Source organism: Ewingella sp. C233 (assembly GCF_055407225.1).
This window is the reverse complement of record NZ_JBUZRI010000001.1, coordinates 919555-977225: the sequence shown is the minus strand read 5'-3', so window position 1 is coordinate 977225 and position 57671 is coordinate 919555. Positions and strand designations below refer to the sequence as shown.

Genomic DNA, 57671 nt, shown 5'->3' with positions numbered 1-57671 from the left:
TGCCGTTCAGCCGGGCTCATTTCGTACCGACTGGGCAGGCCGTTCGATGGTGCGATCACCGCGCACCATCAGTGACTATGACGCCAGCTTTGGGCCGGTGCGTGAAACGCGGGAAAAACGTAGCGGGCATCAGCCGGGTGACCCGGTGAAAGCCGCCAAAGCCATACTGACGCTGATTCACAGCGACAATCCGCCTGCCTTCCTGCTGCTTGGCAGCGATGCTGTCTCGCTGGTGCGCGATAAGCTTAAACAGATGACTGCCGATATCGATGCATGGGAAGAGGTCAGCCGTTCTACTGAGGGTTAATTCCTTTTCTCGTCCTTCTCCGACCGCCGCCCGGCGGTCATTTTCCTCCCGCGGTTACCGCTTGTGATCTTTTTAAGACTTCCTGCCAGCGCTTTTTTCCCTGACTAGGCTATTCTGTTCAGACACCGAAATACTCCCGCCCTCTGCGGGAGGTTTCTCCTGAATTAACAAGCGGGTAAAAACATGAACGCTATTGCAAAAGAAGATAAAAAACCCAGTTGTGATTCCGTGGTAAACAGCGTGGCTTACCGCGATGGAAAACGTCTGCAGGATGTCACTACCGAGGACATCAGCGAAGTATTGAAAGAACCCGGCACCTTTGTCTGGCTGGGGTTATGGCAGCCGGAAGACAGCCTGATGCGCACCATTCAAGAGGAGTTCGGCCTGCATGATCTGGCGATTGAAGATGCACTTACCGCCCATCAGCGCCCAAAAATCGAGCAGTATGGCGATTCCCTGTTTATCGTTATTCACACCGCCCAGTTGGTGGATGACAAAATCGAATACGGCGAAACCCATCTGTTTGTCGGCAAAAATTTTCTGGTCACCGTGCGTCATGGTGCGTCTTCGAGCTATAAACATATCCGCGCCCATGCTGAAGAGTGCCCGGCGATGTTAGCCAAAGGCCCGGCTTACGCCCTGTACTGCGTGCTGGATCTGGTGGTGGATAATTATCTGGCGATCATCGCCGAGTACACCAAGCAGTTTGATCACATCGAACAGAAGATGTTCCAGTCAGATTTTGATCAGGATGCGGTGCAGGAAGTGTACAAGCTGCGCCGTCAGCTATTGTCACTGCGCAACGCCGCCGTGCCTGCGGAAGATATTTGTAACCAGCTCAGCCATCACTATGAAGACTTGATCCCGAAAAGCCTGCGGGCGTACATCCGCGACGTGCAGGACCACGCCCATCAGGTGATCACCGTAACCGACGACATGCGCGAAATGCTGGCTAACGCTATGCACGTCAATCTGGCTTTGGTGTCCGTGCATCAAAACGAAGTAGTCCAGCGCCTCGCCGGCTGGGGTGCCATCCTCGCTATTCCTACCGTAGTATTCAGCCTCTACGGGATGAACTTCAAGAATATGCCCGAGCTGAATGATGCATTTGGCTATCCGATCACGGTGGGTGTCACTGTCGTGGGATGTGTACTGTTGTACTGGAAGTTGAAGAAATCAGGATGGTTATAAGTCGTTTTCAGCTTTTGGAAAGCTGAGGTAATTTTTTTTAATTTCAAATTAAAATTCAAGACCTTGGGCTGCCGCCCAAACCCGCCCAAAAGGAGGCGTAAATGCGCCTCCTCTTGGAACTCCTGCGTTTTTATATGCGGCTCCTCCAGCTGCGCTGGTCACAATGGCCGTGTTTCAGGTGCCATTGTGACAGCCGCAAAATGTCGCCGCGTTGCGGTGCCTTCGCTGCGGGTTTCGAGCCCAAGGTCTCGAATCCCGAAATACGGGGACGGCGAAGCCGTGACATTTTGCGCCTCACTCGGAAGTGACGAGACATGTCCTTCGTCCCAGCGATAGCGCGCAGTTAAAAAACGCAGGATTCCAAAGGAGGTTCGTTTAAACCTCCTTTGGGCCAGTGTGGGCGGCGAGCCCACGATCTTGATTTTGATTTTGAAGTTGAATTTAAAAGCAGGTTTGGGCGGCAGCCCAAGGTATAGGCCTGCCGCCGAGGCGAAAACCCTACCGTTTTTCGACCGGTTGCTCCAACAACATGGTTTGAGTCTGGCTGAGGCTGATGTCCGCGGCCCGCAAGGCTTTGAGGATCTCATACAAAAGATCGCTCTTGGTGCCGCTGACCACACGCGGGCTGGCGACGTAGCCGGTGACGCTGAGCACAATCCCCGTCGGGCCGAGCTCTTTGAAACTGACCGACGGTGCCGGGGTGTCGAGGACGGCTTCGTGCAACTCGTAACACTGTAGCAGCAGCGAGCGCACCTGCTCAGGATCGATATCCAGCGGGAAAGTCAGCGCGATGGTGGCGACACCCTGCGCATTGCCCATCGTGGCGTTACGCACGTTCTGGGAAATGAACTGCGAGTTCGGCACGATCACCGTGGAACGGTCACTGAGCTGAATCTCCGTGGCGCGCACGTTGATGCGGCGGATATCCCCTTCCACCCCACTGATGGTCACGAGATCGCCTACCTTCACCGGGCGCTCCGTCAGCAAAATTAATCCGGAGATAAAATTCTTCACAATCTCCTGTAAGCCAAAACCGATACCGACCGAAAGCGCACTGACGATCCACGCCAGCCGGTTCCATTCGATCCCGAGCGTCGACAGCGTCAGCAGGATCACCAGCACATAACCCACGTTACTGAACAGCGTTACCAGCGAGGCGCGCATACCCCGGTCCATCATAGTTTTCGGCAAGAACTCTTTGTCCAGCCAGTGCTTAGCCGAACGCAGCACATACCAGCCAACCACCAGACAAAGGAAAGCATTCACCGCGTGGGCAGGAATAATATTCATGCTTTCCAGGCCTTTACCGCCCCAGATATCGACGACTTTACCAAGCAGTTCCAGCGGCGTGGTGGTTCCAAACGTCCCGTTGAGCAAGGCCAGGGCCGCAAACAGCACCAGCAGTGTTTTCCCTACCGCCGCAAACAACGTGGCCGCCAGCGACAGGTGGCGCTCATTCAGGCTGACTGTGCTTTTCAGCAACTTGCCGCTGTAGGTGGTAGGAGAAAAGAAGCTTTCACTGAAATCCACCACCAGATGGATCAGTAAATAAAGGCAGGTCAACACCAGCCCGACCCATACCAATTCGTAGGTCAGGAAACGTGCCAGCGGAATGTAGCCGATCACTAACGCAATGACGATAACCACAGCGGTAATGGTTATTGCTATTTGAATCAGTCCGGCCAGCATCGAACGTGCTTCGGCCTGCTCACCCCGTGCGAGCAACTGGCGGCGTACTTTGTGAACCCGCATAGGCGCGATAAGGCAGCTCATGGCAACCAGCAGCGCGGAAAGACCGTTGCCAAGTATGGTTAAGGCCACGCTGGAGTCAATCAGCCCGTTCAGCACTTCGACAATGCCAAAAATAAAGATAAAGGCCGCAAGGGTTATCGGGAATGAGGCCAGCTTTTTAGCGATAGGATCTGCCATTGCCGGAAGACGCCACGACGGATGCCGGTTCGACAACAGCGCCGAGCCCAGACCGGCAATCAGTGCAGAGAATACTGCCAGCACGGTGATGGAGTTGGCCAGATCCAGCAATAGCCCTGAGGTGTCGGGCAGGCGCACGAAAAATTGACAGAACAGCGTGGCGCTCAGCCACTGTGAAACCACGATGATAAGCGTAGCAATACTGGCCAGCAGGCTGCGCCGTAAACGCCCTCCCGGCAACCAGCGTGGCAGCATCCATGCCAGCGGCCGGTCAAGCGCCCGGCGGCCAAACAGGCCGATCGCTAACGCCAGTAACAGATAGATCGCCGAACCAAACCGGTATTCCGGCTGCCATGCCTGATCCCACGCATCTTTGACCTGCGAACTGAAATCATCAAAACGGGCGAGGTCATTTTCATTCGGGGAAAAGAGCGGCTTCCAGAACGTGGTACCCAGAATACTGCCGGAATTGAGGGCAATCTGCGTTTTCAGCGTTTCACGCCGCAGGCCCCGGATCTGCGCCGACAAGTTTTGCGCGCTGGTGCGGATGGCGTTGGCCTGATCAATCTGGGCATCGAGCAGCGTTTTGCTGGCGTTGAGTTTATTACGCTGGCGGATAACCTCCGGGGTTTCCGGTAACGCGCCGACCGCCGGTGCCGGGCCGAGTACATCGAGCTGAGCCTGAATCTGCGACCGCTGCGGCCCGAGAGCCATCACCAGCTTTTCCGCATCGTCGAACAGCCTCAGCGCATCGTCATTCAGCGCATTGAGTTTCTTCTCGGTTTTCGCCGTGGCGACCTGCTGTTTGGTGGTGTCGAGGCGTTTTTGCAGCGCGGTCAGCTCCGCCGGAGCGTTGATTTTAACCGGTAAAGCCGCGTCACCGTTGGCGGGGGGCGTTTGCGGCGCACTATTGTCTGCCGCCAGCACCGTGACCGGTCCCGCTAACAGCGAAAGCAGCAGTGCCCACATAACGGGCGCTTTAAAGAAAGTATGCATAAAAGAATGTATCCGAAACCCGGGGAATTATTATTTTTCAGTATGATTAGGATAGCGGTTTATTGGCGGGAAAAGATCAGGTTTTTTCTGTATTAGCGTGGAAGTCCTAAATAGGTCTCACGGTGGACATCCCCGGCGTACAAGTGCGACCGGGGATGGCTCAGACAGGAATTAGCCCTGTTTGCCCAGCATTAGACGTAATACCGGTGCAGATTCCTGCGGCGGCATGGCCAGAATACCGCTGTAGAGGGTGATCGAGATCTCACAGACCTTGGCGTGATCCACATTCGCAGCGCTTAAATCATTGAACATCTGCAACTGATCGCCGTATTTATCCTGCAATGCCTGACGAACCGGTGCCATCAGGGCTTTGGCTTTTTCGCCGCTGACCACGGTCGGCTGCGCCGTCTGGCCGCTACCGCTGGCCAGCAGTAAGGCGTTCATGGTATCGAGGTCTTTCTTAAACAGCTCAGGTGGCAGAACCTGCGCGGTGTTAACGCCGCCGTTGATCTGCGGATAGAGGAATTTAAAGCAGCTGCCGTCGTTGCGTGCCTGCAACGCCTGCATCTCTTCGAGGCTGACTTCCATCGCGGCAATCACATTGGCATCCGGCGCAGTATTCATGCGCTGAGAAAGCAGGTCAGACACCATCGGTTTGACCGTATCAATCGCTTCCTGTTGAGATTTCCCCTCTTTTTTCAGACGCAGAATATTGCTGCGGATCTGGCTATACAGGGCCGGTTCCTGCGCTTTAATCGTGCTGTAAATCGGTAGCGCAGAGAGCGCCTGGTCGATCTCCTGGGTCTGATCATCACCCGCCAAACGGGGCTTAATCACGCCTTCATACAGGAAATTCCCACCGAGGATCACCACCAGAAAAATAATAATGGCCGGCGTACGGCCAATTTTGCCTTTCTTGTACAGCGCCTTCAGCACGCCACCCAAAATGGCAGCAACCACGGCGGCAATAATTACATCATTCCAATTCATTCCCTGCTTCCTTTTAGTTTCCGATTTGTGCCACGGCATCGCGGCTGGCACCCGCGCGTGCTTCGCCATGAAGTTCACTCAGTTTGCCGGATCGCATTTCCAGCAAGCGGTCAGCATGCTCAAAGTAGTGATCATCATGACTGATTGCCAGCACGGTTTTACCCATTTCGCGCAGATGCGGCAAAAGTTCCCGATAGAACGTGCGGCGAAACTGAGGATCCTGATCGGCCGCCCACTCGTCAAGCAGTAAGAAATCACGCCCTTCACAGGCCGCCAGCAGCAGTGCCACGCGCTTGCGCTGCCCCTGCGACAGTTGCAGGTTGGTAACTCGCTGGCCGTCAAATTGTAGCTTGGCTTCCATGTTCAGGCGCAGTAACCAATCTTCCACCAGCTGCGGGTCCGGCGTACTCCCCTGTGGCCCCATCATCTGACCAAACAGATGAAAGTCCGTAAACACGGCCGAGAAGAGCTGGCGATATTGCTCCTGACTCTGTGCGGTAACCGGCACGCCGTCGAGCAGGATCTGGCCGGACAGCGGCTGATATAATCCGGTCAGCAACATCGCCATGGTTGATTTCCCGCTGCCGTTACCGCCAATGAGAAACACCAGTTCCCCGCGTTTGATGGTCAGATTCAGCGGCCCGACACCAAAGCCCTGCCCTTCTGTTTTGCCGCCATAGCTGAACGTCAGGTCACGCAATTCCAGTGTTTGCCAGTCCTGCGACGCAGGCGGCGCGGCAAACTCCGGCTGATAATCGCTGAGTTTCAGGGCGGTCAGTTTCGAGAAGGCGACCTGCGCACTGAGCAGGGTCGGCAGCGCGCCCACCGCCTGCAACAATGGCGTACGCAAAAACAGCAGCGTCAGGGAGTAAGTCGCGGCGACGTTGGTATCGGACCAGCCGAGCGTGTTCGCCATGAAAAAGACCAGACCGATGGCGCCGAGCATCATAATGTTCGACCAGTTAACCGCGCTGAGGTGGAAGGTGTCGGCACGCACAATGTGGTGGCGGTAATCCCCGGCGTTTTTCTGATACTCATCTTCATACAACAGGCGCGCCCGCTCACGGTTTAACGCCAGTTCTTTGCGCCCGTCGATCACCTTCTCGTAATCTTTTTGCAGGTTATCTTCCGCTTCGCGCACATGGGTCAGATGGCGGTAAACCCTTGAGACCAGCGTAAAACCGACCAGGATAGTGACCACCAGCCACACCACGGTGACCAGTAACATTTTCGGCGACAGCCACGCCAGATAGGCCGCCGAACCGAGCGTCAGGATGATCCCCTGTACCAGTTCCGGCAGACGCACAAAGGCCAGCGTGATCGCCCGCAGGTCGCTGCCGAGGCTCGCCAGCAGCTGCGCGTTCCCAATCTGTTCAATCCGTTCGATATTGGTGTCTAAAATGCGCTTAATAAACTGCCCGCGCAGGCGGTAGATAAAGTGGTGTCCCAGCGTGGTCAGCGCCAGCTGTGAGCCCAGCGTGACGACCATCAGCAGCATTAAGAAGCCGAGGAATTCCGGCAGGACCGCCAGTGAGGCATTGGTGGTCTCAATCAGCTTAAGGTTGATAAAGGCAATCAGCCCGATACCCAACGCCGCACTGAGCAGGCTCAGTGCCATCACCGCTAAAAACGGCCAGCGGTACTGCTTAAAAACAACGCGCAACAACTCCATGAGACTCTCACTTTCTTAAATCGTATTAATACAGAAACATCGTCTGCCCGCAGTGTAATGAGCAGCCGGTTGATATCAAGAATAATTCTCATTTTATCGCTCACGGCCCCGGCGCGGTGAAAAAAAGCTGACAGCGCACGGCGCAGTTCCTAAACTTCTGTAATGGATAAAGAACATGAACTTCGCCGAAGTAAACGAAATGCGCTGGGGTTGCTGCTTGTCGCCGCTGCCCTGTTTGTTGTCACGCTGTTTTTCCCGCCCAACTTTTGGGTCTCGGGGCTGAAAGCCATTGCAGAAGCCGCAATGGTCGGTGCGCTGGCCGACTGGTTTGCCGTTGTCGCACTCTTTCGTCGGGTGTCGGTGCCCTTTATCGCAGCCCATACCGCTATCATTCCCAAAAACAAAGACAAAATTGCCGATAATCTGGCGGTTTTCGTGCAAGAAAAATTCCTCGCACCGGCCTCGATTGTGGAGCTTATCCGCAAGCATGACCCGGCCAGGATGCTCTCTGACTGGCTAAATGCGCCGGACAATGCTCCGCGCTTCGCCGGTTATATGATTAAGATGATGCGTGGCTTTCTGGATGTCACCGACGATCAGCGCATCGCCCAACTGATTAAACGGGCACTGTTTCGCGTGATCGACAAAATCGATCTGTCGCAATCGGTGGCGACGTTACTGGAAAGCCTGACCAAAGACGGACGCCATCAGGAGCTACTGGATCAGGCCATGGATCAGCTGGAGCTGCTGCTGGCGAAAGAGAGCACACGCAGTTTTATCTCCGCCCAGATTGTGACCTGGATGAAGCGCGAGCACCCTCTCACCGCCAAACTGTTGCCAACCGGCTGGCTCGGCCGCAATGGCGCGGATATGGTATCGAACGCCGTTAATTCCGTGCTCGACGACATGGGCAACGATAAAACTCACGCTTTCCGCAAAGGTTTTGACCGCTCGGTACAGGGTTTTATCTGGAAGCTGCAAAACGACCCGGCGACGGCGCAGAAGGCCGAAGAGATTAAGCAATACCTCAAAAATGACGAGAAACTCAACGGTTACGTCATGCAGCTGTGGGGAGATATGCGCGGCTGGCTGAAAGAGGATTTGGAAAGGCCGGATTCCAAAGTACACGCAAAAATCACAGAGTCCGGCCAATGGCTGGGTCAGGCGCTGGAGCAGGATGCTACGCTGCGCGCGTCACTGAATGCACAAATGGAAACGGTCGCCGCCAGAATGGCGCCGGACTTCGCCGAATTCCTCACCCGCCACATCAGCGATACGGTGAAAAGCTGGGATGCGCGGGATATGTCGCGCCAGATTGAGCTCAATATCGGCAAGGATTTACAGTTTATCCGCATCAACGGTACGTTGGTTGGGGCGTTTATCGGGCTGGTGTTGTATCTGCTCTCGCAAATACCGGTGGTATTGCCGTGGGTTATGGCGAGGGTCTAGAAACTCCCCCTTTTCCGGGGGAGGAATACTATTATTTGACTGTTTTGCTGAACGCATCCACCGCGAGAATCGCGTTGGCCACATCTTCCGGTGACAGATGTTGGTTCAGGTTGCCGAGGGTATCGCCCTTGCCGCCAGCCAGTGCACCGACCTTCACCAGATTCTCGTAAGACTCTTTTTCAAGATGCATCTCTTTTAACGTGGTCGGCATTTTGATGGCGCGGTAGAAACGAATGTAACGGGCGATCTCTTCGTCCGGACGCTGTTCCAGCACCATTTGCGTCAATGTGCCGTACGCCACTTTTTCGCCGTGGGTCAAATGGTGGATATCACCTGAAATCGCGGTAAACCCGTTGTGAATAGCGTGCGCACCCGCCAATCCGGCGTTCTCAAAGCCGAGTCCGGACAGCAGCGTGTTGGCTTCGACTACCGCCTCAACGGCCGGTGTAACCAGTTTTTGCTCGACGGCGGTATACGCGCTGTAACCGTAAGTCAGCAGCGTTTTCTCACAGGCTTCAGCAATCGCCATACCGGCAATTGTCGGATCACCACCGACCATAGATTGCGAATGCGAACGCAGTACGGCCTGCGCTTCGACGAACGTCGCCAGGCCATCAGCAATACCAGAAGCGAACAGACGCACCGGAGCCTGAGCGCAAACCTGCGTATCCACCAGCACCAGATCAGGGTTTTTATCGTAGATAACGGTAAGTGTCGAACACACCTTCGTCGGTATAAATCACTGAAAGTGCGCTGCATGGGGCATCGGTCGACGCGACCGTCGGGACAATCACCACGTTCTGTTTCAGTTCATCGGCAATGGCTTTAGCGGTATCGAGCGTCTTACCGCCACCGAGGCCAACCACCACGTGAGTCCCCGCTTTGCGGGCAATCTCCGCCAGACGGGTTATCTCGTTGGACGACGCTTCACCTTTAAATTTTTCATAGTGGAATTCCACTTCGGCTTTTTTCAGCGATGCTTTAACGCGTTCGCCAATGATGCCCCAGACCATATCATCGGCGATGAGCAGCGACTTACCGCCCAGCGCAGGCAAATAGTCGCCCAGGTCGTCCAGAACGCCGCTGCCTTGTACGTATTTTCGTGGCGAAGAGAAGATAAATTTACTCATGATAACAACCTCTTTCCGTTGAAAAACCTACCCTGAGAGTACCCTTCTGCCGCGCAAAGTCACATTATTAAATCTAATAACAACCGCATGAAAAGCTAAGAAAAAGACGCCAGAGGAAAACACGGAATGAAAATCATTATCTCTTATCGCTCAATTTTTCGTTCTAAGCTTTTAACTATCAAATCTATCAATAGAAGCGACTTTTACTTATCAATGGAATCCGTAGAATGCATCGCATTGGCAGCACGTAGTCAGCAGTTGCAGAGTATTCAGCTCGTTGTTAGCCACTCCGTTTAATCTTTTAAAAAAATGAGGAACAGAATGTATAACTTCCAGCGTTACCAAGCCAAAGAACTCGCACTTGCCTTCATGAGCGGCAAGTCACATGAGTTGTCGCCACAAGAATTTTTGCAGCACGTCAAAAAGATGGAGAAATCCTTCGACGCTTTGCTGAAAACCGGTCAGGAACCTTCGCAGCGCCAGGTACTGGTGAAAGCGTTCTGAGTGAAGTCTTCGAAGAAGTATTTTTAAAAGTTGCTGAGTCTCCTGTGTCGGGTTTTCCAGCAAGAATAAGCTTCTGATTCACCTGCGAATAAGAAGTCAAAAAAAGCCCCGCTCGTAAGAGACGGGGCTTTGTCATTTGTGATGATTCATCACTGGAACCGCGAGCGTTTAACTCATCTGGCGGTCATCGATATAACGACGTTTGTCCGGTGCTGGCGGGAAGTACTGATAGAGCCAGGTTTCCGTCAGCGCAGTTTCGCCTGACTTCACGTACATCCGCAGCTCAACCGGCGCAACCGAATCACTGTCCGGGTACCAGTCGAACAAAATGCGATAGCCATCAAACGGCTGCACGTACAGGATTTCGATGTCTTTGATTTTACCGGCGGATACGTTGATCACAGGCGCAAGACCCTTATCAGCATACGCTTTCAGATCACCACCAATAAAATCAACGGCGAAACGGCGCGCCCAGACTTTCGGATAGTTTTCACCCGGCGCCCAGCCTTCCGGGAAGCCCCCCATACCGGTACGCGTTGCCAGTACGTTAGCCAGCGGGCTGCGTTCCGGCGGCGTGCTGCTCCAGTAAAGTTTGTAGCTGAAGTCGAAAGAGTCACCGGCCTTAACCGGTTTTTCCGGCTGCCAGAAACAGACGATGTTATCCAGCGTTTCACCGGTGGTCGGGATCTCCAGCAGGTTAACCGCCCCTTTCCCCCAGTTTCCTACCGGCTCCACCCACAGGCTCGGGCGTTTGTTGTACCAGCCAATCACGTCCTGATAATTATTGAACTCATGATCCAGCTGCAACAGGCCGAAGCCTTTCGGATTTTCATCCGCAAAGGCGTTGAACTGCAATTTCTGCGGGTTATTGAGCGGACGGCAAACCCATTCGCCATTCCCGCGCCACATCGCCAGACGGTCTGAGTCATGAATTTGCGGGTGAATGGTGTCGCAACGGCCGCGCTCGCTGGTGCCGCAGCTATACATGCTGGTCATTGGCGAAATGCCGAGCTGTTTAATGTCTTTACGGGCGTTGATGTGTTTTTCGATCTCCATCACCACGCGGGTCGGTTCGCAGTGAATAATGAAGCGATAAGCGCCGGTGATGCTCGGGCCATCGAGCAGGGCATATACCGTAAAGGTGGTATCGCCTGGTTTTGGGGTGTCGAACCAGAACGCCGTGAAGTCAGGGAACTCTTCAGGCACACCGGCAAAAGTATCTACAGCCACGCCGCGCGCCGACAGACCGTACTGGTAGGTATCGTCCACCGCACGGAAATAGCTGGCACCGAGGAATGACACCACGTCGCGGCGGGTCAGCTCTGGCGCTTTGTTGACCTTAAACCCGGCGAATCCGAGGTTCGTGATGCCCTCAAGCTGCTCGGTTTTCACACCGGCATCATGGTAGTTAAACAGCTCCGGGCGGAAGTGAATTTCACGGGCCAGATGCTTATCGGCATCGACAGAATACATACGCACACGACGTTTGAATCCCATGCCGACGTGGAATAATTCGACATCAAGCTGGCGGTTCGGCAGGTCATGCCACAGGGAATGCCCGTGATCGTACTCGATGGCGTTATACGCCTGAGGAGTCAGTTCAGCCAGCGTCTGCGGCAGAGGCTGCGGCGGACCACCAAAAGGTTGCGAAGCGAGGGAGCGGGCCATCTTTTGCAGCACGGAGTAGTCGAAAGTGGTGGCACCACCGTCCGCTACGTTCTCCTGCGCTGCCGCAGCAGATCGCGTGAACACTGATGCCATCGCAGGCACCCCGCAGTAGGCGGCAAACGCCATTGACGCTTTGATAAATGCTCTTCGTTCCATGCAAGAAGGGTTTCCTGTGCTGGGCAATTCAAATTATCCGCTTTTCTATTGATGCCAGAGGGCAAGCAGCGGGATGTAAAAAATACGACCACAAGGCTAACGTAAAATTCACATCACGAGTACCATAAAATTGAATGCTTTCAGCTAAAAAATAGCTTGCGCGCATTTATGCTTCCGGCATGTGAGATCGCCGCTGTACGCGGCGTGAGCGACGGCTGACAGAAACGTTAAGCCCGCCTTACCGAACCCTATTCTTCTGATTAAAAATTCTCCTGATGCCATCTTTTTAAGATGAATCTGTTACATTTAAAGTTAATGAATAGTTATGAAATTATTAACTATTATGGAGTCAGTCCTTTTGGGTTTCTTCAGGGAGCGCCCCATGTCAGATACTTTTATTCAACAATGGACCCGGTCACTGTATTCACAATTAACCGCCAACGGCGACACTCCCCTGCCTGCCGCATTGCACATCAGCGGAACAGGCCATTTACCCTCAGCTTATCGGGTCACTGAATTTGCCACCGCCTCGGTCGCCGTTGCTTCCCTGGCATTAACCGCACTGATGGCCGAACGCGGCCATCAGATCCCTCAGGCGGAGGTCGACCGCCGCCTCGCTTCATTGTGGTTTTCCGCTACGTTTACCCCTCAGGATTGGGAATTACCGCCCGTCTGGGACGCCATCGCCGGTGATTACGCCACAGCTGACGGCTGGATCCGGCTGCATACCAATGCGCCAGCGCACCGCAAAGTGGTTGAAGCGGTTCTCGGCCATCATGCCGACAGGCCGTCGCTGGCGCGGGTGGTAAAAACGTGGCACAAGCAGGCGCTGGAGCAGGCCATTGTTGAAGCGGGAGGTTGTGCGGCAGAAATGCGCAGCACCGCAGTGTGGCAGCAGCATATTCAGGGGAAAAGCGTGGCGCAGGAGGCGCTGTTCCGGCGATCTCTTTTTGCTGCCCAGCCAGAACCGGCGTGGCCCGTATCAGTTCACCGGCCGCTTCAGGGTATCCGCGTGCTGGATCTCACGCGCATTATTGCCGGTCCGGTGGCGACACGCTTTCTGGCCGGCTTCGGTGCAGACGTGCTGCGCATCGATCCCTTCGGCTGGGAAGAGGCCAGCCAGGAGCCGGAGATCACCCTCGGCAAACGCTGCGCCCGGCTTAACCTGCATAACCCGCAGGACCGCCACACATTCGAACAGTTGCTAAGCAAGGCCGACGTAATGGTTCATGGTTACCGCGCCGGTGCGCTGCAAAAGCTGGGTTATGGCCCGGCAGAGCGCCGCCTGCTGGCACCGTGGCTGGTCGACGTCTGTCTGAATGCTTATGGCTGGAGCGGGCCGTGGCGGGAACGGCGCGGTTTCGACAGTCTGGTGCAGATGAGCTGCGGGATTGCCGAACACGGCATGCACTGGGCGGGCAGTCAGAAACCCCATCCCCTGCCGGTTCAGGGGCTGGATCACGCGACCGGTTATCTGATGGCGGCGGCGGTGATTCACGGATTAACCGAGCGGCTGCGCAGTGGTCAGGGCAGCGAAACCCGGCTGTCACTGGCGCGCACGGCTGCCGAGTTGATGCACCCTGTACAGAAGGCGGACCTCAGCCTGAATGATGCCATTTCCGGCGCAGAGAAACGCGATTTCGCCGCTACGCCGGAACACACCCAATGGGGTGATGGTTGGCGTTTACTGCCACCGGTACGGCTGGCGGGAACGGAAATGCGCTGGAATCTCCCCGCTTCGGCACTGGGTTCGGCTCAACCGGGCTGGCAGGAGCGAGAGTGAAAAAGTCTCAATTTTACCGCGCATAAAAATAGATTAGGTTAATGATTCTTAACTCTTCCTTTATCGGGCCACTTACAGGTTTACGCAATCTATGCATCCTACTCTTCAGCATGACTTCGATACGTTTGGCGATATTCTGCAACAGGCACGTGATACAGCAGTGTCATTTATTGATTCTCTGCCTGACCGTTCGACCTGCCCTCCACCGAACACGCAGCAATTGAGGGCCGGAGACGATCTTCTGCCTGAGCAGGGCATGGGAGCCGAAGCCGCGCTGAATGATTTTTGGAATAAATATGCGGATGGAATTTCCGCCAGCGCCGGTCCGCGCTATTTTGGCTTTGTCACCGGCGGCGGAACACCGGCTTCTGTCGCGGCCGACTGGCTGGTCAGCGTCATAGACCAAAATACCCAACTGCATTTTGACTCGGTGTCACCGGCCATTGAGCTGGCGACCATCAGTCAGCTGAAGCAATTGCTCGGTCTGCCCGCCAGTCAGTGCGGCAGTTTTGTAAGCGGCGCGACCATGGCGAATTTCGTCAGCATGGCGATTGCCCGCCAGTGGCTTGGCAAACAACGCGGCGTTGATGTCGCACAGCAGGGTTTGCACGCGCTGGGTCCGGTACGGGTGCTGGCTGCGGCGGCGCATTCGAGCAGCGTAAAAGGGCTGAGTATGCTGGGTATTGGCCGCGAGGCACTGGAGAGTATCCCAACCCTGCCCGGTAGTGAAGCCATTGACCCTCAGGCGCTGGAGATGGCGCTACAGCAGCATCCGGACGCCCCGACGCTGGTGCTGGCCAGCGCCGGAACTGTGAACACCGTGGCTTTTGACGATCTCCCAGCACTGCTGAAGCTGCGCGAGAAATATGGTTTCTGGCTGCACGTCGATGCCGCGTTTGGTGGTGTTGCTGCCGCTTGTGAAAAATTCACCCATCTGCTTGAGGGGTGGCAGCAGGCGGATTCCATTACGGTCGATGCACATAAATGGCTGAACGTGCCGTATGACAGTGCGATTCAGTTTACCCGCGAAGCCCACCTGCCATTACAGATTGAAGTCTTCCAGAACCATTCGGCCTATCTTGAGCCGCCCAGTGTACGTCCAGACAACTATCTGCACCTGACGCCGGAAAACTCCCGCCGCTTCCGCGCCCTGCCGGTATGGATGGCGCTCAAAGCCTATGGCCGTACCGGTCTGGCTGAAGTGGTCGAGCGTAATGTAGAACTGGCTGCCCTGTTTGCCCGTCAGATTGAAGAGATGGAAGGTTTTCGCTTGCTGGCACCGGTGACGTTAAACGTGGTCTGTTTTGCGCTGGACGATGCCGAAAGCAACCCGGAGTCTGTCGCGCGCCGTAACCGCTTTCTGAGCCTGCTCGACAACGCGGGAGTTGTGCGTTGTACCTCTACCTCACTGAATGGCAAACCCGGAATGCGGGCGGCGCTGGTTAACTGGATGACCGGTGAACAGGATATCAAACTGGCGCTGGCATCGATAAAAGCCTGCCGCGCAGAAGTCTGATCAACGCCTGAAAAGCTATAGCTCCAGCCGGAACGCCGCTTTGCGATATTGCAGCGGCGTTCTGCCAATCAGTTTACGAAAACAAGTGATGAAATAGGGTGCGTCGGCAAAACCGCACTGGCTACCGACGGCTTCGACGGAGAGATCGGTTGAACGCAGTAACTCGCATGCCCGTTTAATGCGCCGCGTTGCCAGAAAATCCGCAATCGATCCGCCCGTCTCCTGACTGAATACCCGCGAAATATAACTCTGCGATAACCCCACCGACGCCGAAAGCTCCGCCAGTGAAAACTTGTGCACGTAATTCTCTTCTATCCACTGCATCACTTTCGATGCCGTGGTGCGGCTGACGGTCTTCTGCCGCTCCTCTTCTGCGGGCATAAACGCCATTAATTGCAGCACCAGCATGGCAATGTCTTCCCACTGATGAGTTTCAGCCTGTTTAAGCACATTGAAATTTTCAAGGATCGCTTCAATGTGTACCGCGCTGGAAGCCAGATCGTAGATATGAGCATCGCGGTCACTGTCCCAAAGGCGCGCAAAATGCGCGCGTCGTTGCGGGAACGGCTGCAAAAAACCGTCGAGCATTTGATGGTCCAGATGCACCGTGGTGCGCTCGTATTGATTTTTATCCGTCTGCTCGACAAAAACTTTATGCAGTTTGAACGGCGCAAAGACAAATAAACGGCCGGGCTTTAGGGTGTATTGCTGATTATCGACAATCACAATGCCGTAGCCCCGGCTGATAAACAGCATTTCCAGACACTGATGCCAGTGAAAGTAGTTAGCGCTGCCTTTACTCATACGGTTAAAGGAAATCTGCCGTTCATTGAGGGCAATGCGTTCGAGAAAGTCGGTCACCGCCATGATTATCCCCTACAGGATTAAGGGCATTCGTCCGCCACAGGTCCAATGACAAGAAATTACAATTTTCTGGCTGAATATTGCAATTTAAGCCCCTTTCCGTCCTTCCCGGCAATATCAATTTAAAAAAATGCAACGTTATGTGAGCCGCATAACAATCAGCCTAAACAAATTCTCTATATTTCACTGACGGCAAATAGGCACCGGGAAAAATGCCTGAATAGCTAAACCACCAAATTGAAACAATATTTCACTTATAAAATTAATATTTACCCTAAATATCTCGGGGCCTATGCAGCTTGAATGATGACGGGTAATTAGTCTTAGCGATACGGAGCGTGAAATGGGCCAGGTGAAAATCAATACAGAAAATCCGCTGCGCACTCGTCAGCAGGTAAAAAATCTGCTGAGTGAAATGTTGTCAGCGGTGACGCCTTATACCGAGGAAGGCAAAAGCGGTATCGATTTAGGCAACACCACCACCCATTACGGTAAGCAGATTGCCAAAATGGAAGCGCTGTCGCGCATGTTATGGGGAATTTTCCCGCTGCTGGCCTCAGGCGAAGCGTGCGAAAACCTCTCTTTTTACGTGACGGCGATCCGCCACGGCACCGACCCGCAGCATGTTGAGTACTGGGGTGAAATCCGGGACTTCGACCAGCGCTGTGTGGAAATGGCGGCGTTTGGCGTCGGGCTGGCGTTGCTCGACCAGCGTCTGCTGGCCTGGTTCAGCCCGAAGGAACAGCACAACCTGATTGCCTGGCTCAATCAGGGAACTCACGCCACTATCCCCAATAATAACTGGAACTACTTTCCGATCATGGTGCAAATGGGCTGTAAGCAGGCCGGTCTGCCGTGGGACCGCGAAGCGGTAGAAGCCCGCTTTGCGCTGATGGAAACCTACTATCTCGGGGACGGCTGGTACTCAGATGGCCCCGGCCGGCCGCGCGATTACTACATTTCTATGGCTTTCCACTACTACGGACTGCTCTACGCCACGCACATGATGGATGTGGATGCCGAGCGCTGCGCCACTCTGCGAACAAGAGCACAGCGTTTTGCGCAGGACTTCATTACGCTGTTTTCAGCCGACGGCTCAGCAGTGCCTTTCGGACGCAGCCTCACTTACCGGTTTGCCGAAGCGGCGTTCTGGAGCGCCGCGGCCTTCAGCGGGCTGGAGGTTTACTCCCCTGGCGTGGTGAAGGGGGTGATTTTACGCCATCTGCGACACTGGCTGAAACAGCCGATCTTTGACCGTGATGGTGTGCTGAGCATAGGTTATTACACGCCAAATCTGGTGATGGCCGAAGATTACAATGCCCCCGGCTCACCCTACTGGGCCTGCAAGCTGTTTCTGGTGCTGGCGCTGCCTGAGGACCATGCGTTCTGGCAGGCCGGGGAGTTACCGCTGCCGCCGTTGGAAAATCCGCACTGCATTCCTCATGCCAACCAGATCCTGTTGAGCGATACCCGACAACAGCACGTGGTCATGCTCACCTCAGGCCAGCTGGAACTGAACAATTTCGTCAATACCGAAGCCAAATACACCAAATTCGCCTACTCCAGCCAGTTCGGTTTCACGCTCGATCGCGGGCGCTTTGGGCTTAACCATGCTGCCTGTGATTCGATGCTGGTTTTTTCCGAGCGCGACGGCTATTACCGTGGCCGCCGCGGCTGTGAGGAGACTCTGATCCGCCACGATGTCATCTATTCCCGCTGGCTGGCCTGGCACGACGTACAAATACAAACCTGGCTTATCCCCTGCGGTGACGGCCACCTGCGTCTGCATCATGTCACCACGGCCCGTGCACTGGACGCCGTGGAAGGCGGATTCGCAGTGATTGATGACCGCCAGACGCAGGTTGAACTCAACCAGCAGAGCGCCTCCAGCCGGATTGTCTCCCGCAACGGCAGCAGCCGGATCGCAGGCGTGGGCGGTGACGCACAGCGCGCAGCAGCAACCGTGGTCACACCACCTAATAGCAGCATTATGTTCGCCGAAACGGCGGTGATCCCGGTGCTGACAGCGACGCTCGAACCCGGTTCACACTGGCTGATGTCTGCAGTGTTTGCCTCGGCCAATGCGCCCGAATCCAACCTGACGCTGCCTGAGATCAGGCGGGATGAGCAGCATGTACATATCACCTGTCAGGGCCGCAGCTGGAGCGTCGCCCTCATTACTCAGGCCCATCCGGAGTCACTATGAAAGCCATTAAAACCGCCAGTAAGTCGGCTTATTACAAGATGAGCAGTTTTATTTTCCTCTATTTTTTCACATGGTCTTCCAGCTTCGGATTATATGCTCTGTGGTTAGGGCAGAAAGCCGGGCTGGACAGCATGAGCATCGGGACAGTCTTTGCGATTAACGGTGTTTTCGCCGTCATTATGAAACCGGTCTACGGCTATATCATGGATAAAATAGGCATGAGTAAAAGCCTGCTCTATTTTGTGGTTATTATTTCCGCCATGATGGCCCCGTTCTTTATTTATGTGTACCAGCCGCTGCTGGAAAAACATCTGATGGTAGGCATTATTGTCGGCGCGTTTTATCTCAGCCTCGGCTGGTATGCAGGCGTTGCGGCATCCGAGTCCTATGCTGACCGCTTCAGCCGCCTGTACAGCATGGAGTTCGGGCAAATCCGCATGTGGGGTTCGCTCGGCTGGGCGCTGGCGGCATCGTTCTCAGGCATTCTGTTTAATCTCTCACCCGCATGGAATTTCAGCCTCAGCAGCGTGACCTCATTGCTGATGCTGGGTGTATTGCTGTCGCTGAAAATCGGCGAGGCCGAACTGCGCAATAACGACGTGATCGCGCAGGAAAAAATCGTCTTCGGCGATGTGATTCTGCTGCTGAAAAACCGCAAATTCTGGATGTTCTCACTTTACGTCGCTGGTGTGGCTTGGATGATGTTTGTGGCGGAGCAGCAATTCTCCCGCTATTTCGTCACCTTCTTCTCCACCAAAGAACAGGGTAACGCCATGTATGGCTACCTGAGCACCGTTCAGTCCGGTCTGGAATTCCTGATGATGATGGTGATCCCGTTCCTGGTGAACTATTTCGGTGCCAAGCGTGGGCTGTTGCTGGTCGGTCTGGTGGTCGGGCTGCGGCTGATTGCTTCGGGGCTGACTAACGACCCGCTGTTGATCTCAATTATCAAACCTTTCTACGGGCTGGAGATCGCCCTGCTGCTGGTCTCGGTATTTAAATATATCGCCGAACATTTCCATAAACGTGTCAATGCCACCATGTATCTGCTGGGTTATCAGGCGATGATTTATGTGGGTTCCATCGTGGTCGCGCCACCGGCGGGTTATTACTACGACCGCATCGGCTTTGCCCACACCTACCTGATTATGGGCGGTATCGCGCTGCTGTTTACTCTGATTTCCACCCTGACGCTCTCCGCCTGCCACAACCGGCGCGATGAAAAATTCGGCATCACACCGGTGAACACGCCGGAAATTAATGCTTCTTCGCCTCTGACTACCGTTAAACGCTGATTCAGCCTAAAAGGGAGAACCGATTGCCATGACTATCACTATCGCCAAAGAAAAATTATTGCCCATTGAACTCAATCAGCTGGACAGAATTGCCCTGCGCCAGCAACTGGAAAATGCCCGTCAGCAGGTATTGCGGAAAATTGACCGTAACCTGCCAAAATTTGACGGTAAATTCCCGGCCGAAAACTGTGAAAATGGCCACTATGCGCTGACGGATAATGTGGAATGGACCACCAGTTTCTGGAGTGGTCAGCTCTGGCTGGCCTGGGAGATGACAGGTGATGACAAATACCGTCTGGCGGCCGAAAAACACATCACCTCGTTTGGCAACCGTATCGCCAACCGCATCGATACCGCCACACACGACCTCGGCTTTTTGTATACGCTGTCGTGCGTCAGTGCCTGGCGTCTGACCGGTAACCGTCAGGCGCGCGGCTTTGCACTGCTGGCCGCCGATGCCCTGCTGGAACGCTTTAACCCGCAGTCCGGCATCATTCAGGCCTGGGGTGATCTGCAAGACCCGGAACAGGCCGGGCGCATGATCATTGACTGCAATATGAATCTGCCGTTGCTCTACTGGGCCACGCAGCAAACCGGTGACAGCCGCTATGCCGACGCCGCACGCACTCACGCCAGTCAGGCGGCAAAGTATATCGTCAGGCCGGACGCCTCCACCTATCACACCTACTACATGGACACGGTCACCGGTGAGCCCCGCTTTGGGAATACGCATCAGGGTTACGCTGATGACTCCTGCTGGTCGCGCGGTCAGGCCTGGGGAATTTACGGTTTCCTGCTAAGCTATCGTTATACTGGGGATCGTGATCAGGTCGAATTATCGCGCAGACTGGCGCATTACTTCCTAAACCGTCTGCCGGAAGATGACGTGTGTCACTGGGATCTGGCCCTGCTCGGCACGCGTGAGCCACGGGACAGTTCGGCGGCGGCGATTGCGGTATGTGGCCTGCTGGACCTGGCTACCGCCCTGCCCGCAAGCGACGCGCTCCGCGCCAGCTATGAAGAAATGGCGCTGCGGATTATGGCTTCACTGACGGCGAACTATCTGGCCGCTGACGACGAGGATTGCGACGGCCTGCTCAAACATTCGGTTTACCACATGGCGAGTGGTAAAGGCGTGGACCAGTGCTCAAGCTGGGGAGATTATTTCTATGTCGAAGCGCTGGTGCGGCTGACCCAAAGCTGGCAACCCTACTGGTAAAAAATGCTGATGTTTTATCAGGCGGCCAGCGGTGGCTGCCTTAACTATTCCCGTTCGTGCCCTGAATGTTCAGTAACAATATAGATGAATAATTTTTAAGCATGGAATGGTTTAATAATGACCACCCTAATCATTTTTCATGAGGATAATCCTAAAATTTCATTTCAGCTTCCACGCTATGTTGCTAGCAACGTTAAGAATATTCCTAAACTAAAAATCCTTTTATCTCCTTTACTCATCCCCAATCGACTTAAGCCAAATTGAAGTGGCTCAATTTTGCCTGAGCGGCACTGAAAAATACCTTTGAACTGTGCGGTTTTTTGTTGCAAAAAGGTATTTGAAGTACGCGTTTGCGGCTTTCACCACCAGTGGTTGTACCCATCCAAACATTATGAAGAACAGGGAGGTCCTATGAGGATTGACTATGCAAACGATAATTTTGGATTCATGCAGTTTTACCTGCCTCGGGCTGGCTCAGTCATTACGTGACAACGGTATTCAGACGCAGGATGTCAGTTTTGTTCGCACTTTTGACCAGTTAAATTTAAGCAGTCTGCAAAAAACACCCGGCGTGGTATTTATCAATGAAGCTTGTCTGCAACCCCATTCTGATAACAGGGATCAGATAAGAAGTTTAATCAGCCAGTACCCGGAAACGTTGTTCTTTATTTTTATGTCTGAAACGCGGATCCATTTCGAGGAGTATGTTTTCGTCAGGAAAAACGTCATTATTTCGTCGAAATCAATTAAGACCGCTACGCTTAATCAGCTGATCCGTAACTATCTGCATCATCATGATTTGGCCGGGCTGGAGTTTGCGATGCTGGATGTCACTCCGGTGATGCTCAGCCGCAGTGAGTCCAACACATTAAAAATGTGGATGTCAGGCGAAGGCACCATTCAGATATCAGACAAACTTCGTATTAAAGTCAAAACGGTTTCCTCTTATAAAGGCAGTATTAAACGTAAAATTAAGTCACCGAATAAACATATTATTTATCACGTAGTCCGTCTGAGTGATCAATTCACTGGCGGCATTTATGTTAACTAGTGTTAATCGTTTATCCCCGGAGGACAATGCGCCAGCATTGTCCTTTTCTTTTTTCGCAATTGTACACATCTGAGTTAATCCCTGAAGTGAGAGCTGGATCTCACTTATAAATTCAATCTCCGCCCTGAAATGCCGATGTAACTGTATGGCGTTTTTTCGCCACGGCAGGTGTTGCCGCTAGGCAGGCCTACATTGATGTCGCGTGCGCCGCACTTCATTGCCGCACATGCAGGATTAACAGAGCGGAATAATATGGATACTTTTACGACGGAACACCCATTAACCACGGCGAAAAAAACCATCTCTTTTATCAGTAATATTCGTCTGATCACCCTGATCAGCGCCATTTTGTCCGGGATCCTGATTTTATTTGCCCTCTCGATTGGCACCTCCAGTTTCTTCCTTAAACAAAGTAATGACGCGCTGGAAAATGCCACTCAGGAATTGCAGATTCGTCTGGCCCTGTCGAACAGTTCCAATCATCTGCGCACCGCCCGCCTGTTATTAATTCAGGCGGCATCCGCCGCGCGTGTCGGCGACCAGGACGTTTTTAAAAAGAATATTGCCGAGGCCGAAAGCCGCATTAAGCAATCTCAATTAGCCTTCACGCAATATATCAACCGCCCGAATAAAACGGCCACCGACCTCACACTCGATGAGCCACTGAAAAAATCCTATAACAATTACCTGAAAACCGGCATGACGCCGATGCTGGAGTCCGCCCGTCAGGCGCATTTCGAAGAGGTGATTTCACAAGAAGCTGAAACGGTGCGCGGTCTGGATCAGGATAACAATACGCCGTTGTTAGCCGCAATTGCCTACCGTACAGATACCGCTAACAAGATTAATCAGGCAGCGCAGTCTGATGCCCGGTGGGGCTACCTGCTGATGGCTGGCGGTTTCGCGCTGGCTCTGGTGCTGACCATCATTACCTATATCGTGATGCGTAAAGTGATCATCACGCCGATTAACCGTCTGGTCAGCCGCATTCAGAAAATTGCCGATGGCGATTTAACCCAACCCGCAGATGCCGCCGGGCGCAATGAAATCGGCGTTCTGAGCACGAATGTCGATGTGATGCAGGCATCGCTGGCGAATACCGTGCGGGTTGTGCGCGAAGGTGCCACATCGATTTATCAGGGCTCTGCGGAAATTGCGACCGGGAATACGGATTTATCATCACGCACTGAACAGCAGGCCGCAGCGCTGGAACAAACGGCTGCCAGCATGGAGCAGCTCAGCGCAACGGTAAAGCTCAATTCGGAAAACGCCCATCACGCCAGCAAACTGGCGGCCGATGCCTCCGAAAAAGCGCAGAAAGGCGGAGATATCGTCGCCAGCGTTGTCAGCACCATGGAAAATATTTCCCGCAGCTCAACCAAAATCGCAGACATCACAAACGTCATCAATAGCATCGCCTTCCAGACCAACATTCTGGCTCTGAATGCGGCGGTTGAAGCTGCACGCGCCGGTGAACAGGGCCGCGGTTTTGCGGTAGTCGCCAGTGAAGTGCGCCATCTGGCCCAGCGCAGCGCAGACGCCGCCAAAGAGATCGAATCCCTGATTGAAGAGTCGGTGGATTATGTCGGTGAAGGCTGCCTGCTGGTTGGCGATGCGGGCGACACCATGTATGAAATTGTCACCGCCGTCACTCATGTCACCGATATTATGAGCGAAATTGCGTCTGCCTCTGATGAACAGAGCCGCGGTATTAATCAGATAAGCCAGGCCGTGTCAGAGATGGACGGCGTGACCCAGCAGAATGCCTCACTGGTGCAGGAAGCCTCAGCGGCGGCGGCATCACTGGAGGAGCAGGCAGAGCGCCTGACGCAGGCCGTGGCGGTGTTCCGTCTCGATGCACGGGCTGCCAATGCGGCGAACCGCAAACCAGCCCTGACGCTGATTGAGGGCTCTCGGGGTGCAGACTCTGCGAGCAACACGCAGAACTGGGAAACGTTCTGATCACGCTGAACGTTGCGTAACATTGCCCTAAAACAAAAACACCGGATGCAGTCTCCTGCTCCGGTGTTTTTGTTATGTGTCAGCTCAGCAAAGACGCTGCGTATTACTTATCAGTGACCCGTGGTTCAACGAAAGTGCCATCCTTGGTGTCGCCTTCATTAAAGAACCAGATGCCTGCCGGATAGTCTTCCAGCGACACCAGATACATGACGCCTTCGTAAAACTCTTCAACTGCCAGCACTTTCCCTTCGCGACGCGGACCGCCGTCAGTTTTTACCGTCACCAGATCGTTAACTTTCATCGAGTTATCCCATCGTTTTCAATGCTATTGATTGTAGTACAGAGTCAGTCAAAAAGGCACGCTGGCGCAGATTTTGCAAAACGAACTGAAGCAATGCATTTGGCAAAATTCAGGCATAAAAAAACCCGCATATGCGGGTTTTTGTAATCTACGTTAATGTGCTGTAAACAGCGCAGAAGCGAGATTAGATAGCGGTAACGTTAGCCGCAGACGGACCTTTAGCACCGTTCTCGATAGAGAACTGTACATTCTGGCCTTCAGCCAGGGTCTTGAAACCTTGATCCTGGATTGCAGAGAAGTGTACGAACACATCTTTGCTGCCATCAGCAGGAGTGATGAAGCCAAAGCCTTTAGACTCGTTAAACCACTTAACCTGACCTTTCATCATTGACATAGGAATTACCTTTTAAATAAAAATTTCGCCACCATGGGCATGTTATAGCCGGATTTCAGTCGTTACTTATGGAGGCACTAAGAAGGAAATTCGTCAGATCAGTGTTATCATGGATAACGCATTAAATTTGAACAACTTTACTCAGGATGTCGTGCATAAATAGGTCTGTACCACAGGCCGGGATGTATTTACTCATGACTGCCCCCTAATAGCAACTCTTTTTATCTTATAATCTGCGTAAAGTAACTAAAATGATGATTTAACCATCATCCTGTTCGTTCCTTGCACAACTAACCGGTTTTTTATCAATAAGTTGGGCACGCAGCGGCGGAAGAATTGTTCCGCAATGCGCACAAAAACGTGCATCTAATTCATGTCCGGTCCGGTGACAATGGCGACAGGAACGCAGTTCCCGCCCTTTTTCCAGCTCCTGAGCCATATAAGCCGTCAGGATCCCGGTCGGAACGGCAATAATTGAATACCCGAGTAAAATCAGAACAGAAGCCAGCACCCGGCCGAGCGGCGTATGCGGGGTAATGTCGCCATACCCTACTGTCGTCAGCGTCACTACTGCCCAGTAAACCGAGGCAGCCAGCGAAGTAAAACCGTCCCTGCCACCTTCAACGGCGAACATCAGCCCGCCGAACAGACACAAGATGATCGCCACAAAGCCAAAGAACAGGCCTAATTTGTGCCTGGCACGCATCAGGCTGCGCCACAGGACACCCGCCTCGTTCATATAACGCAGCAGTTTCAGCACCCGCAGAACGCGCAGGATACGCAGTAAACGGATGAGCACTTCAACATCTCCCGTGCCCAGCAGCGACGGGAAGAGCCACAGAATGTAGAGCGGCAAAATGGTGATCAGGTCAACCAGACCGAAGAAACTTAGCGGATACCGCTCTTTACGTGGTGTTGAAAAGACCCGCAGTACATATTCCAGAGTGAAGATGGCGGTGAAACCAATTTCAATCCAACCAAAGCGCTGCAAGATATCTGGCGTATTAGGAAAGAGATCTGTCGCGCTGGATTCAAAAAACAGCACGATGACGCTAAGAATGGCGGTCAGCAGCCAGAAGATTTCCATTCGCCGGCCACTGCGTGTGTGATTATCAAAAAGTAACGTAAAGCAACGACGGCGCCATACGGCGAGAAAACGAAACCGGTGCGACATAGAACAGGCATCCCAGCGAGTGAATGGCGCAAGGATAACCATTTTTCCCCCTGAAACCTACCGGCGGCCCTGCCCTCTTTTTACACTCCGGAATGACGCGCATAAAAAAACGCCGATCCCCCGGAGAGGATCGACGTCTCTTTATACTTATGCTGCCTGAAGCGGTTTAATCCATTAATTCAGAAACGGCATTACGCACATAAGCGGTGATTTGCGCTAAATCTTCTGCATCGGCGTTACCCCCGCCAATGGAACGGACGGTGCTTTCGAGATGGCCGATATCCTGTTCGACTTTCTTGGCAATCTGGACCTTTACGATAGTATCGACCGAAGAAATAAAGGCCCGCATCACCGCTTTGAGCGCATAAATTTCACAAAAAGAGTCATAAGCAGGCTTATCGGCAGGCACTGCAGGAACAATTTGTGCACGCGGTGGAAGGTTTTTCAGGCTATCCACATGTTCAATCATCAGATCAATATCTCTGATCAATTCATCAAAATTCTTTGCCACTGATTTTCCTTCGCTCGGCGAAAGTCGAAGAATACCACCGCCGTTGTCAGGCGAGAAGCCAGCATGAGCGGGAAAGATAAATTTCAGCACACATTGATTTCATTCGGCAGGCCCGCCGTCCGCACAAAAAAAATGCGCCTGCGGGCAAAACCCACAGGCGCATTTCAGCTTATCCGCCGATATCAGGCGTTTTTAAGCGAAGCCATATCCACCACGAAACGGTATTTCACGTCGCTTTTCAGCATACGTTCATACGCACCGTTGATATCCTGCATGTTGATCATTTCAACGTCGCAGTTAATGTTGTGCTCGGCACAGAAATCCAGCATTTCCTGAGTTTCAGCGATACCGCCAATCAGTGAACCTGCCACGGTTTTGCGGCCCATCACCAGCTTACCGCTGTGCAGCGCGGGCTCGATTGGCTCGATCAGGCCCACCAGAATATGGGTGCCGTCACGTTTCAGCGTATCCAGGTATGGGTTCAGATCGTGCTGATTTGGCACGGTATCGAGAATAAAGTCGAAGTGACTTTTCACCGCTTCCATCTGTTTTGCATCAGTCGACAGCACAACGTGGTCTGCGCCCAGACGGTACGCTTCCTGCTCTTTGCCCGCAGAACGGGTGAACAGGGTCACGTCAGCACCCAGTGCTTTGGCAAATTTCAGGCCCATATGGCCCAGACCGCCCAACCCCACCACAGCCACTTTATGGCCTTTGCCCACTTTCCAATGTTTCAGAGGGGAATAGGTAGTGATACCAGCACACAGCAGTGGCGCAGCAGCTTTGATATCCAGTTTTTCAGAAACACGCAGAACGAATTTCTGAGCAACCACGATCTGCTCAGAATAACCGCCGTAGGTCATCATGTTGTCATGACGATCATGAGAGTTATAGGTCATGGTTGCGCCTTCTTCACAGTACTGTTCCAGGCTCTCGGCGCAGGATTCACAGTGCTGACAAGAATCGACCATGCAACCGACACCGACAGTATCGCCGACGCTGAAGTCTTTCACTTTGGCGCCAACTTTGGTCACACGACCAATGATTTCGTGTCCCGGAACCATCGGATAGATGCTTTGATGCCATTCATTACGTGCCTGGTGAATGTCAGAGTGGCAAACACCGCAATACAAAATGTCGATAACGACGTCGGTATCACGCGGATCACGACGTACAAAATTATGGGGTGCCAACGGCGCATCAGCGGACGTTGCAGCAAAACCTCGGACGTTAAGGGTCATTTGTTCTCTCCTGAGGGGTAATCGATAGACAAAACGCGCCAGCGCAAACTGCACTGACGGGAAGAAGTATGGACCCTGGGAAGAGAAAATCGTTATAACGATCCTCGCCATTGCTTGCCTGAATCTGTTTTTTTCAGGATATATGGCTAAGGTCTGCACAACGACGCGGCAGGAATACCGCGTCGCTGGCCGTCAGGCAAGAGTTCTGGCGGCTCGCGCCATCAGATCAAACGGGCGGCTTTCAGCTCACTTTTCAGATAGGCGTAATAAATGGGCGCAGCCACGACACCCGGCAAGCCGAAGGCCGCCTCGAAGATCAGCATCGCCAGCAACACTTCCCATGATTTAGCGTTAATCCGCGTTCCGACAATCCGCGCATTGAGGAAGTATTCAACCTTGTGGATCACAATCAGGTACGCCAGCACCAGCGCGCCGACCCACAAAGAGAGCGACAGACCGACAATAAAAATCACCGTATTGGAGATAAGATTACCAATCACTGGCAGCAATCCGCAGACGAAGGTGAAGACCACCAGCGTTTTCGCCAGCGGCAGATGGATACCAAACAGCGGCAAAATGCCGAACAGGAAGATCCCGGAAAGCACGGTATTAATGAGTGAAATCTGGAACTGTGCAAAGACCACGTTGCGAAACGCATCTCCCAGCAGGCGGATACGTTGCAGTAAATCGCTCTTTAGTGGCGCATGTTGCGCGTCTTTATCATGGCGTTGCAGGGAAACAATCGCCCCTAAAATCATACCAATCAGCATAGTGACAAACGCATGTGCGGCGTTCTTCCCGACCGTCTGGATCATCGCGACATGCTCACGCAGCCATTGCAGAAACTCACGCTGTAGCTCTTCGATGTTCGTGGGTAAATAGTGCAGCATCACCGGTGAAATTCGGCTTTGCGCATCGGTCAGCAGCCGGGAAACCATGGCGTTGAACGCGGCCGGGTTTTTCACATCCTGCATCAGGAAATTGGTTATCCCGACAACAACCAGGATCAATGCACTCACCACAATGGTGCTGATCAGCGCCACCACCAGCCAGCGGGCACGTTCCCCGCTGATGATCTTCTGAAAGTGAGGCGTCAGTCCGTTGACCAGCTCATACACCACAAAACCGGCGATAAAACAGGCCAGTAGATGCAGGGGAAGAATCAGTAACAATCCGCCCATCACAATAAATAAACTGAGCCAGCGGATGTGATGCGATCTCATTAATTGCATTGTCTGCGTCCTTAACATTCAATTGCCGGGCATCGTCCCGCTTCTTCGGTCAACATCCCGGCCGATATCATAGCACCGTTGTTTCCTGCGCTACGCAGTACGCAGATGAAACCGATAGAAATTTTTGACAGTCACCTTTTGTCTTTTATCATAGGCATCAACCAAGATGAACAATCGATGTTTATAAAGAGAATCTTAGCTACAGGCGAAAAAGATGTCAGAACTGAACCGTGAGAAATTATCCCTGCCCAACGGGCACCATAAATTATTACTCCACTCCTGTTGCGCGCCCTGCTCCGGTGAAGTGATGGAAGCCATTCAGGCTTCCGGAATCGAATACACGATTTTCTTCTATAACCCCAATATTCATCCGCAAAAAGAATATATCTTGCGCAAAGAAGAGAATATGCGCTTTGCAGAACAGCACGGCATTCCCTTTATTGATGCGGATTACGACAGTGATAATTGGTTTGAGCGTGCGCGCGGTATGGAGAAAGAACCAGAACGCGGTATTCGCTGCACGATGTGTTTTGACATGCGCTTTGAGCGTACCGCGTTGTATGCCTTTGAACATGGTTTTACCGCCATTACCAGTTGTCTGGGCATATCCCGCTGGAAAGATATGCAGCAGATCACCGGCTGTGGCGTGCGCGCCGCGGCTCCGTATCCGGGCATGGTCTATTGGGACTATAACTGGCGCAAGAAAGGCGGCGCGGCACGCATGGTCGAAATCAGCAAGCGCGAGCGCTTCTACCAGCAGGAGTACTGCGGCTGTGTTTATTCACTTCGCGACAGCAACCTGCACCGCAAATCTCAGGGCCGTGAGCTGATTAAACTTGGCGTCAAATATTACGGCGACGAAGACGACGAATAAGCTTTTTCATCTACTCCTTAAGGAGAATACCCGGTTTCATCACCGGGTTTATTTCACTGGCATATTTCCTAATACCCCGTTCAATAATCTAACCCTGCTCTTAAGGGCAGTTATTTATTCTGCCGCCTCCCGCTGCAACATACATCACCGCTACCCTTTCCCCTCCCGGCTATAAAGCCTGCGTCTTGCGCTTGGCGAATACGCTTGATACTTTCCGCCACAGCGGCGTTCATTATTCTTTATTAATCTGAGTAATAACTTAAGGTTATTAAAAATAACTTGGCGCTTAAAAACAATAAAAGTGAGTGACTTTTTGTTCTAAAAAACATGACAGACAACAGGGGTAATAACCATGTGGGTACTTATAGGCATCCCGATCGTAGTGCTGGGTTTTGCGCTGCGTTTTAACCCACTTTTAGTGGTGACCATCGCCGGTATCTCGACCGGCATCGCCGGGGGAATGCAGACGATAGAAATTATCAGCGCCTTTGGTAAAGCCTTCGCGGATAACCGCTATATGGGGCTAATCTGGCTGACCTTACCGGTCATTGCGCTGCTCGAACGCAGCGGACTGAAAGAACAGGCCCGCCATCTGATCTCCAAAGTTCACGCCGCCACCACCGGGCGCGTGCTCATGCTTTACTTCTTCCTGCGCCAGATGACCGCAGCACTGGGGCTGAACTCCCTCGGTGGCCACGCACAGATGGTACGCCCGCTGATAGCCCCGATGGCAGAAGCCGCCGCCGTGACTAAATATGGCGATCTGCCTAACGACGTACGCCAGAAAATCCGCGCTAACGCGGCCGCCGTGGACAACATCGCGGTATTCTTTGGAGAAGATATTTTCATCGCCGTACAGTCTATTTTGCTGATCAAGGGTTTCCTCGAACAAAACGGCATTTCCGTCGAGCCGCTGCACCTGTCGGTCTGGGCCATCCCAACGGCTATCGCCGCGCTTATCATCCATTTTATCCGCCTCTGGCTGCTTGACCGCTCGCTGGCAAAACGTTTTGACAGCCAGCACGGAGGCGTTGCGCCATGATCAATCTGCAATCGGTTTATATTCTGGCAGGCCTGATGTTCTGCGCCTTCGCGATTTACAACCTGAAAGATAAAAGCAACAGCCGCCGCTGGGTTAACGCGCTGTTCTGGGGCGTGTATGGCGTTACCTTCCTGTTTGGCGGCGAGCTGCCGCATGTTGTGACCGGCTGTCTGGCTATCCTGCTGGCGGTGATTGCCGGAACCGGCAAACTCGGTAAAGGCAAAACCGACACCAACCAGCCTGAAGCGGTGGCGCGCCGTGAGTCCGGTGCCAGACGTTATGGCAATAAACTGTTCATCCCTGCCCTGCTGATCCCGGTGGTGACCCTCATCGGCACACTGACCCTGAAATACACTCCCTTTGTCGAAGCCAAAAACGTCACGCTAATCTCCCTGGTACTTGGAACACTGGTGGCCTTCGTGGTGGCATTAGTGATGCTGCGCGACTCGCCACTCAAGGCTATTCGCGCCGGCGGTCAGACGATGGATACCGTGGGCTGGGCGGCCATTTTGCCGCAAATGCTGGCCGCTCTCGGCGCGCTCTTTGCCCTCGCGGGCGTCGGTGGCGTGGTGGCTGATCTGGTCAAAAGTGTCATTCCTCTGGGTTCACCGCTGGCGATTATTGTCGCCTACACCTTTGGCATGGCGCTGTTTACCATGATCATGGGCAACGGGTTTGCCGCATTTCCGGTCATGACCGCCGGTATCGGCCTGCCGCTTATCGTCAACCAGCTCGGCGGTAATCCGGCCATTATGGGCGCTATCGGTATGCTTTCCGGCTTCTGCGGCACACTGATGACGCCGATGGCGGCCAATTTCAATATTGTTCCGGCGGCGCTGCTTGAGTTACAGGATAAAAATGGCGTCATCAAAGCGCAATGGCTGACCGGTGCCCTGCTGCTGCTGGTCAACACCGCGCTGATGTATCTGTTCGTATTCCGCTTTTAATGCCTGAAACAGGGAAGAGAAAAATGACAATGCAAATGACGTCAGATATGGCATCCCGGTTTGCCCTGATGGCGCTCGATCACCTGAATCGTGAATTCCCTAACAAGCTGATGCACGCCATGAGCGGGCCGCAGGATGCCAAAACACCGCGCGAGCTACACCCTATTTTCTACGGCAGCTACGACTGGCACTCCTGCGTTCACGGCTACTGGTTACTGCTAAAACTGCTGGACAACTATCCGCAGCTGCCACAAGCAGCAGATATTATTGATGTGATTGACCGCCACTTTACGCAGGAAAACGTGGCGGGCGAGATGGCTTATCTGCTAAAGCCGCAGCACGCCGGTTTCGAGCGGCCTTATGGCTGGGCGTGGTTCCTCGCACTGACTCAGCAGCTCAATACCATGGAATTGCCGCAGGCGGCGGGCTGGGCGAAAAATCTTGCGCCAATGAGCCGCTTTTTCGAAAACTGTTTCAGCGAGTTTTTACCCAAGGCAACTTACCCGCTGCGGGTCGGCAGCCATTTTAATACCGCCTTTGCGCTGGCACTGACGCTGGATTATTCCCGCAGCATCAACCACACAGGCCTGACTACGCTGATTGAAGAAACAGCCTGTCGCTGGCATTTGGAAGACGTGAACTGTCAGGCCTGGGAACCGGGAGGGGATGAATTTTTATCGCCGTCACTGATGGAAGCGGAGCTGATGCGCAGGGTATTGCCGCGCGACGCCTTTCTGACCTGGTTTGGAGATTTCCTGCCGAATCTGGCGCAGTGCCGGCCCGTGGCACTCTTCACGCCAGCCACGGTAACCGACAGAACGGACGGTAAAATCGGCCATCTTGACGGACTGAACCTCAGCCGCGCCTGGTGTCAGCGCTCGCTGGCCGCCGCCTTACAGGCAGATGACCCGCGCATAGCGCCGCTGCGTGACAGTGCCGAACGGCATTTGTCCGGCGCGCTGGCGCATCTTGATACAGATTATATGGGGCAACACTGGCTTGCGACCTTTGCTCTGCTGGCACTGGAAGCCTGATCTGACAGCGCGGGAGACTAGCGAATGATCCCGCGCGTCGAGAGACGGAAGAATTCATTAAAGCAGTGCAACAGCGGATACTCCGTGCTAAGACGTAGCACTTCAGACTTCACCTCATCAATCGCCACGCCGTCATGAAACAGTTTGGCGTAGATCGATAACAGTATCTGTCTGAGCGGTGGATTGGCGTTCACAAAAGCGAGCGCCAATGCATTAAACCCTTCCGGCACGGCATGGTTACCACTGGCGCACACGTAGGGAGGAACATCCTGCACCACACCGGATTGATCGGCGATCATCGCCCCCTGCCCAATCACGCAGAACTGATGAATCGCGCACATCGAGCCTATCTGAGCGAAATCACCAGCGACCACATGCCCGGCCAGCCCGCTATTATCACCAATCAAAATGGAATTCCCCACCAGACAATCATGCCCGATGTGTACATTGCACAGCAGACGGTTATGATTGCCGATGCGGGTAATTTGCGCGCCCTGCGAGGTTCCGCGATGAATGGTGGTATTTTTGCCAATCTCGTTGCCATCACCGATGAACACAAGAGTGGGTTCACCACAGTATTTGAGATCCTGATTAATCTCGCCTATCGAGGCAAACTGACCGATGACATTATGGTGGCCGATATGCGTATGCCCGTTAATCACCGAGTGTGAACCAATCACCGACCCCTCACCAATCACGACATCAGCGTCAATGACGCAAAATGCACCAATGCGAACATTGGCACCCAGCGTCGCACCGGCGGCAATAACAGAGTTACTTGCCACAATGGCAGAATTTGAAATCAACGCAAAAGTCTCCAGATACCGGCAAAACGGCATCAGTGATCGTCTTCACAAATGGAAAATCGACAGAAAATTGGAGCCGCGCCGAAAAAACAGAAGGGCATTCAGAGAGCACGCAGAGTCGTATGCTGGTCAAATCATCTGACCAATGTTGTGCACACGGCGTCCAGCATACGGGCATTGAACCAGTAAGTGACTATTTTATATTTTATTTATTTTATGAACCTTTTCCTGACACCGGGCCATCTCTGGCGGATTAAGGCTTTCTTAAGCTTGATGGTTTAACATCGCCACCATCCTGATTATGTCAGCCTATTTCTCTCGTGGCCTTCCGCTTTTGCTGTTAATCCATTCAGCAGGTTGCCTTTTTGTTGGAGTTTTTCTTGCGCAAATTCATTCCTAAAGTCACTTACCTTTCTCTGACTTTATTGTTAAGCCTTTATTTTACCTTTGTAGTTAACTTCCCGATTTTGTTGCATTTCTACAAGATACTCCACGCGCTTCCGGCCTTCAGTATGGGTTTTGCCGTCACCATTCCCCTGGTGCTGTTTGCCGCGCTGAATTTTGTCTTCACGCCCTTCAGTTTCCGTCCGTTACTTAAGCCTTTCTTCATTGTAATACTGCCGGTCAGCGCGCTTGCCAGTTACGCAATGTTCAAATACCAAATCATTTTTGATCGCGGGATGATTGAAAATATCGTCGAGACGCAGCAGAGCGAGGCGACGTCGTACCTGAATATCTCGGTGGTTATCTGGTTCTTGCTGACCGGCATACTGCCCGCGATGATACTGTTCTTCACGCAGGTTACCTATGAGAAGTCCGCCCTGCGCCGTCTGGGCGTTCGGCTGTTATCCATGGTGCTCTCCCTGCTGGTCGTGGCTGCCGTCGCTGGTGTGTACTACAAAGATTACGCTTCAGTGGGCCGTAACAACCGCACCCTAAATCTGGAAATTGTGCCCACCAACTACCTCTATAGCGCCTTCCAGTACTACAACCACCGTTATTTTACCCATACCGGGCCTTTCCAAAAGATTGGCGATGACGCGAAACTGGTACAGAAAGTCGGGCAAAAACCGACACTGCTCTTCCTGGTGATTGGCGAAACGGCGCGGGCTCAGAACCAGTCATCAAACGGCTATGACAAGCCGACAAACGAATTCACCCAAAAAGTGCCCGACGTGGTCTATTTCAGCCACACCAGCTCGTGTGGAACGGCGACAGCAATCTCGGTGCCCTGCATGTTTTCGAATATGAAGCGGGTCGATTTTGACAATAATCGCGCCCGTAACAGTGAAGGCGTGCTGGATATCGTGCAGAAGGCGGGGGTTTCCGTTTTCTGGAAAGACAATGATGAAGGCTGTAAAGGCGTGTGCGATCGCGTGCCCAATATCATCATCAGCACGGCCAAAGACGGTAAAAACTGCGACGGTGATACCTGTTACGACATGGCGCTGCTCAATAATATTGACGACGACATCAAAAATGACGGTAAAAATACCCTGATTGGTCTGCACCTCATTGGCAGCCACGGCCCGACCTATTTCAAACGCTACCCCCCTGAGTTCCGCACCTTTATGCCGGACTGCCCGCGCAGCGATATCGAAAACTGCTCGCGTGAACAGTTGATCAACACCTATGACAACACCCTGCGTTATACCGATTACGTGGTGTCTCAGATCATCGAAAAGGCCAGGCAGTATCAGGATAAATATAACGTGGCGGTGATCTATCTCTCCGATCACGGCGAGTCACTGGGTGAAAACGGCCTGTATCTGCACGGTACGCCTTACGGCATCGCGCCGGCAGAACAGACCCACGTGCCGATGTTGTTCTGGCTTTCACCCGGTTATGTCAGCGCCAATGGCATCAATCTGCAATGCCTGAAACAAAAAGGCGCCAGCGCCAGTGTTTCTCAGGACAACCTGTTCCACACGGTGCTGGATGCCATGAACGTGAAAACGTCTGAGCTGGACCCGCAGCTGAACATTTTACGTGATTGCAAAACAGGTGGCTAACCGCTCAGAATCCAGCAAAAATAAAACAGGAACGTTAAAAAAAAAGCTGTCCGTTTTTATTCCGCATTTAGCAGCATAAGCTGATGTTGTCCGATAACATGGCCCTTACGGGCCAGTATCGCGGACTCAATCCTCTGCTTAGCTTGCACTTAAAGGTGATAAAAATGGACAGTACTGAAACTGATCTGCGTAACCTCGAAAACCTGTTCCGTCTTGCCGACAAACAATCTGCCCGGCCACGCAATGCGCTGGCGCAGTTGCTCTATATCCCGGTCGAAAAACGTATGCGTATTTTGCGTGAACTGCTGCTGCCGCTGGCACGAAAAGGCTCATAACGGCATGGCGGCATGGCGGCAATTTCCTGCGTCACAATCTGCGCCAGAGCATTCACCGTCAGGTCATGAGCATCAAGATCTGCGCCAAACGTGAGATACAACGGTGTCTGGCGCACCGTTCCCGCCGCCAGCGGTAAGCGGCACAGCTCCCCACTCTCCAGCGCATTTTTCACTCTCTCGAACGGCATCCAGCCATACCCCACCCCGACGGATATTGCATCCAGCGCTGCTTCAACCGTAGTAAACGTCCAGCTGGCCGCCGGATCCAACCGCCGTTTTTCCTGACGTTGCGTGTCGCGGTCGGCAATCGTGATCAAAGGGAAACGCGCCAGATCCGAAACTGACAGCGGCACGGACAGGTGCAGTAAGTCATGTTCACAGCTTGCCACCGGGATAAAATCCACATCCAGCAACCAGCGGCCACTGAGAGCATTTTCCGGTGCCAGCGTAGTAATGTACAAATCGGCCGCCCGTTCGGAAAGTTGGCGGGCACTTTCGGAACGCAAAATCTCGGTCAGGTGTACCTGCGTTTGCGGAAATTGTTGCTGAAAAATCTTCAGGGCCGAAAATAACTGACGCTTGGGAAACACACTGTCGACAACCAGGCTCAGTTGGGTGCGCATCCCGCCTTTAAGCCCCGCAGCGCGCTGTTCGAGCTGAGTGAATGCGGCGATAAGCGGCCGGGCCTGCGCCAGTAACGCCTGCCCCTGCTCGGTCAGCATCGCCCGGCGGCCCACGATCTCCAGCAATGGCAAACCAAGCCGCTCCTGCAAACTGCTCAGGGCATAACTGACTGACGATTGACTGCGGTGCAGCTGTACTGCAGCCTGAGCATACCCGCCCTTCTCAATGACTGTCTGTAATATGAACCATTGTTCCAGCGTGGTGTGCGGTAATGCCATCGGTCTCTCCCTGAAGGTTTAATTCTGTAAAGTGCGGCGGCCATCACATCTAAATTTTAGATGTTTTCCATCAAATATCAGCGTTTTTTATTTAAAAAATGAAAGCGTAGGATCACTTTATCGCAAGACAAACCGAGTTTTGAGGAGAAATACGATGAACAACGTTGATAAACATGACCTGAGCAGTTTCGTTGGTAAACATCTGGTTTACACCTACGACAACGGCTGGAATTATGAAATCTATGTCAAAAACGCCAACACGCTCGATTACCGCATTCACAGCGGGCTGGTGGGTAACCGCTGGGTTAAAGACCAGCAGGCGTATATCGTGCGCATTGGCAAAGATATCTACAAGATTTCATGGACTGAACCGACCGGTACCGACGTCAGCCTGAGCGTTAATCTGGCCGATAAAGTATTCCACGGCACCATCTTCTTCCCGCGCTGGGTGATCAATAACCCGGAAAAAACCGTCTGCTTCCAGAACGAACATATTGCTGAAATGCAGGCGCTGCGTGACGCAGGTCCGGCCTACCCGACCGAAGTGATCGACGAATTCGCCACCATTACTTTTGTACGTGACTGCGGTGTAAACAATGAAACGGTGATCAACTGTGCCGCCAGCGAATTACCGAAAGATTTCCCGGCAGGTTTACGTTAATCCACGGGCTGAGAAATTTAGCCAGAAAAAACGCCCGCCGGGATGACCGCAGCGGGCGTTTTTATCAGCAAGCCATCATGCTACTGTCCCAAAATCTTCAGCAACGCGGCATTAAATTTCTCAGGTTCTTCCATCTGCGGCGCGTGGCCCAACCCTTTGAACTCGACCAGACGGCCGTGCGGGATCATTTTCGCCGCCTGCTTGCCCAGGATTTTGTAATTGCCAAGTTTCGCTTTTATCGCCGGTGAAGCGATGTCACTGCCAATCGCGGTAGTATCTGAGGTGCCAATCATCAGCGTGGTAGGCACCTGCAAATTTTTAAATTCATACACCACCGGCTGAGTGAAAATCATGTCGTAAATCAGCGCCGAGTTCCAGGCCACCAGCTTATGTCCCGGCCCGTTATTCAGCCCTGCCAGCATATCAACCCAGCGGTCATATTCTGGTTTCCATTGATTGACATAATAGGCTTTCAGCTCGTACTGACGAATGCTCTCCGCCGTGGTTTTCAGCTCCCGGTCATACCATTGATCGACCGTGCGGTATGGCACACCCTTGGCTTTCCAGTCCTCAAGACCAATCGGGTTTACCATCACCAGTTTCGATACCTCCGGGACATACATCAGGCTGTACCGCGTGGCCAGCATACCGCCGGTGGAGTGGCCGACGATCACCGCTTTCTTAATATTGAGGCTTTTCAGCAATTCATGGGTATTGGTCGCCAACTGCTGAAAACTGTATTGATAATGTCCGGGTTTGGTTGAGGTGCAAAAACCAATCTGGTCCGGTGCAATCACCCGGTACCCTTTGCCGATCAGCGCCTGGATAGTATCGCCCCAGGTGGCCGCACAGAAATTCTTACCGTGCATCAGCACCACAGTCTGACCATTCTTATGGCCCAGCGGCGCGACGTCCATGTAACCCATTTGCAGGGTTTCACCCTGCGAGTTGAACGAGTAGTGCTTAAGAGGATACGGGTAATCAAATCCCTGTAATTGCGGACCGTATGACAGCGCATCGGCCAGCGCGCCGGTGCTGAGAAATAGGGAAAGTGCTACGGCAGGGAGAATCGTTTTCAGTCGGGATAGCATTGCTCAATCCTTTAAATCGTCATGCCTGAAGGGTGGCATAAAGAATGATCCTACAAATTTTACGCCACTAAAGGAATCGGACGATGGCGCAACCGCACAAAACCATCGGCATCCTTTCCTGAGAGGACGCGCAGCTGCCTGTTTTTAAAAGCTGATTTTCGGAAAATAGGTTATATTTAGCCTATCTCTTTATGCTCATTCACCTGTACAAGGTTCCGTTTTGTTCCGAGCCAATATCAATAAAATGCGTACCCGTATTGCCGCGTCCGTTGTCGCCTTTTTGCTGATCGTCGCGCTGGGTATTTTTTCTGTGTCCTGGCAAACCTCACAGGGGTTGAATAACGATGCTCAGGAGCGCCTCGCTATGGCCGTGCAACAGGTTGATATGATGCTTGGCAATGCCCAAAAAGCCGCAAAAGCCGTTGAACCCTACCTCGGAAAACCCTGCACCCGGGACGTCGTGCTGGAGCTGCGCCGGCAGATTGCCGTGGTGCCAAACGTACGTACCATTAATCTGGCAACAGAACGGGGTAAGAACATTTATTGCACGGCCCTGTTCGGACCTCGCAGTGAGGTCGTTGACAATAATGAGTACGTCGATAACCGGCTCTTACTGATGAGTGGCAATGAAATCACCCCCGATCATCCGCTGATTGCCTTCCGCGATCAGCATGGTGAAAACAGTATTTTGATTGGCGTTGACGGCTATTACCTGCACAACATTCTAAACCTGCTGAGCACGCGCTCCCAGATGACGCTGCAAATTGGCGGCCTGTGGATGGATGCTCAGGGCAAAGTGCATAAAGCCAGTAACAGCAATAGCGGTGAAAGGATTCAACTTAACTCAGCGCATTATCCTTATCAGGTCGTGGCGTATCTTCAGCATACCAACCACTGGCGCTATGCATTTGATTACTCACCTATTAGCCTGATTTTGTTTCCCTTGCTGGGCTTGTTTGTCGGTTTTATTACTTTCATGGCACTCGGACGTGTTGGCACGCCGCTGGCGATGTTGAAAGCGGGCATAGCGAATCAGGAGTTTATTCCTTATGTCCAGCCGGTGGTGGATGGCACCCATCACCAACTGACGGGTTGTGAAGTACTGATGCGCTGGAATCATCCGCAGATGGGTCTGATAGCGCCCTATCACTTCATCCCTCTGGCCGAAGAAAGTGGGTTGATTGTCGATATGACGCGCCAGATGATGGCGAGAACTCGTGACATATATGCGCCTCTGGCTACCCGGTTACCTGATAATTTCCATTTTGGGTTTAATATCTGCGCGAGCCATTTCAAAGACTTAAGCCTGATAGATGATTGCAAAACCTTTATCGATGCCTTCAAAATCAAACCCATTACTCTGGTGCTGGAGCTGACCGAACGCGAACTGATTGTTCCCGGTGACACCACAGACGGCCTGTTCAAAGCCCTGCGACTGCTCGGCGTGCAGATTGCTCTGGATGACTTCGGCACCGGGCATTCCAGCCTGACCTATCTGCAAAAATTCCACATCGATTTCCTGAAGATCGACCAGAGTTTTATTGGGCGCATCGGCACTGACGCTCTCTCCGGCCATATTGTCGATAACGTTATCGATCTGGCAAAACGGCTGGATATGGTGATTGTGGCCGAAGGGATCGAAACTCAAACCCAAATCGACTATCTCGCGCCTTACCGGCTGGACTACCTGCAGGGATATTTCTTCGGTAAACCTATGCCGCCGGAAGAATTTAACCGTCAGTGGTTAGAGCCAAAGCGCTGACTCTCCGACTGACGGAGGAGTATCTCAGTGTGACGTAATACCCAGTTTCTTCATCCGCGACAGCAACGTGGTACGTTTTAGTCCAAGGCGCTGCGCAGCGCCACGCGGGCCCGCCACCACTCCATTTGTCTCTTTGAGAACGGCAATAATATGTTCGCGCTCATCGCCTTCATTCAATGGCTTTTCAGGTGCAGAGAAAACGGCATCGACAGGCATCGCAGGTGGCGTTACCGCAAGCGAATAATTCAGCTCCGGCAATTGGAGATCCAGCACAGTGCCGCGCGTCAGCAAGACGGCGCGCTCAATCACATTTTCCAGCTCACGCACATTACCCGGCCACGGCATACGGCTCAGCAGGCGCAGGGTTTCCGCCGGAATACTGTCGATGGTGCGCTTCATGCGTTTAGCGATTTTATAAGTGAGGAATTTCACCAGTTGCGGAATATCTTCCGGGCGCTCGCGCAGCGGCGGAATAATGATCGGAAAAACGTTCAGCCGGTAAAACAGATCGCTGCGAAATTCTTTGTCAGCCACCATCTGCTGCAAATCCCGGTTGGTGGCGGCGATCATCCGCACGTTGACCGAAATCAGTTTGTTACCGCCTACCCGTTCAAACTCCTGTTCCTGGAGGATGCGCAAAAGTTTAGGTTGCAGCTCGAGGGGGATTTCTCCGACTTCATCCAGAAATAGCGTACCTTTATCCGCCAGTTCGAAGCGCCCCATCCGTTGTGCGGTCGCGCCGGTAAAAGAGCCTTTTTCATGACCGAATAAATCACTTTCCATCAGCCCGGCGGGCATGGCCGCACAGTTCATTTTCACCATACGCTGGTCACGGCGATCGCCGAGATTGTGGATCGCTCTGGCGATAAGCTCCTTACCGGTACCGGTTTCGCCGAGGATCAGCACCGAGCAGTCACTTTTCGCAACGATTTCCACCTGTTTCAGCACCGCTGACATGCTGGCGCTGCGCCCGACGATGTCGCTGAAATCCGGGTTATTGCTGTTGATCTGCTCGGTGAGATACAGGTTTTCGTGTTGCAGTTTTTCTTTCAGGCTTTTGATTTCCTGATAGGCCAGTGCGTTGTCTACCGCGATGGCGATACGTTCTGCTATTTGTTGCAGCAGACGCAGATTCGCTGAATTAAAATTGTCCGGCTGGCACTGCGCCAGTTTCAGTACGCCCAGCGTTTTATGGCCGAAACGCAGCGGCAGAATACACAGCGTTTTGGTCTGCTCCCGCCACAGCAAATGGAACAGCGTGCTTTCTTCGCTTTCCCGCTCTGCATCTGGCCGCACGTTAGTCAGCAGCATCTCGCCGCTTTTCATCACCTGCTGTTCAAGAGTGCCCTCCAGCGCCATCCGTGATTGTTCACGTTCCGCCACGTGCGCCTGCACGTAATGCGTGGCATAGACGCTGGCCGGTTCCGTCTCTTTTTCGGCATCGCATAACACAATGCTGATGGCGTTGATGTGAAAGAAATGGTGAATGGTTTTGGCGATTTCGCCGGTCAGTTCATCGAGATCCAGCTTGGACAGCACCGCGTTGGTGATATCCACCAGAATGCGAAAATCGTCACGTTCATGACGCAGCAGGGAGTGCTGAAACTGTGCATTTTCACGCAACCGGATCTGTTCGACGGCGATGGCGGCCAGCATACAGAGTTCATGCAGACCCGCGTTGTCTTCCTCGCTGAACGGACGATCGTGCTGGCGGGTAAACTCGCAGCCGCCGAGCAGGCCGGTTGAGGCCAGCAGCGGCACCAGACAATAATCGGTAAACGGCGGATAGAGATTCAGCGCAGCCAGTTGCGGATAGCGCAGGTTCAGCGCTTCGCTGCGCCACACCTGCGTTTTAGGGTTGTTCAGCAGGCCGTGCACCGGCCCGGTGGCTAACAGGGTTTCATCTTCATAACTGACCGGCTGATGGTGCGGATCGATACCGTAAAAACTGACGCGATCGCTGTTGCTGTCAAACAGCACCAGCGTCACCGCTTCGGCGATACCGGCACTCTGAACCACCTGCGTCAGGGTTTCCAGCAGTGAGACCATGGTCTGTTGCAGCAACAGCGTGCGCGTCAGTTCCAGTAACCCTTTATGTTTTGTGATGCTCATTGTTGCACTCTGCATAGCGTTAGCTCTGGATACCTGTTCTTTCAGTTGCATAACTGGGTTGCAAAAATTTCTCCGAAGGGGCAGACCAAAAGTCTACCCCTTTCATGGCAGGCCACTCCCTGCCGAGATCAACAAATGCGGGGTAACGGCTCCGCATGGGGCAACATCAGCTGGCGGACGACGCCCAGCGCACCCCGTAAACAGACCTGCGGATGTTCCGTCACCTCGCCAATGGTCCGGGCATCGATGCCCAGAGGATGACTGCGCAGGATATCCAGCACCGCCTTTTCCACCTGCGGGGACACCACCAGCACCAGTTTGCCTTCGTTGGCAAAATTGAGCGGCTCAAGCCCCAGCAGCTCGCAAATACCGCGCACCGCCGGTTTCACCGGCAGGGCATCTTCGTCGATGCAGATCCCGAAACCGCTGGCCTCGCTAAACTCATGCAAAATGGCATTCACCCCGCCGCGGGTGGCATCCCGCAGTGCGTGGACACCGGCCAGCGCACGCAGCGGCGCAATCATCGGGGCCAGCACGGCGCAGTCACTTTCCACCCCGAGATCCATACCGAGCTGTTCCCGCAGATTCAGGATCGCCGCACCGTGATCGCCGAGCGTGCCGCTGACAATCACTTTGTCTCCGGCCTCGAGGGTTTTCGCCGCCCACTTCACTGAGTTGGGGATCACGCCAATCCCGGCGGTATTGATAAAGATTTTGTCCGCCGCGCCGCGCTGCACCACTTTGGTGTCGCCGGTCACGATGGCAATGCCCGCATCGCGGGCGGTCTTCGCCATTGCGCCGACGATTTTCTGCAAATCCGCCAGCGGCAACCCCTCTTCGAGAATGAATCCGCAGGAGAGATAAGCCGGTGTTGCGCCGCTGACGGCCAGATCGTTCGCTGTGCCACACACCGCCAGTTTGCCAATGTTGCCGCCGGGAAAGAAAATCGGATCGATAACGTAGCTGTCAGTGGTGAATGCCAGCCGGTCGCCCTGACGGGTGAGATCGGCCAGGTTCAGCCGCGCGCCGTCTTCACATTCGTTAAGCCAGGGGTTATCAAATGCGGCGCGAAACGTCCGTTCGATCATCTGCTGCATCGCCCGTCCGCCGCTGCCGTGCGCCATGGTCACCACGTCATTACGGTTACTCATCCTGCCACCTTCTGTCGTTGATGCGTCTGCACGCGTTGCGTTTCCTGATGCCGGTACTGATACCACGCGGCGCAGGCGCCTTCGGACGACACCATCAGCGCACCGAATGCGTTATGCGGCGTGCAACCGGTGCCAAACAGCGGGCACTGATGCGGCTTGCAGCGTCCGGTCAGCACTTCGCCGCAGCGTGCACGCGGATCGTCGGCGACCGACTGCGCCTGCGGGTTAAAGCGCCGTTCGGCATCGAATGCCGCGTAGCCGGCAGTCAGCGAAATACCGGAATTTTCTATCAGCCCCAGACCGCGCCATTCGCTGCTGCCCGACAGCACAAACACGTCGCGCATGGCGTCCTGTGCCAGCAGGTTACCCTCTTTCGGCACCACGCGGCGGTACTGGTTTTCGGTTTTACACGATGCCTCGCAAACTTGTTCCACCAGCATCAGAACGCTTTGCAGCATATCCAGCGGTTCAAATCCGCTGATCACCAGCGGTTTACCAAATTGCGTATTGATAAAGTGATACGGCGACGTGCCGATCACCATGCTGACGTGGCCGGGAGCGAGGAACGCATCAATGCGCACGTCGTCTTGTTGCAGCAGGCTGCGCAAGGTGGGGATCAGGCTGATGTGCTGGCAGAACACGCTGAAGTTCATCAGACCTTCACGCCGCGCCTGTTGCAGCGTCACGGCGGTCACCGGCAGCGTGGTTTCAAAACCAAGGGCGAAAAACACCACCTGACGCGCCGGATTTTCCCGCGCCAGTTTCAGGGCATCGAGCGGCGAATAGACCACGCGCACGTCTGCGCCCCGTTCGCGCGCCTGTAACAGCGAACCCTGTTTACCCGGCACCCGCAGCGCATCGCCGAAGGTGCAGAAAATCACTTCAGGGTGCGCGGCAATTTCACAGCAGGCGTCGATGCGCCCCATCGGCAATACGCAGACCGGACACCCCGGCCCGTGGATAAACTCAAGCTGCGGTGGCAGCAGTTTATCCAGCCCGAATTTGAAAATAGCGTGGGTGTGCCCGCCGCAGACTTCCATAATCTGCATCGGTTTTTCGGCGCTGTAAGGCAGGTGCGCCGCCCGCTGATGCAGCCGTTCGATCAGCGTTTTGGCAAGTTTAGGATCGCGGAATTCATCGACAAATCGCATTATCTGACCTCCCCTCTGCCGAGGAACAGCGCGACGTCGGCTTCCACTTCCTCCATGGCGTGCAGCGCCGCCAGCGTTTCCTGCGCCTCCTGTTCGTCGAGTTTGCTCAGCGCGAAACCGACGTGGATCAATACCCAGCAGCCGATCAGCGCCTGCCGGTTCTCACCGCCGACCAGCGCGATATTCACCTCGCGGCGCATTCCGCACACCTGCGCCCAGGCGTGGTCGGGTTGCTGATCGTGCAGGGCAACGATTTGCCCCGGAATGCCTATGCACATCGCTGTTGCTCCAGCCACGCCAGCCAACGCGCCATCCCCTCACCAGTGGTCGCGGAGAGCTGAATCACCTCAATGTCCGGGTTCACCTGGCGCGCATTGGCAATGCAAACCTCAACGTCAAACGTAACGTAAGGCAGCAGATCGATTTTATTGAGGATCATCAGCCGGGAAGCGGCAAACATATGCGGATATTTCAGCGGTTTGTCTTCGCCTTCGGTGACAGAAAGCACCGCCACTTTATGACGCTCGCCGAGATCGAAACTGGCGGGGCACACCAGATTCCCAACGTTTTCGATAAACAGCAGGCTGCCATTTTCAGGTGCCAGCTGGTGTACCGCGTCGTGCACCATTTGCGCGTCGAGATGGCAGCCTTTACCGGTATTCACCTGAATCGCCGGCACCCCGGTGGCGCGAATGCGGTCAGCATCATTGGTGGTTTGCTGATCGCCTTCCACCACCGCGCAGCTCACCTGCGATGCCAGACGGGTCAGCGTGCTGGTCAGCAACGTCGTTTTGCCGGATCCGGGGCTGGACACCAGATTCAGCGCCAGGATCGACGCACTGGCAAAGTGCTCGCGGTTATGCGCCGCAATGTGATTATTCTTCGCCAGCACGTCCATTTCGATATCAATCAGGCGGCGCGGCGCAAACGGCAGGCCGTGGGAATGATCATCATGAGAGTGGAAATGTGGCGACGCGTCGTGAGGGTGCTGATGGGAATGTTGATGGAGATGTTCACTGCTGACGCCTTCAATCCGAAGTTCGCCACTGGCACAACCGCAGGTACTGCACATAATTTTCTCCCGGGGCAAAACGCGCCCGTTATTCGATTTCAATACGTTTTAATTTCATGCCGTCGTCAGCAACAACGCGGACATGACGGCCGCCGCACAGCGGGCAAAGCAGTACGCCGGGGCTGAGCAGGCGGATGTCGAGCTGACAATCGTGGCACCAGCACTCTGCCGCAGGCGTCGCGAGATGCAGCTCGCAGCCTTCGGCCAGCGTTTCGCGGCAGGCCAGTTCAAAACAGAATGTCAGCGCGTCAGGCTCGACGCAGGAAAATTCCCCCACTTCCATCCACACGGCGGTGATCCGGCGGGCATTATTTTGCCGGGCAAATTGCTGCATTAATTCGACGGCATTCTGGCACAGGGTTATTTCGTGCATAGCGTCCGCTCTTTTAAAAATGATGACAGTGCGCTGCAATATTAATGCCAGAGTGTATTCAGGAACTGAGAAGGGAATATTTCAGCCAGTCTGTCAGGCGGCAGTCAGCCCCCGTCATATATGTCGAAATAAGGTGTCATCGACATGTCATTTAATTTCCCTTCCGCATCCCTGTTAATACAAAAAATATCCAACAACCTGAATTTAAAGCAGTTAACAGAAAAATTCCGCAACTGGCACGCTTTATGCCAATACAGCCCTATGCGCCGTATTTTCGTCGTCATCTGACATTTCGAAATGGCACCCTTACAGAACTCAACAACGGGTAACCACCATGAGCACTCTCAGCGAACTGACCACTAAAGCGGATTACATTGCCAGCAAAAATAATCAGCTGAAATCACACTGGCACACCTATCAGAACAGCCTGATCCAGGCGATCACCACAACAAATAAGAAAATAAATCATGAGTTTACCTGTAGCGAAGAGCAGGACATTCGCTTCACGCTGTTTAACCATTTCTCAGTCAGCATTCATCTGAGCGATGACTTTTACAGTCAGGATGTGATTTACAGCCTGAACATGGCACCGGCCAGCGAAGAACCGGAATTTAAAGCGTTTGCCCACGCCAGACTGAGCGAAGACGGCCATCTCGATGATGTGGTGGATATCCGTGACAAACATGCGGTACAGGAACATTACCTGAATAAGATTTCCGCTATTTATCAGTGCCTGTTCGATTCCCTGCATAACAATCAGGCCGTTTTGCCGCAATTAGAAAAATTGCTGATTCAGGAAAAATAATCCCCCGGAATTCATTTTCACGGCGTGGCGAAAATAAATACCTCCTCGCTGAACTGCCGTTTCTTTAATGGGATTAATTCCGACATAAGTGTCGAAATGTCATTTTTAGTGCCGATTTCGTCATCTTTGACGAAATAGAAAGGAGAGGTCATGAGCGTTAAAACGGCCATGAATCAATATGTGATAGCCGACCCGAAACGTTGTATCGGCTGCAATACCTGTATGGCCAGCTGCTCGCAGGAACATCAGCGCCACGGCTTACAGTCTGCTCCCCGTTTGCAGGTGATGCGTAACCGTCTGGATTCCGCGCCGGTCATGTGTCACCAGTGTGAAGATGCCCCCTGCGCGCAGGTGTGCCCGGTGAATGCCATCACCCGCGAAAATGACGCCATTCATCTGAATGAAAGTCTGTGCGTCAGCTGCAAACTGTGCGGTATCGCCTGCCCGTTTGGCGCGATCACCTTTTCCGGCAGTACGCCCGTGGACATTCCGCGCGACTGCAACACATGGAAAGCGCAGCCCGCCCCGCGCGCACCCCGTGCGGTCAGCCCGTTTCTTGACTGCGTTCCCGGCATTCGCGCCGTGGCAGTGAAATGCGATTTGTGCAGCTTCAGCCCGCAAGGCCCGGCGTGCATCACCTCCTGCCCGACGCAGGCGATCACGCTGGTGACCGCCGGTCTGTCTGCCCGCGCCAGCCAGCAAAAGCGCCTGAACGCCATGACCGTTTTCCCCGCCGATCTCCCTGTCGATTTAACCGCCTTCACCGCACCTGACGCGGAGACAAAATCATGACGTCTTTATTGGCTTTGACTCCGGCGTCCCTGCTGGCGCTGGCGCTGATGCTCTGGTTACTGAGCGGTGTCCTGAGCTGGCTGGTGGCGGTTTCTGCACGCCTGAGCAGCCTGATTTCCGGCCTCGGCGGCATGCTGGCCTCCCTCGCCGCCATGACGGCGGCGTTGCAGATAGTGCACGGCGGCCCTGCGCAGGCGATCACGCTGCCGCTGCTGCATTTCGCGGCGGAGTTCAGCGCGCTGAACGGCCTGCTGCTGCTGGCGATGTCCGTTCCGGCGCTGTTTTGCAGCCTGTATGCCTGCGCATGGCTGAACGCGGTGAATTCGCGCACGCGCGCGCGCACCGGGCTGTTGTGTAATCTACTGCTGGCCGCACTGGCCGCCGCGTCAGTGTCTGCCAATGCCGTTCAGCTGATTCTGATGATGGAGCTGGCGGCGCTGTGCGCCTATTTCCTGATCGTACAGAGCGACGATGTGAAAAGCCGTCGCGCCGGTCTGAACCAGTTTCTTTCGGGCCGTCTCGGCACGCTGTGCCTGATCCTGGCCTTTGCCCTGCTGCATCACACCAGCGGCAGCGTCAATTTTGAGGTGCTGCGCCAGGCAACGTTGACGCCGGGCATTAAATCGGCGGCGTTCCTGCTGGCGCTGGCAGGTTTCGGGCTGTACGCCGGAATTATCCCGCTGCACGCCTGGGTGCCGCAGTCACATTCCAGCGCGCCCGCTCACGCCGCCGCGCTGTTCTCCGCCGCGCTGATGAAAATCGGCATTATCGGCATCGTAAAAGTCGGTCTGGATCTGCTGGGCGCACCGCCACTCTGGTGGGGCCTGATGGTGTTGCTTCTGGCGATCCTGACCGCATTTATTGGCGGGCTGTACGCGCTGATGGAACATGATCTCCGCCGTCTGCTGGCTTATCACACGCTGGAAAACGTCGGGATTATCCTGCTCGGCGTGGGGGGCGCGATGGTGGGCGTGGCGCTGGATCTGCCGGTGCTGGCGTCGCTTGCGCTGCTGGCCGGGCTGTTCCATCTGTTCAACCACGGCCTGTTCAAAACCGCGCTGTTCCTCGGTGCCGGTGAAATCGAAATGCAGACCGGCATCAGGGATATGGAAAAACTCGGCGGTATTGCGCGGCTGATGCCGTGGACCGCCGTGGCGGTGCTGATTGCCCTGATGTCGATGGCGGCACTGCCGCCGCTCAACGGCTTTGCCAGCGAATGGCTGCTGTATCAGTCGCTGTTCCAGCTGAGCGCCAGCAAGGTGTTTATCGCGCGTCTGCTCGGGCCGCTGCTGGCGGTCGGTCTGGCGCTGACCGGGGCACTGGCGCTGATGTGTATTGCCAAAGTTTTCGGCGTCACCTTCCTTGGCGCACCGCGCAGTCAGGCGGCGGCGGATGCCACACCCGCCCCGCTGGCGATGACGCTCGGCAGTCTCTTACCGGCGCTGCTGTGCATTCTGTCTGGCGTCGCCTCCCCCTGGATCATTCCGCACTTTTCCGGCGTGGCCGCTGCCGTGCTGAATACGCCGCTCATACCGTTTGCCCGAAACGGCGCGGCGGTGTCCGGCACCTCCGCCGTCTGTGCCCCGATGATTGCCCTGCTGCTTCTGGCGATGCCGTTACTGCCGTGGCTGATTGCCAGCCTGTTACGCGGAGCGCGTCTGCCAAACCGTGTGCGCGGCGACGCCTGGGCGTGCGGTTACGGGCATTCCGCTGAGATGGTGGTGACCGCCACCGGTTTTGCCCAGCCGCTGCGCGTGATGTTTGCGCCGTTGTATCGCCTGCGCCAGCGCGCCACGCCTGCCGCGCTGGTGGCTGCCCTGCACCGGGGCTGGCTCGGGGCGTTCTGCCGTCGTCTGGCTTTCATCGAACTGGCCGTGTTGCTGGTTGTGGCTTTTGCCTGAGGAACTGAAGATGAATTTTCCCGTTTTGTTAAACACCGCCCTGTGGCCGCTGGCGCTGATCCAGGCGGTGGCCCTGCTGGCTGTCGCGCCGCTGTTTGCCGGTTTCAGCCGCGTGATGCGCGCCCGGATGCACAACCGGCAGGGGCCGGGCGTGTTACAGGAATATCGCGATATCGCCAAATTACTGACACGCCAGAGCGTGGCACCGGCGGCATCGGGGGCGGCGTTTCGCAGTATGCCGTATCTGCTGACCGGCGGATTGCTGGTCATCGCCACCGCCCTGCCAGCGGTGACACTGGCATCACCGGTGGGAGCGGCGGGCGATCTGATCACCGTCATTTATCTTTTCGCCATCGTGCGCTTCGTGTTCGCCATCGCCGGGCTGGATACCGGCAGCCCGTTCACCGGCATGGGTGCCAGCCGCGAGGCGGTACTCGGCGTGCTGGTCGAGCCGATTCTGCTGCTCGGCCTGTGGGTCGCGGCGCTGGTGGCCGGTTCCACGTCACTCGGCGCGATCGCTGCCCGCGTGCTGCACTGGTCGGTGTCGTCTTCGTTAACGCTGATTCTGGCCGCGCTGGCCTGCGCTTTTGCCACTTATATCGAAATGGGCAAGCTGCCGTTTGATATGGCCGAAGCCGAGCAGGAATTACAGGAAGGCCCGCTTACCGAATACTCCGGCGCGGCGCTCGGCGTACTGAAACTGGGGATCAGTCTGAAGCAGCTGGTGGTGTTGCAACTGTTTCTCGGTCTGTTTTTCCCGTTCGGTCTGGCAGAACACCTCACGCCACTGACGCTGCTGATGGCGGTGATCGTCTGCCTGCTGAAACTGCTGGTTGCCGTTTTTCTGGTGGCACTGATTGAAAACAGCGTCGCCCGTCTGCGCTTTCTTAAAACCTCCCGCACCACCTGGGCGGGCTTCGGACTGGCGTTTCTGGCGCTGGTGTCCTGGCTGGTCGCAGGCTGACCTGACATTTTTCGTGTCCCGCTGCGGCGGGAAGAGGCTTTGTAATGAGTGATTTCAATACCGCGTTAAACCAAAATCCGGTGGGTAAGCATTATCTGGCGGCGCTGGCGAAGCAGTTTCCTTCGGCAATTTTAGGCAGCGAATGGCAGACCGATACGCAGGCCACCGTGACCATCAAACTCAATGCCCTGCCGGAAGTGGTCGAGTGGTTGTATTACCAGCAGGGCGGATGGCTGTCCGTTTTATTCGGCAATGACGAGCGCACGCTGTGCGGCAACTATGCGCTGTACTACGTGCTGTCGATGGAACAGGGCGTGAAATGCTGGATCACCGTGCGCGCCGAAGTGGATCCCGTCTCGCTGGAATTTCCTTCCGTGACGCCCCGCGTACCGGCAGCCGTCTGGGGCGAGCGCGAAGTGCGCGACATGTACGGCCTGCGTCCGGTGGGTTTGCCGGATGAACGCCGCCTGGTGCTGCCCGATGACTGGCCTGACGATTTATATCCGCTGCGCAAAGACGCCATGGATTACCGCCAGCGCCCTGCGCCGACCACGGACGAAGAAACCTATCCGTTTATTTCTGAGGCCAAAGAAGGCAGCAAAATTGTGCCGATCGGCCCGCTGCACGTCACCTCTGACGAACCCGGACATTTTCGTCTGTTTGTCGATGGCGAAGACATTATCGATGCCGATTACCGCCTGTTTTATGTGCATCGCGGCATGGAAAAACTGGCCGAAACCCGCATGGGTTACAACGAAGTGACGTTCCTGTCAGACCGCGTTTGCGGCATTTGCGGCTTCACGCACAGCGTCGCCTACACCTCATCGGTGGAGAATGCGATGGGGATCGTCGTGCCGGAACGGGCGCAGATGATCCGCTCGATTCTGCTGGAAGTGGAACGCCTGCACAGCCATCTGCTGAACCTCGGCCTGGCCTGTCATTTCGTCGGTTTCGACTCCGGCTTTATGCAGTTCTTCCGCGTGCGCGAGCAGTCCATGAAGATGGCGGAAATCCTCACCGGCGCACGGAAAACCTACGGCATGAACCTGATTGGCGGCATGCGTCGCGACATTTTAAAAGACGACATGATCGCCACCATTGCGCTGGCGGGCAGCATGCGCCGTGATCTCAACGAGCTGGTGGATATTCTGCTCAGCACGCCGAATACCGAACAGCGCAGCGTCGGCGTCGGCATTCTGGATCCGCAGGTGGCGCGTGATTTCAGCAACGTCGGCCCGATGGTGCGCGGCAGCGGCCATCGCCGCGATATGCGTCAGGATCACCCTTACGCCGGTTACGCCAAATTGCCGTTTGAGCTGTGCAGCGAAACCGGTAACGACGTCTATTCCCGCCTGAAAGTGCGCATCCACGAAGTTTTCAATTCCCTGAATATGATCGAGTTTGGCCTGCAAAGCCTGCCGGGCGGCCCGCTGGCCGTGGAAGGGTTTACCTATATTCCGCACCGCTTTGCGCTGGGTTTTGCCGAAGCACCGCGCGGCGACGACATTCACTGGAGCATGACCGGCGATAACCAGAAGCTGTTCCGCTGGCGCTGCCGGGCGGCCACCTACGCCAACTGGCCGACGCTGCGCTACATGCTGCGCGGCAATACGGTGTCTGATGCGCCGCTGATCATTGGCAGTCTCGATCCCTGCTATTCCTGCACCGACCGCATGACGGTGGTCGATGTGCGTAAGAAAACGACCATTGTCGTGCCTTACAAAGAGATCGAACGTTACGGCATCGAACGCAAAAATTCGCCGCTTTAAGGAGCCGCTCACTCATGCTGAAACTGATAAAAAAAGTGCTGAAAACCGGCACGGCGACGGTGGCCTATCCGTTTAAACCGCTGGATCTGGCACCGAACTTTCGGGGTAAACCGCAGTACACCGCGCAGCAGTGCATCGCCTGCGGCGCCTGCGCCAACGCCTGTCCGTCCAACGCGCTGACCATGACCACGGCCGAAGACGGCGAAACGATCCGCTGGCAGTTGTTTTTAGGGCGCTGCATTTTCTGCGCCCGCTGCGAGGAGGTCTGCCCGACGGCGGCCATTACGCTCTCACAGGAATTTGAACTGGCGGTGTGGCGCAAAGAAGATCTGTTCGAAACCGCAGATTTCCCCGTCTGCCACTGCCGTGAATGTGGCAAAGCCTATGCCGTGCAGAAGGAAATCGATTTTGCACTCAGCCTGTTACAGGAAAACGGCGCGCTGAGCGACCGGCAAATCGCCGACCGGCGCATCCAGTATGAAACCTGTCCGGAATGCAAAAAAATGCACTGTCTTTCTTCCACCGACCGCATTGATATCGGCCGACATATGACCACGGAGGCGCAGTCATGAGCCAGACGCTGATCGGCCCGCGTGACGAACATGGCCTGCCGGTGCCCGTCACCCTTGATGAAAGCATCGCCAAATTGAAATCCACCCTGCTCACCAGCATCCGCCGCTCTGCCTACGTCTACCGCGTGGACTGCGGCGGCTGCAACGGTTGTGAAATCGAGATTTTCGCCGCGATCTCCCCGCTGTTTGATGCCGAACGTTTTGGGATCAAAGTGGTGCCCTCACCGCGTCATGCCGACATTTTACTGTTTACCGGTGCCGTCACCCGCGCCATGCGCGTGCCTGCGCTGCGCGCCTGGGATTCTGCGCCTGATCCTAAAATCAGTATTTCCTACGGGGCCTGCGGCAACAGCGGCGGCATTTTCCACGACCTTTATTGTGTCTGGGGCGGCACTGACAAGATCGTGCCAGTGGATGTGTACATTCCCGGCTGCCCGCCCACGCCTGCCGCCACCATTTATGGTTTTGCGATGGCCCTTGGCCTGCTGGATCAGAAAATCAAAGGCCAGCAACACGATGAGGCCGCCCGCGAACCGGCGGCATTATTGCATCCCGACCTGCCGCAACCGCTGCGCGTATTGCTCGATCGCGAAGCCCGCCGCATGGCCGGTTACCGCTATGGCCGCCAGATTGCCGATCGCTTCATGGAGCTGGTCGCCGCGCCCGGCCTGCAACCGGTAGAACAGCGCATCTCGGCCTATCTGGATGAACAAGGGGATATGCGGCTCAACGAAATCGTCGGCAACCTGCAACAGATTTACCAGCAGGTGCTGCGCGGGGAGGTACGCCTGTGATGACCTCCGCCAACGATAACCGTTATGCCCGGCATCAGACCCCGGCGGGCATCACGCCTGAAAAGAACAAAGTGATTTTCTATTCGCTGAGCAGCAAGTTCGTCGATGAGAAGCGCGCGCAGAAACGCAACTCGCAAAAAGTGCAGGAAGTCATTTATTACAGTCTGGCGATCGGCCATCACCTTGGGGTCATCGACTGCCTGAAATCCCGCCTCGAATGCCCGCTTGATGATTATCGCCGGTGGATAGACCTTCTGCCGGAGAACGGCGAGGCGCACCGGAAACTGGCCGGAGTACAACGCTTCGGCGAGATCAATATCGACAGCACACACACGCACTGCCTGGCGCTGGCGCTGCGTGCGGCCCGCCAGCAGATGACCCCGCAGCAACAGGGCTGGAGCGATGCGCTGGTCGCCCTGCTCCAGCAAATCGAAAACGACCCCGCCATGTACCTGATGGTCAGGAGATACGATGCCTGATTTACCTTCCCGCTACGCGCTGCTGTGCGTCGGCAACAGCATGATGGGTGACGATGGCGCAGGCCCGCGGCTGGCCGAACTGTGCGCCGGACGGCCACTGCCCGGCTGGACCGTCGTGGACGGCGGTGCCGCGCCCGAAAACGATATCGGTTTTTTACGCGAACTGCGCCCGCAGCATCTGGTGATTGTCGATGCCACCGACATGGGGCTGGCGCCCGGCGAAATGCGCATCATCAATGAAGAGGACATCGGTGAGATGTTCATGATGACCACCCACAACCTGCCGCTGACGTTTCTGATTCAGCAACTGCGTGACGATATCCCGGACATCACGTTTGTTGGCATCCAGCCGGATGTGGTGGCGTTTTACTACCCGATGAGCGCGGTGGTGGAACAGGCGGTCAGGCATCTGCATCAGCGGCTGCCGGCACTGGAAACCGGCTTAGGTATCGCGCTTTATGCTGCCGGGGACGCCTGACATCGGCTATCGACACATCTGTCGAGGCAGTGACGAAGCGGGCATGACGTCAGCGCCCTGTTTCGTCACTGTCAATAATCACTTCGCTAACCCATTGAATCAAAAGCGTAAAAATTAACCCTCTGAACTGGCACGGTTTATGTATAGCCAGAGCAGCAATGTCGTCAGGCCGGTGTCATCCGGCTTCATAAGAAAATCCGGAATCAGGAGAGTTGAAGATGAACCGGTTTATTATCGCCGACCCTAAAAAATGTATCGGCTGCCGTACCTGTGAAATTGCCTGCGTCATGGCTCACAGTGAATCGCAGGATATCTCGCTGCTTAACGCCGCCACCTTTGCGCCGCGTTTGCACGTGATCAAGGGCGTTAATCTGAGCACCGCCGTCATGTGCCGCCAGTGTGAAGACGCGCCCTGCGCCAATGTCTGCCCGAACGGCGCTATCAGCCGCGTCGGCGACCGCGTTCAGGTGATGCAGGAGCGCTGCATCGGTTGTAAAACCTGTGTCGTTGCCTGCCCGTACGGCGCGATGGAAGTGGTCACCAAACCGATTTTCCGCCAGAACGGCGCGGCCATGACCTCCACCTCTGACAAAGCCGAAGCGCATAAATGCGATTTGTGCCACGCCCGTGCCGGCGGCCCGGCCTGTATGGAAATTTGCCCGACGAAGGCGCTGTACGCCATCGACCGCAATCACTTACAGGAAATGAACGCAGAAAAACGCCGCCGCGCTGCGCTCGATAGCACCTCCCCCCTGCTGTTTTAACCTCGGATAGAGGAAGGAAGATCATGAAAAAAATCACCACTGTCTGCCCATACTGTGGGGCGGGATGCAAAATGAATCTGGTTGTGGATAACGGTAAAATTATCCGCGCAGAAGCAGCCAATGGCGTGACCAATCAGGGCGAACTGTGCCTGAAAGGCTATTACGGCTGGGATTTTCTCAATGACACTAAACTGCTGACGCCGCGCCTGACACAGCCGCTGATCCGCCGCCAGAAGGGTGGAAAATTCGAAGCGGTCAGCTGGGATGAAGCCATCCGTTACACCGCGCAGCGTCTGAAAGAGATCAAACAAAAACATGGCCCGCGTTCGATCATGCACACCGGTTCTTCCCGCGGAACCGGCAATGAAACCAACTATGTGATGCAGAAATTCGCCCGTGCGGTGATCGGCACGAACAACGTCGACTGCTGCGCCCGCGTGTGTCACGGCCCGTCGGTTGCCGGTTTGCAGGCTACGCTCGGCAACGGCGCGATGAGCAATTCCATCGGCGATATTGAGAATTCCAAATGCCTGCTGGTGATCGGCTATAACTGTGCCGATTCACACCCGATCGTGGCCCGCCGGGTGATCAAAGCCAAAGAGAAAGGCGCGCAGATCATTGTGTGCGATCCGCGTCGTATCGAAACCGCGCGCATCGCCGATCAGCATCTGCAAATCAAAAACGGCTGCAACATGGCGCTGGTGAATGCGTTTGCCCATGTGCTGATCGAAGAAAATTTGTATGACCACGACTACGTCGCCAAATACACCGAAGGCTTCGAGGAGTACCGCAAAAACGTCGCGGATTATTCGCCGGAAAAAGTCGCCGAACAGACCGGCGTTAGTGCACAGCAAATCCGTCAGGCAATGCGCACGTACGCCGCCGCGCCGTCTGCCACCATCATGTGGGGCATGGGCGTCACGCAGTTTGGTCAGGCAGTGGATGTGGTGAAAGGGCTGGCCGGGCTGGCATTGCTGACCGGAAACCTTGGCCGGGCAAACGTCGGCGTCGGGCCGGTGCGCGGTCAGAATAATGTGCAGGGTGCCTGCGATATGGGCGTGCTGCCAAACGAATTCCCCGGCTATCAGTCTGTGACCGATGCCAAAGTCCGCGCAAAATTCGCCGATGCCTGGGGTATCGACGTGAATCAGATGGATGCACAGATCGGCCACCGCATCACCGAGATCCCCCATCTGGCGCTGGAAGGACAGGTAAAAGCCTATTACATCATGGGCGAAGATCCGTTGCAGACCGAAGCCGATTTAAGCCTGGTGCGTAAGGGCTTCGAAGCGCTGGAGTTTGTGGTTGTGCAGGACATCTTCATGACCAAAACCGCCGAGCAGGCCGATGTGATCCTGCCGGCCACCTCCTGGGGTGAGCACGGCGGCGTATTCTCCTGCGCCGACCGCGGTTTCCAGCGTTTCGAGAAAGCCATCGAACCGAAATACAACGTCAAGCGTGACTGGGAAATCATCAGCCTGCTGGCAACGGAACTGGGCTATCCGATGCATTACAACGATAACCAGGAAATCTGGGACGAAATGCGCGAGCTGTGCCCGCTGTTTTACGGCGCAACCTACGAAAAAATGGGCACGCTCGGGCATATCCAGTGGCCGTGCACCACGCTGGAAAGTCCGGGGACTCAGTACCTTTATCAGGACAATCATTTCGACACGCCAACCGGCAAAGGCCAGCTTTTCGCTGCACCGTGGCGCGCCCCGGCTGAAGTGCCGGACGGCAAGTATCCGCTGGTGTTGTGTACCGTGCGCGAAGTCGGCCACTATTCCTGCCGTTCGATGACCGGTAACTGCGCTGCCCTGCAAACGCTGGCCGACGAGCCGGGCTTTGTGCAGATGCACCCGCAGGATGCGCAGGCGCTGGGGATCCGCGATCAGCAACTGGTCTGGGTCGCCTCCCGCCGTGGCAAAGTCATTTCCCGCGCCAACTTTAACGAGCGTATCAATATTGGCGCGGTGTACATGACCTATCAGTGGTGGATCGGTGCCTGTAATGAGCTGACGCAGGAAAATCTGGATCCGATCTCTAAAACGCCGGAAACCAAATACTGTGCGGTCAACGTGGAAAACATCGCCGATCAGCGCTGGGCGGAAGACTATGCACAGCAAAGCTACAGCGACATGAAAGCACGTCTGCGCCGTGCCGTTGAAGATGTGATCCCGGTGGTTGCTGTCGGCTGACGTTGTATACCTCCCCTTTTGGGGAGGTACTTCTGGAAGGAGCGTATATGTCTGATCCCGGTTTGTTGGTTCGCATCAGCGGGAAAGTC

General features: G+C 54.6%; 51 protein-coding genes and 1 pseudogene (2 of these 52 only partly in view). 31 read left to right on the top strand and 21 right to left on the bottom strand.

Annotation, left to right across the window (positions count from 1 at the left end):
- A protein-coding gene (locus tag ACZRKO_RS04495) for an oxidoreductase (protein WP_463736032.1) crosses the window boundary here: on the top strand, positions 1-307 show its 3' portion. It extends 527 nt beyond the left edge of the window; the window shows 307 of its 834 coding nt (coding positions 528-834); its start codon lies off the left edge, out of view; it ends in the stop codon at positions 305-307.
- Between the two features lie 183 nt (positions 308-490).
- On the top strand, positions 491-1498 hold the full coding sequence (gene corA, locus ACZRKO_RS04490) for a magnesium/cobalt transporter CorA (RefSeq protein WP_463736031.1): 1008 nt from the start codon (positions 491-493) through the stop codon (positions 1496-1498).
- 498 nt (positions 1499-1996) lie between these two features.
- Here the strand turns inward: corA and ACZRKO_RS04485 are convergent, their stop codons facing one another.
- The 3 genes from ACZRKO_RS04485 to ACZRKO_RS04475 form a co-directional block, all read right to left on the bottom strand.
- A complete protein-coding gene (locus tag ACZRKO_RS04485) occupies positions 1997-4423 on the bottom strand; it encodes a DUF3772 domain-containing protein (RefSeq protein WP_463736030.1) in 2427 nt (808 codons plus the stop codon).
- A 171-nt stretch (positions 4424-4594) separates the two neighbouring features.
- The gene (locus ACZRKO_RS04480) at positions 4595-5413 is read right to left on the bottom strand and encodes a hypothetical protein (RefSeq protein WP_463736029.1); all 819 of its coding nucleotides are present in this window, start codon (positions 5411-5413) and stop codon (positions 4595-4597) included.
- Between the two features lie 13 nt (positions 5414-5426).
- The gene (locus tag ACZRKO_RS04475) at positions 5427-7085 is read right to left on the bottom strand and encodes a multidrug ABC transporter permease/ATP-binding protein (protein WP_463736028.1); all 1659 of its coding nucleotides are present in this window, start codon (positions 7083-7085) and stop codon (positions 5427-5429) included.
- 162 nt (positions 7086-7247) lie between these two features.
- Between ACZRKO_RS04475 and ACZRKO_RS04470 the strand changes: the two genes are divergently transcribed.
- On the top strand, positions 7248-8534 hold the full coding sequence (locus tag ACZRKO_RS04470) for a DUF445 domain-containing protein (protein ID WP_463736027.1): 1287 nt from the start codon (positions 7248-7250) through the stop codon (positions 8532-8534).
- A gap of 31 nt (positions 8535-8565) precedes the next feature.
- Here ACZRKO_RS04470 and ACZRKO_RS04465 read toward each other — a convergent pair.
- Positions 8566-9664, bottom strand: a pseudogene (locus ACZRKO_RS04465) (glycerol dehydrogenase).
- A gap of 321 nt (positions 9665-9985) precedes the next feature.
- On the opposite strand from ACZRKO_RS04465, the gene ACZRKO_RS04460 reads away from it, so the two are divergent.
- A complete protein-coding gene (locus ACZRKO_RS04460; RefSeq protein ID WP_463736026.1) occupies positions 9986-10168 on the top strand; it encodes a hypothetical protein in 183 nt (60 codons plus the stop codon).
- Between the two features lie 168 nt (positions 10169-10336).
- Here the strand turns inward: ACZRKO_RS04460 and ACZRKO_RS04455 are convergent, their stop codons facing one another.
- A complete protein-coding gene (locus tag ACZRKO_RS04455; protein WP_463736025.1) occupies positions 10337-11992 on the bottom strand; it encodes a glucan biosynthesis protein D in 1656 nt (551 codons plus the stop codon).
- A gap of 382 nt (positions 11993-12374) precedes the next feature.
- On the opposite strand from ACZRKO_RS04455, the gene ACZRKO_RS04450 reads away from it, so the two are divergent.
- Both ACZRKO_RS04450 and ACZRKO_RS04445 read left to right on the top strand, forming a co-directional pair.
- On the top strand, positions 12375-13775 hold the full coding sequence (locus tag ACZRKO_RS04450) for a CoA transferase (protein WP_463736024.1): 1401 nt from the start codon (positions 12375-12377) through the stop codon (positions 13773-13775).
- 91 nt (positions 13776-13866) lie between these two features.
- Positions 13867-15291, top strand: a complete 1425-nt coding sequence (locus tag ACZRKO_RS04445; RefSeq protein ID WP_463736023.1) for a pyridoxal phosphate-dependent decarboxylase family protein — start codon at positions 13867-13869, stop codon at positions 15289-15291.
- Positions 15292-15306: 15 nt separating this feature from the next.
- On the opposite strand, the gene ACZRKO_RS04440 is transcribed toward ACZRKO_RS04445, so the two are convergent.
- A complete protein-coding gene (locus ACZRKO_RS04440) occupies positions 15307-16158 on the bottom strand; it encodes an AraC family transcriptional regulator (protein WP_463736022.1) in 852 nt (283 codons plus the stop codon).
- A 340-nt stretch (positions 16159-16498) separates the two neighbouring features.
- On the opposite strand from ACZRKO_RS04440, the gene ACZRKO_RS04435 reads away from it, so the two are divergent.
- The 5 genes from ACZRKO_RS04435 to ACZRKO_RS04415 all read left to right on the top strand — a co-directional run bounded on the left by ACZRKO_RS04435 (position 16499) and on the right by ACZRKO_RS04415 (position 23888).
- Entirely contained in the window at positions 16499-18361 is a 1863-nt protein-coding gene (locus tag ACZRKO_RS04435) for a DUF2264 domain-containing protein (protein WP_463736021.1), read from the top strand.
- Positions 18358-19656, top strand: coding sequence for an oligosaccharide MFS transporter (locus tag ACZRKO_RS04430; RefSeq protein WP_463736020.1), 1299 nt, complete (start codon positions 18358-18360; stop codon positions 19654-19656). Before ACZRKO_RS04435 ends, ACZRKO_RS04430 begins: the two co-directional genes overlap by 4 nt.
- 28 nt (positions 19657-19684) lie before the next feature.
- The gene (locus ACZRKO_RS04425; protein ID WP_463736019.1) at positions 19685-20875 is read left to right on the top strand and encodes a glycoside hydrolase family 88 protein; all 1191 of its coding nucleotides are present in this window, start codon (positions 19685-19687) and stop codon (positions 20873-20875) included.
- 424 nt (positions 20876-21299) lie between these two features.
- Positions 21300-21926: a transcriptional regulator RcsA gene (rcsA, locus tag ACZRKO_RS04420; RefSeq protein ID WP_463736018.1), complete on the top strand. Its 627-nt coding sequence runs from the start codon at positions 21300-21302 to the stop codon at positions 21924-21926.
- A 252-nt stretch (positions 21927-22178) separates the two neighbouring features.
- Positions 22179-23888, top strand: coding sequence for a methyl-accepting chemotaxis protein (locus ACZRKO_RS04415; RefSeq protein WP_463736017.1), 1710 nt, complete (start codon positions 22179-22181; stop codon positions 23886-23888).
- A gap of 103 nt (positions 23889-23991) precedes the next feature.
- Here ACZRKO_RS04415 and dsrB read toward each other — a convergent pair whose 3' ends face one another.
- From dsrB to ACZRKO_RS04385, 6 genes are all read right to left on the bottom strand, one after another.
- A complete protein-coding gene (gene dsrB / locus ACZRKO_RS04410) occupies positions 23992-24189 on the bottom strand; it encodes a protein DsrB (protein WP_463736016.1) in 198 nt (65 codons plus the stop codon).
- Positions 24190-24373: 184 nt separating this feature from the next.
- The gene (gene cspE / locus ACZRKO_RS04405; protein WP_034789491.1) at positions 24374-24583 is read right to left on the bottom strand and encodes a transcription antiterminator/RNA stability regulator CspE; all 210 of its coding nucleotides are present in this window, start codon (positions 24581-24583) and stop codon (positions 24374-24376) included.
- 259 nt (positions 24584-24842) lie between these two features.
- Positions 24843-25757 carry an ion transporter gene (locus ACZRKO_RS04400; RefSeq protein WP_463737464.1) on the bottom strand — a complete coding sequence of 305 codons (915 nt, stop codon included), beginning with the start codon at positions 25755-25757 and terminating at the stop codon, positions 24843-24845.
- Positions 25758-25923: 166 nt separating this feature from the next.
- Positions 25924-26268 carry a hypothetical protein gene (locus ACZRKO_RS04395; RefSeq protein WP_463737463.1) on the bottom strand — a complete coding sequence of 115 codons (345 nt, stop codon included), beginning with the start codon at positions 26266-26268 and terminating at the stop codon, positions 25924-25926.
- 182 nt (positions 26269-26450) lie between these two features.
- The gene (locus ACZRKO_RS04390; RefSeq protein WP_463736015.1) at positions 26451-27509 is read right to left on the bottom strand and encodes an NAD(P)-dependent alcohol dehydrogenase; all 1059 of its coding nucleotides are present in this window, start codon (positions 27507-27509) and stop codon (positions 26451-26453) included.
- A 221-nt stretch (positions 27510-27730) separates the two neighbouring features.
- The gene (locus ACZRKO_RS04385) at positions 27731-28741 is read right to left on the bottom strand and encodes an AI-2E family transporter (RefSeq protein ID WP_463736014.1); all 1011 of its coding nucleotides are present in this window, start codon (positions 28739-28741) and stop codon (positions 27731-27733) included.
- Positions 28742-28955: 214 nt separating this feature from the next.
- On the opposite strand from ACZRKO_RS04385, the gene ACZRKO_RS04380 reads away from it, so the two are divergent.
- From ACZRKO_RS04380 to ACZRKO_RS04365, 4 genes are all read left to right on the top strand, one after another.
- Positions 28956-29615 carry an epoxyqueuosine reductase QueH gene (locus ACZRKO_RS04380; RefSeq protein ID WP_463736013.1) on the top strand — a complete coding sequence of 220 codons (660 nt, stop codon included), beginning with the start codon at positions 28956-28958 and terminating at the stop codon, positions 29613-29615.
- A gap of 352 nt (positions 29616-29967) precedes the next feature.
- The gene (locus ACZRKO_RS04375) at positions 29968-30657 is read left to right on the top strand and encodes a DUF969 domain-containing protein (protein ID WP_463736012.1); all 690 of its coding nucleotides are present in this window, start codon (positions 29968-29970) and stop codon (positions 30655-30657) included.
- On the top strand, positions 30657-31604 hold the full coding sequence (locus ACZRKO_RS04370) for a DUF979 domain-containing protein (RefSeq protein ID WP_463737462.1): 948 nt from the start codon (positions 30657-30659) through the stop codon (positions 31602-31604). Before ACZRKO_RS04375 ends, ACZRKO_RS04370 begins: the two co-directional genes overlap by 1 nt.
- Before the next feature lie 29 nt (positions 31605-31633).
- Positions 31634-32638, top strand: a complete 1005-nt coding sequence (locus ACZRKO_RS04365) for a DUF2891 domain-containing protein (RefSeq protein WP_463737461.1) — start codon at positions 31634-31636, stop codon at positions 32636-32638.
- Positions 32639-32655: 17 nt separating this feature from the next.
- Here ACZRKO_RS04365 and lpxA read toward each other — a convergent pair whose 3' ends face one another.
- On the bottom strand, positions 32656-33444 hold the full coding sequence (lpxA, locus tag ACZRKO_RS04360) for an acyl-ACP--UDP-N-acetylglucosamine O-acyltransferase (protein WP_463736011.1): 789 nt from the start codon (positions 33442-33444) through the stop codon (positions 32656-32658).
- A 380-nt stretch (positions 33445-33824) separates the two neighbouring features.
- On the opposite strand from lpxA, the gene ACZRKO_RS04355 reads away from it, so the two are divergent.
- Positions 33825-35456 (top strand): phosphoethanolamine transferase, encoded by a 1632-nt coding sequence (locus ACZRKO_RS04355; protein ID WP_463736010.1) that lies wholly within the window; start codon positions 33825-33827, stop codon positions 35454-35456.
- Positions 35457-35620: 164 nt separating this feature from the next.
- Positions 35621-35791, top strand: coding sequence for a hypothetical protein (locus ACZRKO_RS04350; protein ID WP_463736009.1), 171 nt, complete (start codon positions 35621-35623; stop codon positions 35789-35791).
- Here ACZRKO_RS04350 and ACZRKO_RS04345 read toward each other — a convergent pair.
- Positions 35719-36693 (bottom strand): LysR family transcriptional regulator, encoded by a 975-nt coding sequence (locus ACZRKO_RS04345; RefSeq protein ID WP_463736008.1) that lies wholly within the window; start codon positions 36691-36693, stop codon positions 35719-35721. The two genes, ACZRKO_RS04350 and ACZRKO_RS04345, sit on opposite strands and share 73 nt — an antisense overlap.
- A 154-nt stretch (positions 36694-36847) precedes the next feature.
- On the opposite strand from ACZRKO_RS04345, the gene ACZRKO_RS04340 reads away from it, so the two are divergent.
- Entirely contained in the window at positions 36848-37354 is a 507-nt protein-coding gene (locus ACZRKO_RS04340; RefSeq protein ID WP_463736007.1) for a phenolic acid decarboxylase, read from the top strand.
- An 80-nt stretch (positions 37355-37434) separates the two neighbouring features.
- Here ACZRKO_RS04340 and ACZRKO_RS04335 read toward each other — a convergent pair whose 3' ends face one another.
- The gene (locus tag ACZRKO_RS04335) at positions 37435-38445 is read right to left on the bottom strand and encodes an alpha/beta fold hydrolase (protein ID WP_463736006.1); all 1011 of its coding nucleotides are present in this window, start codon (positions 38443-38445) and stop codon (positions 37435-37437) included.
- A 220-nt stretch (positions 38446-38665) separates the two neighbouring features.
- On the opposite strand from ACZRKO_RS04335, the gene ACZRKO_RS04330 reads away from it, so the two are divergent.
- The gene (locus ACZRKO_RS04330; RefSeq protein ID WP_463736005.1) at positions 38666-40207 is read left to right on the top strand and encodes an EAL domain-containing protein; all 1542 of its coding nucleotides are present in this window, start codon (positions 38666-38668) and stop codon (positions 40205-40207) included.
- 24 nt (positions 40208-40231) lie between these two features.
- On the opposite strand, the gene flhA is transcribed toward ACZRKO_RS04330, so the two are convergent.
- The 6 genes from flhA to hypA all read right to left on the bottom strand — a co-directional run bounded on the left by flhA (position 40232) and on the right by hypA (position 46066).
- Positions 40232-42319 carry a formate hydrogenlyase transcriptional activator FlhA gene (gene flhA / locus ACZRKO_RS04325; RefSeq protein ID WP_463736004.1) on the bottom strand — a complete coding sequence of 696 codons (2088 nt, stop codon included), beginning with the start codon at positions 42317-42319 and terminating at the stop codon, positions 40232-40234.
- Positions 42320-42447: 128 nt separating this feature from the next.
- Positions 42448-43470 (bottom strand): hydrogenase expression/formation protein HypE, encoded by a 1023-nt coding sequence (hypE, locus tag ACZRKO_RS04320; RefSeq protein WP_463736003.1) that lies wholly within the window; start codon positions 43468-43470, stop codon positions 42448-42450.
- The gene (hypD, locus tag ACZRKO_RS04315) at positions 43467-44621 is read right to left on the bottom strand and encodes a hydrogenase formation protein HypD (protein ID WP_463736002.1); all 1155 of its coding nucleotides are present in this window, start codon (positions 44619-44621) and stop codon (positions 43467-43469) included. The genes hypE and hypD overlap by 4 nt, the downstream gene beginning before the upstream one ends.
- A complete protein-coding gene (locus ACZRKO_RS04310; RefSeq protein WP_056774253.1) occupies positions 44621-44899 on the bottom strand; it encodes a HypC/HybG/HupF family hydrogenase formation chaperone in 279 nt (92 codons plus the stop codon). Before ACZRKO_RS04310 ends, hypD begins: the two co-directional genes overlap by 1 nt.
- Positions 44890-45693 carry a hydrogenase nickel incorporation protein HypB gene (gene hypB / locus ACZRKO_RS04305; protein WP_122097493.1) on the bottom strand — a complete coding sequence of 268 codons (804 nt, stop codon included), beginning with the start codon at positions 45691-45693 and terminating at the stop codon, positions 44890-44892. Before hypB ends, ACZRKO_RS04310 begins: the two co-directional genes overlap by 10 nt.
- Before the next feature lie 28 nt (positions 45694-45721).
- Complete coding sequence (gene hypA / locus ACZRKO_RS04300; protein WP_463736001.1) at positions 45722-46066, bottom strand: hydrogenase maturation nickel metallochaperone HypA; 345 nt, start codon at positions 46064-46066, stop codon at positions 45722-45724.
- A gap of 334 nt (positions 46067-46400) precedes the next feature.
- Here hypA and ACZRKO_RS04295 point away from each other — a divergent pair, with 334 nt between their 5' ends.
- The 12 genes from ACZRKO_RS04295 to hypF form a co-directional block, all read left to right on the top strand.
- The gene (locus tag ACZRKO_RS04295) at positions 46401-46871 is read left to right on the top strand and encodes a formate hydrogenlyase regulator HycA (RefSeq protein WP_136375700.1); all 471 of its coding nucleotides are present in this window, start codon (positions 46401-46403) and stop codon (positions 46869-46871) included.
- Between the two features lie 168 nt (positions 46872-47039).
- Complete coding sequence (locus tag ACZRKO_RS04290) at positions 47040-47663, top strand: 4Fe-4S dicluster domain-containing protein (RefSeq protein ID WP_205965144.1); 624 nt, start codon at positions 47040-47042, stop codon at positions 47661-47663.
- Positions 47660-49564 (top strand): proton-conducting transporter transmembrane domain-containing protein, encoded by a 1905-nt coding sequence (locus ACZRKO_RS04285; protein WP_463736000.1) that lies wholly within the window; start codon positions 47660-47662, stop codon positions 49562-49564. Before ACZRKO_RS04290 ends, ACZRKO_RS04285 begins: the two co-directional genes overlap by 4 nt.
- 10 nt (positions 49565-49574) lie before the next feature.
- Positions 49575-50528 carry a respiratory chain complex I subunit 1 family protein gene (locus ACZRKO_RS04280; protein ID WP_463735999.1) on the top strand — a complete coding sequence of 318 codons (954 nt, stop codon included), beginning with the start codon at positions 49575-49577 and terminating at the stop codon, positions 50526-50528.
- A 44-nt stretch (positions 50529-50572) separates the two neighbouring features.
- Positions 50573-52297, top strand: a complete 1725-nt coding sequence (locus tag ACZRKO_RS04275) for a hydrogenase large subunit (RefSeq protein ID WP_056774229.1) — start codon at positions 50573-50575, stop codon at positions 52295-52297.
- Positions 52298-52311: 14 nt separating this feature from the next.
- Complete coding sequence (locus tag ACZRKO_RS04270; protein ID WP_414070653.1) at positions 52312-52869, top strand: formate hydrogenlyase complex iron-sulfur subunit; 558 nt, start codon at positions 52312-52314, stop codon at positions 52867-52869.
- Positions 52866-53663, top strand: a complete 798-nt coding sequence (locus tag ACZRKO_RS04265; protein ID WP_056774222.1) for an NADH-quinone oxidoreductase subunit B family protein — start codon at positions 52866-52868, stop codon at positions 53661-53663. The genes ACZRKO_RS04270 and ACZRKO_RS04265 overlap by 4 nt, the downstream gene beginning before the upstream one ends.
- Positions 53663-54142: a formate hydrogenlyase maturation HycH family protein gene (locus ACZRKO_RS04260; protein WP_414070652.1), complete on the top strand. Its 480-nt coding sequence runs from the start codon at positions 53663-53665 to the stop codon at positions 54140-54142. Before ACZRKO_RS04265 ends, ACZRKO_RS04260 begins: the two co-directional genes overlap by 1 nt.
- On the top strand, positions 54135-54620 hold the full coding sequence (gene hycI / locus ACZRKO_RS04255) for a hydrogenase maturation peptidase HycI (RefSeq protein WP_463735998.1): 486 nt from the start codon (positions 54135-54137) through the stop codon (positions 54618-54620). The genes ACZRKO_RS04260 and hycI overlap by 8 nt, the downstream gene beginning before the upstream one ends.
- Before the next feature lie 218 nt (positions 54621-54838).
- Positions 54839-55384: an electron transport protein HydN gene (gene hydN, locus ACZRKO_RS04250; protein ID WP_463735997.1), complete on the top strand. Its 546-nt coding sequence runs from the start codon at positions 54839-54841 to the stop codon at positions 55382-55384.
- A 23-nt stretch (positions 55385-55407) separates the two neighbouring features.
- Positions 55408-57582 (top strand): formate dehydrogenase subunit alpha, encoded by a 2175-nt coding sequence (gene fdhF / locus ACZRKO_RS04245; protein ID WP_463735996.1) that lies wholly within the window; start codon positions 55408-55410, stop codon positions 57580-57582.
- Between the two features lie 47 nt (positions 57583-57629).
- Positions 57630-57671 carry the 5' end (the start) of a carbamoyltransferase HypF gene (gene hypF / locus ACZRKO_RS04240; protein WP_463735995.1) on the top strand. Its footprint extends 2277 nt past the window's final position, so 42 of the gene's 2319 nt are visible here — the first part of the coding sequence; the start codon lies at positions 57630-57632; the stop codon falls past the right edge of the window.

Coding starts and splice junctions, on each gene's coding strand:
- ACZRKO_RS04400 (WP_463737464.1), bottom strand. CDS start 25,757: ATGTCGCACCGGTTTCGTTTTCTCGCCGTATGGCGCCGTCGTTGCTTT.
- hypB (WP_122097493.1), bottom strand. CDS start 45,693: ATGTGCAGTACCTGCGGTTGTGCCAGTGGCGAACTTCGGATTGAAGGC.
- ACZRKO_RS04480 (WP_463736029.1), bottom strand. CDS start 5,413: ATGAATTGGAATGATGTAATTATTGCCGCCGTGGTTGCTGCCATTTTG.
- ACZRKO_RS04430 (WP_463736020.1), top strand. CDS start 18,358: ATGAAAGCCATTAAAACCGCCAGTAAGTCGGCTTATTACAAGATGAGC.
- corA (WP_463736031.1), top strand. CDS start 491: ATGAACGCTATTGCAAAAGAAGATAAAAAACCCAGTTGTGATTCCGTG.
- ACZRKO_RS04345 (WP_463736008.1), bottom strand. CDS start 36,693: ATGGCATTACCGCACACCACGCTGGAACAATGGTTCATATTACAGACA.
- ACZRKO_RS04260 (WP_414070652.1), top strand. CDS start 53,663: ATGACCTCCGCCAACGATAACCGTTATGCCCGGCATCAGACCCCGGCG.
- ACZRKO_RS04365 (WP_463737461.1), top strand. CDS start 31,634: ATGCAAATGACGTCAGATATGGCATCCCGGTTTGCCCTGATGGCGCTC.
- ACZRKO_RS04475 (WP_463736028.1), bottom strand. CDS start 7,085: ATGGAGTTGTTGCGCGTTGTTTTTAAGCAGTACCGCTGGCCGTTTTTA.
- ACZRKO_RS04390 (WP_463736015.1), bottom strand. CDS start 27,509: ATGACCCTTAACGTCCGAGGTTTTGCTGCAACGTCCGCTGATGCGCCG.
- ACZRKO_RS04270 (WP_414070653.1), top strand. CDS start 52,312: ATGCTGAAACTGATAAAAAAAGTGCTGAAAACCGGCACGGCGACGGTG.
- dsrB (WP_463736016.1), bottom strand. CDS start 24,189: ATGAAAGTTAACGATCTGGTGACGGTAAAAACTGACGGCGGTCCGCGT.
- ACZRKO_RS04280 (WP_463735999.1), top strand. CDS start 49,575: ATGAATTTTCCCGTTTTGTTAAACACCGCCCTGTGGCCGCTGGCGCTG.
- ACZRKO_RS04265 (WP_056774222.1), top strand. CDS start 52,866: ATGAGCCAGACGCTGATCGGCCCGCGTGACGAACATGGCCTGCCGGTG.
- ACZRKO_RS04285 (WP_463736000.1), top strand. CDS start 47,660: ATGACGTCTTTATTGGCTTTGACTCCGGCGTCCCTGCTGGCGCTGGCG.
- rcsA (WP_463736018.1), top strand. CDS start 21,300: ATGCAAACGATAATTTTGGATTCATGCAGTTTTACCTGCCTCGGGCTG.
- ACZRKO_RS04335 (WP_463736006.1), bottom strand. CDS start 38,445: ATGCTATCCCGACTGAAAACGATTCTCCCTGCCGTAGCACTTTCCCTA.
- ACZRKO_RS04415 (WP_463736017.1), top strand. CDS start 22,179: ATGGATACTTTTACGACGGAACACCCATTAACCACGGCGAAAAAAACC.
- hypD (WP_463736002.1), bottom strand. CDS start 44,621: ATGCGATTTGTCGATGAATTCCGCGATCCTAAACTTGCCAAAACGCTG.
- ACZRKO_RS04450 (WP_463736024.1), top strand. CDS start 12,375: ATGTCAGATACTTTTATTCAACAATGGACCCGGTCACTGTATTCACAA.
- ACZRKO_RS04290 (WP_205965144.1), top strand. CDS start 47,040: ATGAATCAATATGTGATAGCCGACCCGAAACGTTGTATCGGCTGCAAT.
- ACZRKO_RS04455 (WP_463736025.1), bottom strand. CDS start 11,992: ATGGAACGAAGAGCATTTATCAAAGCGTCAATGGCGTTTGCCGCCTAC.
- ACZRKO_RS04425 (WP_463736019.1), top strand. CDS start 19,685: ATGACTATCACTATCGCCAAAGAAAAATTATTGCCCATTGAACTCAAT.
- ACZRKO_RS04435 (WP_463736021.1), top strand. CDS start 16,499: ATGGGCCAGGTGAAAATCAATACAGAAAATCCGCTGCGCACTCGTCAG.
- flhA (WP_463736004.1), bottom strand. CDS start 42,319: ATGAGCATCACAAAACATAAAGGGTTACTGGAACTGACGCGCACGCTG.
- ACZRKO_RS04385 (WP_463736014.1), bottom strand. CDS start 28,741: ATGCAATTAATGAGATCGCATCACATCCGCTGGCTCAGTTTATTTATT.
- hydN (WP_463735997.1), top strand. CDS start 54,839: ATGAACCGGTTTATTATCGCCGACCCTAAAAAATGTATCGGCTGCCGT.
- ACZRKO_RS04295 (WP_136375700.1), top strand. CDS start 46,401: ATGAGCACTCTCAGCGAACTGACCACTAAAGCGGATTACATTGCCAGC.
- cspE (WP_034789491.1), bottom strand. CDS start 24,583: ATGTCAATGATGAAAGGTCAGGTTAAGTGGTTTAACGAGTCTAAAGGC.
- ACZRKO_RS04470 (WP_463736027.1), top strand. CDS start 7,248: ATGGATAAAGAACATGAACTTCGCCGAAGTAAACGAAATGCGCTGGGG.
- hycI (WP_463735998.1), top strand. CDS start 54,135: ATGCCTGATTTACCTTCCCGCTACGCGCTGCTGTGCGTCGGCAACAGC.
- fdhF (WP_463735996.1), top strand. CDS start 55,408: ATGAAAAAAATCACCACTGTCTGCCCATACTGTGGGGCGGGATGCAAA.
- ACZRKO_RS04440 (WP_463736022.1), bottom strand. CDS start 16,158: ATGGCGGTGACCGACTTTCTCGAACGCATTGCCCTCAATGAACGGCAG.
- ACZRKO_RS04380 (WP_463736013.1), top strand. CDS start 28,956: ATGTCAGAACTGAACCGTGAGAAATTATCCCTGCCCAACGGGCACCAT.
- ACZRKO_RS04445 (WP_463736023.1), top strand. CDS start 13,867: ATGCATCCTACTCTTCAGCATGACTTCGATACGTTTGGCGATATTCTG.
- ACZRKO_RS04350 (WP_463736009.1), top strand. CDS start 35,621: ATGGACAGTACTGAAACTGATCTGCGTAACCTCGAAAACCTGTTCCGT.
- ACZRKO_RS04375 (WP_463736012.1), top strand. CDS start 29,968: ATGTGGGTACTTATAGGCATCCCGATCGTAGTGCTGGGTTTTGCGCTG.
- hypA (WP_463736001.1), bottom strand. CDS start 46,066: ATGCACGAAATAACCCTGTGCCAGAATGCCGTCGAATTAATGCAGCAA.
- hypE (WP_463736003.1), bottom strand. CDS start 43,470: ATGAGTAACCGTAATGACGTGGTGACCATGGCGCACGGCAGCGGCGGA.
- ACZRKO_RS04310 (WP_056774253.1), bottom strand. CDS start 44,899: ATGTGCATAGGCATTCCGGGGCAAATCGTTGCCCTGCACGATCAGCAA.
- ACZRKO_RS04460 (WP_463736026.1), top strand. CDS start 9,986: ATGTATAACTTCCAGCGTTACCAAGCCAAAGAACTCGCACTTGCCTTC.
- ACZRKO_RS04485 (WP_463736030.1), bottom strand. CDS start 4,423: ATGCATACTTTCTTTAAAGCGCCCGTTATGTGGGCACTGCTGCTTTCG.
- ACZRKO_RS04340 (WP_463736007.1), top strand. CDS start 36,848: ATGAACAACGTTGATAAACATGACCTGAGCAGTTTCGTTGGTAAACAT.
- ACZRKO_RS04275 (WP_056774229.1), top strand. CDS start 50,573: ATGAGTGATTTCAATACCGCGTTAAACCAAAATCCGGTGGGTAAGCAT.